This is a genomic window from Dyella sp., from assembly GCF_035685885.1.
Classification (GTDB): Bacteria; Pseudomonadota; Gammaproteobacteria; order Xanthomonadales; family Rhodanobacteraceae; genus Dyella.
The window spans coordinates 1-48,777 of record NZ_DASRZX010000001.1 but is presented as its reverse complement, the minus strand read 5'-3'; the positions used below and the strand labels follow the sequence as shown (position 1 = coordinate 48,777).

Below are 48,777 nucleotides of genomic sequence, written 5' to 3'. Positions count from 1 at the left end.
TCGACAAGCCGATCCCCGGCATCGCCAACCTGGTGGAGGATGCCAAGGGCCGCATCCACGGCGGCATCCTCGCCTATGACGCCATGCTGGTGCTGCGCGAGGACAAGGACAACGCACAAGCGAAAGCCATTCTCGCCGCGCACGACAAGGACATGGGTTACGCGCTGCTGCTCAAGCGCTTCATGGATGACCCGCGCCGCGCCACGCCGGCCGACATCCAGAAGGCGGCGGACAGCACCATCCCGAACGTGCCGGTGCTGTTCTGGTCGTTCCGCATCATGGTGGCGTGCGGCTTCTATTTCATCGCACTGTTCGCAGTGATGTTCTGGCAAGCCAGCAAGCGCCAGCTCGACAAGCGCCGCTGGCTGCTAACGCTCGCGCTGTGGAGCTTGCCGTTGCCGTGGCTTGCCGCGGAGCTGGGCTGGATCGTCGCCGAGTATGGACGCCAGCCGTGGGCGATCGAGGGCATGCTGCCGACCGCACTGGGCGTTTCCAGCGTCACGTCGGGGCAGGTGTGGACGTCGCTGGGCGGCTTCGTGCTGTTCTACAGCGTGCTGGCGATCATCGACGCGGTGCTGATGGTGAAGTACGCGAAGAAGGGTCCCGATGGACTGGGATTGTGGCCACCGTCCGAGCCCGAGCCACCCGTGACCACCGTTGCCGCCCGCGTCGGCGCCTGAGGAGCACGCCATGTTCGACTATGAATCCTTGCGGCTGATCTGGTGGGCCCTGCTGGGCATCCTCTTCATCGGCTTCGCCATCATGGATGGTTTCGACTTTGGCATCGCGGCGCTGCTGCGCGTGCTGGGACGTACCGATGACGAGCGGCTGGTGTTGCTGGAGACCATCGAACCTACCTGGGAAGGCAACCAGGTGTGGTTCGTGCTCGCCGGCGGTGCGACCTTCGCAGCATGGCCGCAGCTTTACGCCGTGTCGTTCTCGGGCATGTACCTCGCCATCTTCCTGGTGCTGGTCGCGCTGATCTTGCGGCCGGTGGGCTTCAACTTCCGTGGAAAGGTCCACGATCCACGCTGGCGCGCGCTGTGGGATGGCGTATTGATCGCATCGGGCGTGGTGGTGATGCTGATATCGGGCGTGGCCTTCGGCAACCTGTTCCTCGGCGTACCGTTTCAGTTCGATAACGACCTGCGCATGAGCTGGCACGGCAGCTTCTTCGAGCTGTTGCACCCGTTTGCGCTGGTGGCCGGACTGGTTTCGCTGTCGATGCTGCTGGCCCACGGCGCCTGCTGGGCGGCTTACAAGGCCGATCACGTGGTCGCCGATCGCGCAGTACGTATCGCCCGCTGGGCCACCCTCGCCTATGTGCTGTTCTACATCCTGGCCGGCATCTGGCTCGCCTATGGCGTGCCCGGCTTCGCCATCGCCGGACCGGTGGTCACCGACGGCGTATCCAATCCGCTGTACAAGCAGGTCGCGGTCGGCAGCAGCTGGTTTGCCAGCTACATGCAGCATCCCTGGTTCTGGCTGGCACCGGTGCTCGGTGTCGTCGGCGCCATCGGCGTGCAACTGAGCGTGGCCAGGAAGAACCTTGCATGCTTCATCTGGAGCAGCCTGATGGTGACGGGCACCATCCTGTCCGCGGGCTTTGCGCTGTTTCCGTTCCTGCTGCCTTCGCGGCTGGATCCGCGCTCGAGCCTGACGGTCTGGGATGCCTCGTCCAGCAAGGGCACGCTGGGACTGATGCTGGCCATGGCGGTGATCTTCATGCCGATCATCATCATCTACACCAGCTGGGTGTACCGCGTGGTGCGCGGTCGCGTCACGCTGGAACACGTGCGCCAGTCCGGCCACGGTTACTGAGAGGGGAGCGACGTCATGTGGTATTTCGCCTGGATCCTCGGCCTCGGCCTTGCCTGCGCGTTCGGCATCCTCAACGCGATGTGGTACGAGGTGCACGCCACCGATGAAGCGCATGCGCGCGAGGAGCCGCGCCCTCCGGTGGGTCGCTGACGCCCTGGTTGGCACCGCAAACATCGGCCACCGGCGCGGCAGCGTGCCGGTGGCCCTGCTTTTTCTTTTTCCCCGTCGCATCGCCACGCAGGATTGACGCGGTTGCAGCACGCCACGCCGCGCAGCGCCGTGCGTAGCAGCGAGCATCGTCTGCCCATCCTGCGCCGCAGCGCAGCACCAGACCCGACGTCAATCGAAACAAAAACTATCGATTGAACATGCTGGGTTCGCTCGATTCACGCGGTATCGGTCACGCACACTCGCCCGCACTGAAGATCACGGCGACCGACGGACCACCCCATGCGCAGCAAGCTTTTCGTCCCCGGGTCCCGTCCGGAATTGTATCGAACGCTCGGCCTACAACGACCTGCTCGCCGCACAGGCACCCGATGGCGAAGACTGGTGCTACTACGTTTTTCCCAACGGCAAGCGCGTGCATACCACTTACTGGCGCTGCTGCAAGTCCAGCGGCGCGATGGCGCTGGAGGAACTGCCAGCCATCGCGTATGCGCAGCGGGGCGACACGCTCAGCGTGAACCTGTATGGCGCAGGCGAAACGCGCTTCCGGACGCAAGGCCGCGATGTCGTGCTGAAGCAGCAAACGCGCTATCCGTTCGATGGCGCGATCACTCTGCAGGTAAGCACGGACGATGTCGTCCGCTTCACGCTGAGGCTGCGCATTCCATCCTGGGCGACGGATGCCCGCCTGCACATCAACGGGGAACCCACTGATCTGCCGCTTAGCGCTGGCGACTACGCAACCATCGAGCGCGAATGGCACGACGGCGACATGGTGTCGCTGCAACTGCCGATGTGCCCCGCCTTGCATCGCGCCATCAACCGCAACGTGCAGGAATCGAAAGCACCCGACGGCAGCGACGTCAGGCAGGAAGTGCTGCATTTCGAATACATCGCCGTTACCTGCGGCCCGCTGGTCTACGCCACCGGCCTCATCGACGGTTTCAAGCTCGAGGAATCCCTGCGCCTGCCCGAAGGCGAGCCGGATGCATGGCTGAGCTTCCATCCCCGTGCCGCCGATGCCATGCCCAGGGTGCGACTTGCATTGGGTTATCGACCACCGCTGGAATTTGCGCCGTATTTTTGCGCCGGCGGACGCACGGACGGTACGTGGCGACTCACCTGGCTGCCTTTGGCGCCGGCGCTCGCCTGAAGCACAACGAATTGTGCAGCGAGAAACTAGCTTCGCCAGCTTCTTCTTTCACACCCCCTGTTGCAGAGTGAATCTCCGCATCGGGCATCTGGAATCGAGTGAACACGCAGCACATGGAAACCTTTTCGCCTGAGTCGAATGCCATACCCCGCGAAGAAGCCGGCCCCCTCGCCGGTATCCGCGTGCTGGACCTGAGCGCCTACATCGCCGGTCCTTACGGGTGCACGCTGTTGGCTGACCAGGGCGCCGATGTCATCAAGATCGAGCCGCCCGGCGGCGACAACCTGCGCCAGTACCCTTCCACGCTGGCCAGCGAGAGCCGCGCGTTTCTCGGCGTCAACCGCAGCAAGCGCGGCATCGTGCTCGACCTCAAGCGTGCCGAAGATCACGCCGCACTGCTCAAGCTGGTGCGCGACGCCGACGTGCTCGTGCACAACTTCCGTCCCGGCGTCGCCGAGCGCCTGGGCATCGACCACGATCGCCTCAACCTCATCAATCCGCGGCTGATCTACTGCGTCGTCACCGGCTATGGCGAGAACGGCCCGATGAAGGACAAGGCCGGCTACGACCAGGTGCTGCAGACCATGACCGGCATGTGCGCGCTGCAGGGCAAGCGCGGCGGTCCGCCGGAAGTGATCTACGGCTCGGTGGTGGACTACTACGCCGCCGCCCTGCTCGCCGCCGGCGTGGCCTCCGCGCTGTTCGAACGCGAACGCAGCGGGTTGGGCCAGTTCGTGGGCGTGTCGTTGCTGCGCAGCGCACTCACCATGCAGTCGGCACGGATGATATGGGCCGAAGGCGAATCGCTCGACATCGGTCGCGACATGCGCTCGGGTGGCGTCACCGGCATCCATCCCACGCGCGAGGGCTACATCTACATTTCGGCGAACACGCCGCATTTCTGGCGAGCGCTGTGCGAGAAGACCGGACTGCAACGACTGCGCGATGACGCGCGCTACGACACCGTGCGCAAGCGCGCGGAACATTACGCGGAGATCGTGCCGCAGCTGCACGAGGCACTTGCCGTGCGCACCGCGCTGGAGTGGGAGGCCCTGTTCGGCGATGACGTGCCCAGCGCTGCTGCCCGCCGCATCGAGGACATGTTCGAGCATCCGCAGGTGCTGGCCGAGGGCATGATCGACACGTTCACGCATCCTGCCGTGGGCCGCTATCGCGGCGTCGCGCATCCGGTGAAATTCGGCCGCACGCCGGGGCCCAATGCCTTCGCGGCGCCGGCGCTCAACCAGGATGGTGCCGAGATCCTCACCGCCATCGGCGCCTTCGTGCCGCGGGGCGAGGACTGATCCGCCCCCTGCCGGGCCGCGTCGCTATCAGCGCGCGGCCAGCAGTGCTTCGATGTCGTTGGCATCCTTGGGCACACCCGAGGTCAGCACGTCGTTGCCGTCACGCGTGACCGCCACGTCGTCCTCGATGCGGATGCCGATGCCACGCCAGCGTTCGGCCACGCTGAGGTCGCCGGGCGGCACGTAGATGCCCGGCTCCACCGTTACCACCATGCCCGGTTCGAGCATGCGCGGCTCGCCGTCCACGCGATAGTCGCCCACGTCGTGCACGTCCAGGCCCAGCCAGTGGCCGGTCTTGACGGGGAAGAAGCGCTTGTAGCTGCCTTCGGCAATCGCGTCGTCGGCGTTGCCCTGGATCAGGCCGAGCGCGCACAGCCCTTCGGCGATCACCCGCACGGCCGCCTCGTGCGCGGCGCTGAATGCGCGCCCGGGCATCACCTCGTCGATGGCTGCCAACTGGGCGGCGAGCACCACCTCGTACAACGCGCGCTGCTCGCGGCTGTAGCGCCCACCGACGGGGAAGGTGCGCGTGATGTCGGACGCATAGCAGTCCATCTCAGCGCCTGCATCGACCAGCAGCAGGTCGCCGTCGCGCAGCAAGGCACGGTTGGCGGTGTAGTGCATGACGCAGGAGTTGTGGCCGCCCGCCACGATCGGCGGGAAGGCAGGCACCGCGCCACGGCTGCGCATCACGCGCAGGATCTCCGCTTCCACTTCGTACTCGTGGCGCCCTGCCACTGCCGCGTGCATGGCGGCCAGATGTGCTTCGGCCGCGATCGACGCGGAGGTCTTCATCAGCTTCAGCTCGCCGCGCGACTTGTACAGGCGCAGGTCGTGCAGCAGATGCCCCAATGCCACGAATTCCTTCGGCACCACGCCGCCACCGCGCAGCTGGCGCAGGCGGCGCATCCAGCCGAGCAGGCGCGCATCGAACTCGGGCTCGCTGCCGAAATGACAGTAGACGCGAGCGCGACCCTCCATCATGCCGGGCAGGATGTCGTCGATGTCGTCGATCGGGAACGCGTCGTCCATGCCGTGTTCGCTCACCGCGCGATCCGTGCCGATGGTCTCGCCGTGCCAGCGCTCGTGTTCCTCATCGCGCTCACGGCAGAACAGCACGGTTTCGCCGTGCTTGCGGCCCGGCAGCAGGGCCAGCACTGCCTCGGGCTCGGGAAGGCCTGAGAGGTAGTGCAGGTCCGAATCCTGCCGGTACGGCCAGTTGGCGTCGGCATTGCGTACGCGCTCGGGTGCGGCGGCGATGAGCAGCACGGCATCGTCGCCCGCCATGCGCATCAGCTGGCGGCGACGGCGCGCGTATTCCTCGGGCGAAATGCTCAATGCAGGGTGTCGTTCTGGGCGGCCGGGCGCTTGGCGCATTCGGCGAACAGCAACATGGCCCCCATGCGCACGAACTCATGCAGTTCGATCAACGCATCCTCGTCCTCGCCCTCGTCGCCAAAGTCGAACGCCGACGCGGCGATCGTGCCGAGGTCACGCAGGATCTCCTGCGCCTCATCGGACAACTTGCGATGCGTCTCCGCGCCTGCCAGCCCAAAGCCGCCCAGGAAGCCTCGGCACCAGTCGCCCAGCGCTTCGGCACGTTCGGGCAGTGGACGATCATCGGCGGGCAGCAAGGGTTCAAAGCCCAGCTCGGGATCGGCCAGCTCGGCCTCGCTCTGCGTCACCAGTCGCTCCAGCAAGGCCTGGTCGCGTCCGGTGGGCTTTACTTCGTTGTCCAGGTGCAGCACTTCGACCAGCGACTGCTTGCCCACGCGACCGCCACCGGCCAGGAAACCGCAAAGCGAACCATGCAGTTCGCTGGCCGGGATGGCCAGTTTCAGATGAACGACGGTGTCGTCCAGTTCGTCGTAGCCGATGATCTCTTCGGCGGCCATGGCGGTACTCCATTCAGGGCGAACGCCCAGTTTAATGCAGCGCCTTCCGGAACGTGCCGGAGCCTGCTGTTTTGCTCGGACCTCCTGCTATAGTCCCGGGCCATGAGCGCGCCCGAACCCGTCAAGCCAGACCCCGTCAAGCTGGAGCTTGCAGCCCTCGGCGAGCAGGTCGATCGCCTGCTGGACACCGTGCGCCGCCTCTCCGAGGAAAACCGCAGCCTGCGCCATAGCCAGGAACAACTGGCCGGTGAACGCGCTGGCCTGATGGCACGCAACGAACAGGCGCGCAGCCGCGTCGAAGCGATGATCCAGCGACTGAAGGCGCTTGAGACCAATGGCTGAAAGCAGCGTGAGCAACAACGCCAGCGAACCGGTTGCCCTGCGGCTGGTGGATCGCGAATTCCTCATCGCCTGCGCGCCCGAAGAGCGCGAAGGCCTGCTGGAGTCCGCCGCCTACCTCGATCGCAAGATGCGCGAATTACGTGCCAACGCCAAAGCGCCCGGCTTCGACAGGCTCGCCGTGCTGGCCGCCATCAGTGTCACGCATGAATTCCTTGCATTGCGCAAGCAGCACGGCGGTTCAGACAAGGGCGTGATCGACGAGCTGGCGAATTTGCGCCGCAAGCTTGAAGCCGCACTGGACGCCCAAGTAAAATAGTCACGGCGTTTTCTGCGGTGTGCGCCAGCACACTCTTACATTTGCCTTGTTCCTAAATACGGCCCCGGGTCGGCTTTTCATCGGTCGTTGTGCATGTCCGCCGCGTGCGGAAAGCCTTGAGACCATGTCGCCCTCCCACCTGATCCATCGTGGATCAAGGTCGTTTGGTGGGCAGCGGCATCGCGGTTAACGCCACCTCATTCCCAACCTGCCCGGCGCCTGGCGCGCCGGGCGGTTCAGGACCGCTCGCAGGACGTCCGCGGGCCCGCCTTGCAGGAGACGCGAACGTGGACGCCACCGCCCAGCGACGCGAACTACGCCGGCAACTGGCCGACCAGCGCCGCGCGCTGACGCCGCCACAGCGCATCGCCGCCGCACAAGGCCTGCGTCGCAGCCTGGAGCAGTTGCCCGAATACCTCACCGATGCCCGCGTGGCGGGTTATTGGGCCTGCGATGGCGAATTGCCGCTGAACCTGGTCATTCCGCCCCTGGCCACGCGCGGCCAGCAGTTCCTGCTGCCGGTGATCGGCCCGAACCATCGCCTGCGCTTCGCTCCGTGGCAATCCGGCGAGGACGTGCAGCCCAATCGCCACGGCATTCCTGAGCCGGTATCGCCCCAGGAACTTCTGGAACCCTTCCAGCTCGACCTCGTGCTGGTGCCGCTGCTGGCCTTCGATCGTCGTGGCTATCGGCTGGGCACGGGCGGCGGCTATTACGACCGCGCCTTCGCCTTCCTCAACGAGCAGGTCCGCCCCACCGAGCCTTTGCTGGTGGGCATCGCCTATGGCTTCCAGGAGTTGCCCCGGATCGACGAGCAGCCCTGGGACGTGCCGCTGGATTTCATCGCCACCGACCGCGAACTGATCGACTGCCACGCCGCTGGCGAGGATGGAGAAGCCCACGCATGACCAAGCGCCCCACCCAACACTGGCTGATGAAGTCCGAGCCCGATGCGTTTTCCATCGATGACCTAAAGCGCAAGGGCCAGGAAGCCTGGGACGGCGTGCGCAACTACCAGGCGCGCAACTTCATGCGCGACGGCATGCGCGTGGGCGACAAGGTGTTCTTCTACCACTCCAACTGCGACGAGCCCGGCATCGTCGGCGTGGCGGAAGTGGCCACTGACGCCTATCCCGATCCCTCCCAGTTCGATCCCAAGAGCAAATACTTCGACGCCTCGGCCTCGCGCGACAACCCGCGCTGGATGCTGGTCGAAGTGAAGTTCGTCAAGAAGCTCAAGCGCACCATCACACTCAAGGAACTGCAGGCGGACCCGGCGCTGGTCGAGATGCCACTGGTGCGCAAGGGCAACCGCCTGTCGGTGATGCCGGTGGACGCCGCCGATTGGCGCCACGTCCTGGCGATGGAATAACGCTTTCCCCTTACCGGAATTTACCCATGAGCAGCGCCAACGAAAAACGCCAAGCCGGCGAAGCCGCCATCCGCTATGTCGAGGACGGCGCCATCGTCGGCGTCGGCACCGGTTCCACGGTTGCCTTCTTCATCGATGCGCTGGCGGATCTCAAAGATCGCATCCAGGGCGCGGTGTCGAGTTCGGAGCAGTCCACCGCACACTTGAAGCGCCTGGGCATTCCCGTGCTCGACCTCAATGCCACCGGCAGGCTCACGCTTTACGTGGATGGCGCCGATGAATGCGATCCGCACAAGCGCCTGATCAAGGGCGGCGGTGCGGCACTCACGCGCGAGAAGATCATCGCCGAGGCCAGCGACCAGTTCGTTTGCATCATCGATTCGGGCAAGCTGGTGAACCTGCTCGGCAAGTTCCCGTTGCCCATCGAAGTGATCCCGATGGCGCGCAGCCTGGTCGGTCGCGAGATCGTCAAGCGCGGCGGCAACCCGGTGTGGCGCGATGGCGTGGTCACCGACAACGGTAACTGGGTGATCGACGTGCACGGATGGCAGATCGCCGACCCGGTGGCGCTCGAAAGCGACCTCAACCAGATCCCGGGCATCGTGACGGTGGGCCTGTTTGCACGCCGGCCCGCGAACGTGGTGCTGGTGGGCGACAAGGTGCTGTAAGCGCGCGCCATCGCCATCGACGAAACGCCTCCCCTGCGGAGGCGTTTTTTTGGGCTCTCAATCGACCGGCATGGCAATGCCGCAGTCGATCGACTCGTAGCAGACGCCCACGGCGATGCACGGCGGGTTCGGCGATGCGAGGTTTGCAGTTCGCCCGACCTTGGTCCGTGAACCAGGATCGGTAGACGCCCCGGCCTGCGATGCCCCCTGTCGCCCTGCAGCAAAAATGCCCGCAAGCGGTTTGGAATCAATGCGTTGGGCTTGACGCAGAAAGCATTTGGATCGAGGCAAATTTTTCTTTAGAGTCAGTCGAAACAGTCGCCCGCCACGGCGGCTTCCGGCCGCTTGATGTGTTGGGCAGATGCTCGGGATCGCCGTTGCTCCCGATGGCCTGCGCTGATGCCTCATCGCGGCAACCATCGTTGGAGGAGCGTTCTGCATGGTGTCACGTCGGCAATTCCTGCAAGGCCTCGGCGCCGCCGCCGTACTCGGCCCTTCCCTGCCCTCGCTGGCCGGCACGCTGGACGAAGGCGCCAAGGCAGCTTCGGAAGCGGCGGCATCGGCCACGACAGGTGTGTCGCAGTACGTCGATGTATTCGTCGGCAGCAGCGGCCACGGCCATACCTTTCCCGGCGCCACGCTGCCTTACGGCATGGTGCAGCTGAGCCCGGATACCAACGACGCCGACTGGGATGCCTGCTCGGGCTACCACCAGGGCGATGGCTCGATCATGGGCTTCTCGCACACGCATCTGAGCGGCACCGGCGCCAGCGACATGCTCGATGTGCTGGTGATGCCGGCGCAGGGACCGGTGTTGCTGCAACCGGGCGAGCGCGGGCTGCCCAATGCCAACTACCGTTCGCGCTTCGACGCAGCCGTGTCGGCGCAACAGATTCCTCCAGGCGTCGAGGGCAAGCCTGGCCACGGTTATCGCTCGCGCTATGAACGCGCTTCGGAACAGGCGCGCCCCGGTTATTACCGCGTGCGCCTCACCGATCACGACATCCTCGCCGAACTGACCGCGACCATGCGCGCCGGCCTGCACCGCTACAGCTTCCACGGCAAGGGCGACGGGCACCTGCTGGTCGATCTCGCGCACGGTTACCACGACTATGTCGACAAGCCCGCAGTGGTGAGCGATGCACAACTGCGGCTGATCGGCAACGACACGCTGGTCGGCGGCCGGCGCGTGCACCAATGGGCGAAGGGCCGCTATCTCTACTTCGCCATGAAGGTGTCGCGCCCGTTCTCGCACGCCACGCTGTACGCCGAAGACATTGCATTGCCCGAGGGAACGCACGAAGCAAAAGGCGCGCACCTGAAGGCGGCGCTGCGCATCGCCGATGTCTCGAAGCAACCGGTGCTGGTGAAGGTTGGCATCTCGGCGGTCGACATCGACGGCGCCTTGCGCAATCTCGACGCGGAAATCCCCGGCTGGGATTTCGAAGGCGTGCAGCAGGCCGCCGCGCAGGCATGGGAGCACGAGCTTTCGCGCATCCAGGTGCAGAGCACGTCGGCCGCCACGCTGCGCACGTTCTACAGCGCGCTTTACCACACCATGCTGGCGCCGACGCTATTCAGCGATTCGGACGGCCGTTATCGCGGCATGGACCTGGCCGTGCACCAGTTGCCCGCGGGCAAGCACAACTACAGCACGTATTCGCTTTGGGACACCTACCGCGCATTGCATCCGCTGCTCACGCTGTTCCAGCCCGAGCGCGTGCCTGACTTCGTCAACGGACTGGTGCGCATGGCGGCCGAAAGCCCCGACGGTCCGCCGGTATGGCCACTGCAGGGCCGCGAAACGGGCTGCATGATTGGCTACCACTCTGCCGTCGTGATCGCCGAAGCGCATGCCAAGGGTTTCCAGGGCGTCGACTATGCACGCGCGTGGCCGCTGTTCCGCAAGCGCGCGATGGACGACGACTATCGCGGCCTGCCCTATTACCGCAAGCTCGGCTACATCCCCAGCGACAAGGTCGGCGAAGCGGTCAGCAAGACGCTCGAATACGCCTATGACGATTGGGCCGTGGCGCACATGGCCGAGGCAGCCGGCGCGCATGCGGATGCCGAAGCGTTGCGCGAACGTTCGCGCAATTACCGCCATGTATACGACGCGCAGGTGGGCTTCATGCGCCCGCGCGGCGAAGGCGGGCAATGGCTTGAGCCATTCGATCCGCAGGGCATGGGTCATTCCGCGCGCTGGCGGGACTTCACCGAATCCAACGCCTGGCAGGCCACCTTCCTCAACCAGCACGACCTGTACGCGTACATGGAACTGCTTGGCGGCGAGCAGGCGTTCGAACGCAAGCTCGATGCATTGTTCACCACCAAGGCGATCATTCCCGTCGATGCACCACCGGACATTGCCGGTTTGATGGGCCAGTACGCGCACGGCAACGAGCCCAGCCATCACGTGGCCTATCTGTATGCGTACACCGGCACGCACCACAAGACGCAGGCACGCGTGCGCGCATTGCTGGAAACCATGTATCTCCCCGAGCCCGATGGCCTTGCCGGCAACGAGGATTGCGGGCAGATGAGCGCGTGGTACGTGCTTGGCGCCCTCGGGTTGTACGCCGTCGATCCGGTAAGCGCGCACTACGTGTTCGGCTCACCCTTGCTCGATCGCGCCGAAGTCACCCTGGCCGAAGGACGCAAGCTCACCATGCAGGCCATCGACAACGGACCGGGCCGTCCCTATGTGCAGTCGGTCACGTGGAACGGCAAACCGTGGACGCGCAGCTGGATCGAGCATGCCGAACTCGCCAAGGGCGGCACGCTGGTGTTCCACATGTCCGCGACGCCCAACTTGGCTTTCGGCCGGGAACTGGCGGACCGTCCACCGTCCTTCGGCAAGTCGGCGGCGACGTCCTTGCGGAACAGCTGAGTCACTTCGGTGCATGGGTTGCCGCGCACGCTGATTTAGCGAGCGCGGCAACCCGCAGCGGCGCCAGCCAGCTGTCTCAGCCTGCCACGCGTGGCCAACGCCACGCATACGCCGCGATCAACAGCGACAGTACTGCCTCGATGACGCCGAGGAACATGTAGAAATGCCAGGCACCCGGCATCGATATCAGGATGATGACGGTGTAGGCCACGCCGAGCACGATGTTTGCCCATCGACACGCCGCCGGAGACAAGGCCAGCGAGAGAAACACCATGACACTCGGCGCGGCCATGAGCATCGCCGTACCCAGGAGCACACCTTGGGTGACGTCACCCAAGGGCCCCATCTGCCCCTGCAACATGCCTTGCAGGTTGCCAGGTTGATAGAGGCCGAAGTAATCGCCGTAGATGTAGCAAAACATCAGGCTTGCCCACAGCGCGGAGAGCTTGAAGCGCACCGGGATCCTGATGTCTTCGAGCAACGATGCCATGGGAAGTCCTTGGAATCAGGGAGCCGAAGGAAAGCCGCTGCGTCGCGCAAAAGGACGCGAGGTACCAAAGAGCAGCAACCACAGACACGTGCCTATCTCACCGATCGCCGCGGGCAAGGTGATATAGCTGGAAATGGGCATGTCCGCATAATGCGGGGTCAGCACACTGCAGAACACGTCGACGACATAGCCCACGCAACCCAGCATGAGAAAGATGCCGAGCAACTTCGGCAAGAAGCCCGACTGGAAGACCAGGTAGCCCAGGGGAAACAGCCACAGACCCCAGAACAGGCTGGTGAGCAGCAGTCCGTTGCGATAAGTCTCGAGCAGCGATCGCGCCTGCAGCGCAAGCTGTGCATCGTGGATATCCGGACCGGCATGCTCCAGCAGCGAAAGCACGCCGAGCCGATGAGTAAGTGCCACCAGTGCCATCGGCACAGCCACGACCACGAAGGCCACCATGACGGCAGCCATGGACTGATCCACCGACCGCAGCAGCCGGAAAAGCACGAGGGCGAGCAGCAGGTACGCCACCTGTTCGACCAGGAACGCCGCGACGCCATAGCGGAACAGCACGTCTGACACCGCGATACGATCCAGCGTCGCCAGCGGATCGTTGTGCACGCTCAACTGCGAAGGCACGTAGCCGAGACTGAAAAGCCCGGTGACCACCACGATCAGATAGAGAATTCCCGCCAACCTGCCAAGCCTGGTATCCGGAATCATCGGATGCATCCTTGTGGCCAGAGTGTCGAGGAGACGCGACCTGTCCATCGCGCGCGCCGTCGCCTTGCTGCCTACGACGGTAAGGCGGAGCGCTTGAGCGCGGCGTGTGCCATTAGGCATGGCACTAACACAATGGGGTGGCGACGCGGTATCAACATGGCATCGTGGCGTACATACGCGGGCGATTGCGTGGGTGAAGTGATGAGTTAGTGACGGCAAATCGTCGAACGGGCTCTGGCTACTGTTTCGCAGTCCGAAATAAAAGGCCAGCGATGAAGGCTGCCCTTTCGTAAGAACTACTCGTCATAACGGGGACCAGGATTGTTCGCCCCATCCATGATGGCTCACCCCTCCGGGCTGCGCGCTACGGGACCAGCGCTGCGCGCTGTTCTGTTGTTCCAAGCAAATTTGCCGAATGCGGAAGCAAGGATGCCGGAGCGGACATCGGCGAAGTCGATCGTCCGAAGAGCGAGGCACGTGACGTGCGGCGAGACGTATTTCGTCTAGCGTTCCAAGACCCAAACAAAAGGCCCGCCGTGAGGCGGGCCTTTTGTTTTTTGGCTGGGAGACTAGGATTCGAACCTAGATAAACGGAGTCAGAGTCCGTTGTCCTACCGTTAGACGATCTCCCAAAACCCTGCGGAGCGGTGCGCTCTGACTTGATGCACCGAACCGTCGAAGCAACTCTCCGAGGAGAATTAGCGCTTCGAGAACTGGGTAGCGCGGCGGGCCTTGTGCAGACCGACCTTCTTGCGCTCGACCTCGCGGGCGTCACGGGTCACGAAGCCAGCCTTGCGCAGCTGGGACTTCAGGCTTTCGTCGTATTCGATCAGGGCGCGAGCGATGCCGAGGCGGATCGCACCGGCCTGGCCGGTGATGCCGCCGCCAGCAACGGTCACGTTGACGTCAAACTTGTCCGTCGCTTCGATCAGCTCGAGCGGCTGACGCACGATCATGCGCGAGGTTTCACGACCGAAAAACTGGTCGAGAGTCTTGCCGTTGACCGTAATCGCGCCGTTGCCCTTGCGCAGGAACACACGAGCTGCGGAGGTCTTGCGGCGGCCGGTGCCGTAGTTCTGCTGGATAGCCATGATGGTTCCTTAGATTTCCAGCGCCTGCGGCTGCTGTGCGGTATGCGGGTGCTCGGCACCGCCGTACACCTTGAGCTTGCGGTACATCGCGCGGCCGAGCGGGTTCTTCGGCAGCATGCCCTTGACGGCGATCTCGATGACGCGCTCCGGATGGGTGGCCAGCAGATCCTTCAGACTCGTGGTCTTCAGGTTGCCGACGTAGCCGGTGAAGCGGTGGTACATCTTGTCGTCCAGCTTGGCACCGGTGACGGCCACCTTTTCGGCGTTGACCACAACGATGTAATCGCCGGTGTCGACGTGCGGGGTGAATTCCGGCTTGTGCTTGCCACGCAGGCGGTGGGCGATCTCGGTCGAAAGGCGACCGAGCGTCTTGTCCGTGGCGTCAATCACGAACCAATCGCGCTTGACGCTTTCCGGCTTGGCGCTGAACGTTTTCATTTCAGAATACCTGGTCTGCCGCCACATGGGCGGTACACGTAATCGGTGGAACAAAGGCGCGAGATGATAACGGAGTTTTCATCAATCGCGCAAGCCCACCGACCGGTGGGATGCGAGCTGGCAATGATAGCATGACCCGCATGGCGCTTGAAAAGCCCCCCAATACCCGAGAACAGAAGATCGGCGCCCTGGCCGACCAGTGCGTGCAGTGCGGCCTGTGCCTGCCCACCTGTCCCACCTACGGCCTGGATGGCAGCGAAGCGGAGTCTCCGCGTGGGCGCATTGCGATCGCGGCGGCCCTGGCCCGGGGCGACGCGGAGCCCACGGAGGCCTTGCGGCTCCACCTCGATCACTGCCTGGGCTGTCTCAATTGCGAGCGGGTCTGCCCGGCGAACGTGAAATACGGCGAATTGCTGGTGGAAACCCGAGCCTTGATCGGCCCCATCAAGCACCGTCCGCGCGGCCTGCTGACCTTGCTGAAGCAGCCCACCTTGCTGCGGCTGGCGGCCCGCCTGGGTGGTTCGGCGGGCATGGCTCGCTGGAGGCAGCGTCTTGCGGCCCGCTTGCCGGCCGATTCGCCCTGGCGCGCCGCATTGCAGACGCTGCCTGATGCAGCCGCAGCCGTGCGACCGACGCCTGCGCAAGAAACGCCCTCGCCCGACGCTGTCACGGTCGCGCTGTTTCCCGGCTGCGTGGCCAGCATCGAGGATGCGGATGCCGAGGAGGCCGCGATGACGCTGATGCGCGCGGCGGGTTATCGGGTCGTCCGGCTACCGGCCTTCTGTTGTGGCGCGATCGATCTGCACGGTGGCGAAATGGACGCGGCCGAGGCTTTGGCCGAACGCGCGAAAGAGACCTGGAAAGCCTCCCGCGCTACGCATCTGGTGACCGTCACGCCGGGTTGCCTGGGCACGTTGCGTCGCGCGCTTCCGAATGTGGCTGTGGACGATGCCGCAAGCCTCGTCGCCTCGCGCATCGGGCAGCTGCGTTTTCGTCCACTCGCCCGGCGCGTGGCACTGCACCTCCCCTGCACACAGGTCAATGTCGCCCGCAACGAAGGTGCGCTGCAAACGTTGCTGCGCGCGATTCCCGAGCTCGACCTGCAAGTGGTGCCGCGGGCACCGTACTGCTGCGGTGCGGCCGGCACGCACATGCTGGAATTTCCCGAACGCGCGGCGCGCCTGCGAGAAACCACGCTTGCGCAGATCGCCACCGTAGCGCCGCAGCAGCTGTTGTCGTCCAATATCGGTTGTCGCCTGCACCTGGCTGCGGGCATGGACGCCGAGGGCCGGCACTGGCCACACATGCATCCGCTGAGCCTGCTGGCCCGGCAATTGGAGATTTCGCCATGAACGCACGCACGCTCTCCCCGCTCGACCGCCTGCTGGCCGGCATCGAGCGCGCACTGGAAACCGTCGCAGGCGCGCCGGAAGCGGCACGCCCATCACCCGCCGAGGCCTTCGACGAAGCCGACATGGACGATGCGGAACGTCGCCACGCGGCAGGCCTCATGCGCATCAATCACACCGGTGAGGTGTGCGCGCAGGCGCTGTACGACGGGCAGGCCGCGCTGGCACGCAATGAGGAAAACCGCGCCCACCTGCAGCATGCCGCCGCCGAGGAAACCGACCACCTGGCTTGGTGCAGCGAGCGCCTGAAGGAACTGGACAGCCGCCCCAGCCTGCTGAATCCGCTGTGGTACGCCGGCAGCTACGCGATCGGAGCGCTTGCGGCGCTGGCGGGCGATCCGGTGAGCCTGGGTTTCGTGGTGGAGACCGAACGCCAGGTGGAAGCACACCTGGAAGAACACCTCGACAGGCTGCCTCCGCAGGACGAGCGTTCGCGTGCGGTGCTGGAGCAGATGCAGGCCGATGAGATTCGCCACGCGCACGACGCCAAGATGCGCGGCGGCGTGGATCTGCCGTTTCCCATTCCCGGGTTGATGCATGTGTCTTCGATGGTGATGAAGACGGTGGCGTACCGGATTTAGCAGGGGCATCTCGTCTGCGGGAGCGCACCCGGTGCGCGACTGATACCTCTCCCGCTTCACGGCCTTGTTCGCTTTCGCGCACAGGGCGCGCTCCCACAGACAAGCGGCGCGCAAGAAAAAACCCGCCTTTCGGCGGGCTTTTCGTGGATCACATCAGGTTGCGGCCGTGGAACAGTTCCTCGATCTCGCGGCGCAGCAGCGACTCGATGCGCTGGCGCTCCTTGAACGAGAGATCGTCGGCATGTGCCTCGAACAGATACGTATCAAGGTCGAAGTCCTTGATGTGCATCTTCGTGTGGAACATGTTCTCCTGATAGACGTTCACGTCGAACATCTCGTACTTCTGGCGGATGTGCTTGGCCAGGTAGTCCTGCACGGAGTTGATCTTGTGGTCGATGAAGTGCTTCTTGCCCCTCACGTCGCGAGTGAAGCCGCGCACGCGGTAGTCGGCGATGACGATGTCCGACTCGAAGCTGTCGATCAGGTAGTTCAGGGCCTTCAGCGGCGAGATCACGCCACAGGTGGCCACGTCGATGTCCGCGCGGAAGGTCGCGATGCCGTTGTGCGGATGCGTTTCCGGATAGGTGTGGACGGTGATGTGGCTCTTGTCCAGGTGCGCGACCACGGCATCGGAAATCGTGTCGCGGCCAAGCTTCTCCACCACGGGCTCCTCGGAGATGAGGATCGTGACGGAGGCGCCTTGCGGATCGTAGTCCTGGCGTGCAATGTTCAGGATGTTAGCGCCGATGATCTCGGCCACATCCGTCAGGATCTGCGTCAGGCGATCGGCGTCGTACTGCTCATCGATGTACTCGATGTAGCGCTGGCGCTGTTCTTCGGACACTGCATAGCAGATGTCGTAGATGTTGAAGCTCAGGGCCTTGGTCAGATTGTTGAAGCCCTGCAGACGCAGGCGCGGAAGCGGTTTTACCACAGCGACTCTCCATGGCCGGTATGCGTGGCCAGCAGTAGAGGCGGGTTAGCTACAAGGGTCCCCGCTGGATAATTCGACGTGAAAGCAGGAAGCTTCCACGACCCTTGTGACCGGAGCGCGACAGCATCGCGTCGGAAAGACCGTGAAGTATGCGGCAAAAAAAGGGAAAACTGAACCTTCGGCAGGTCAAATTAGTTTGCCATAATGCCCTGAGGGGAAGGATTTTGACTGCCGGGGGGCGCTTGCGGACCCCGGATTGAATCGACGGGACTCAACGTGGCGCAACTCAAATATCAGCTACAGCAAGCTTTTGAACGCTCCCAGGCGCCTGCCAACTTTGCCCCGGACCCCGCGTCCATGGAGCGCTTCCTGGCGCTTTGCCATCGACGCCGCTACCCGGGCAAGACCGCCATTATCCGGCCAGGGGACCCGGCTAACACACTGTATTACATCGTGGATGGCTCCCTGGCCGTGTGCACGGAGGACGAGCAGGGCCGCGAGCTGATCCTCGCCTATCTGAGCCGAGGCCAGTTCATCGGGGAGATGGGCCTGTTCGTGGAGCAGGCACAGCGCGAGTCACTGGTGCGCACCCGCACCGCCTGCGAGATGGCCGAGATCAGCTACGAGCGCCTGTTCCAGCTGATGGAAGGCCCGCTGCGCGAGGAATGCCCGAAGATCCTCTTCGCCATCGGCTCGCAGCTCACGCACCGCCTGCTGCGCACGTCGCGCCAGGTGAGCCGCATGGCGTTCATGGACGTGACCAACCGCATCTCCAAGACGCTGCTGGACCTGTGCCAGGAGCCGGACGCTATGTCCCATCCGGAAGGCACCCAGATCCGCATCTCCCGCCAGGAAGTGAGCCGCATCGTGGGCTGCTCGCGCGAAATGGTGGGCCGCGTGCTCAAGCAGTTGGAAGAGCAGCGCATGATCGACGTGGCTGGCAAGACCATCGTCGTGCGCGGGACGCGCTGAGCGCGATCCCGTACTGAACGTGGTCCCGGCGAAGGCCGGGATCACGGCATCGCGTGCTACGCCTCGGCGGCGCCTGACTTGGTTCCGCTGCGCTTGCCGGGCTGGTAGATCATGTACACGTCCGCCCGCTCGTAGTGCGATCCGGCGCGTACCGCCGGCTGCAGCACGAACCCCGCCTGCTCGTACATGCGCAGCGCCGTCTTCAGGCGACTGTTGGATTCCAGGAACAGCTCCTCGCCCTCGCGTCGGTGGAATTCCCCGATGGCGGCAGCCAGCAGGCTTCGCCCTGCGCCCATGCCGCGGAAGGTTTCGTCCACGCCCATCTTCGAAAGCTCGTAGACCCCGGGCGATTCCTGCAGCAGCGCACAGGTGCCGATGACCTCGCCGGCCAGGCGGGCGAAGAAGATCGCGCCACCGGGCGCCAGCACGTGACGCTCCGGATCACCGAGCAGCTCCCTGTCGATGTCCTCGATGCGAAAATGGCGCTCCAGCCATTGCGCGTTGAGGCGGTAAAAGTGCTCCTTCAACGCGGGATCGTACGGCACGACCTCCAGCTTCGCGCTCACCAGCGCGGCGTGCTCGGCCAGCATCGCATCCACCACCGGACGCTCCTCCAGAGCCTGTTCCGTGGCAGCCAGGGCGCCGAGCAGGCCCCTGAGGCCATCCTCACCCAACGAGCGCAGGATGCCCCGCCTCACCGCCACCCAGATCGGACCGAGCGCCGACACCGCCTCGCGTCCCTTGGCCGTCAGGGCGAGCAGGCTGCGCCGGCCATCCTGGGCGTCCTTGCGGCGCTCGACCAGCCCCGCATCGACCAGCTTGTCGGCGAGCTGGCTCACCGCCGAATGGGTTTGCCCGATCGCAGTGGCCACCTCGCTGACCGTGGTCTCGCCGTGCTCCCACAGGAAGCGCAGCACCGGAAACCAGCGCGACTCCACGCCCGCGCCACAGCCGCGATAGACCTCGTCTACCGCCGCGTAGAAGTGGTCGCTGAGCGATTTGAGCCGGCTGCCGAGCGCCAATTGGGCGAGCGACGGGAGGTACATGCGAGGTCCCCTGAAACACTTGTGTAAGTTCTGACGTATAGGCCGCTGCGGGAGCGAAGGCAAGTTCGCCCGCTTCTCCCGGAAGCGCGCCCAGTACGCGTCCGCGAGACGGACCCGGGCGCCATCTCGCAGTTTTTGCGCCATGGCGTGCGCGCCTGATGAGCGCGGATACCGCCCTGGATCAGAACCAGTCCACGCGCGTGATGGTGCGGCCCAACGCCTTCTCCAGCTTCTTGCACAGCTGAGGCGTGCCGTTGACCAGCACCACTTCCGCGGCAGGCTTGAGCATGGGGATGTCGACCAGCGAATCGCTATAGGCCACATGCCACTCGCGCACGCCGAACGCGGCCAGTTGCGCCGGCTTGCGGCGTCCGATGTTGTGCAGCTTCACGCGCATGCCCAGCAGGCCGGGACGCAGTTGCGAAGCCAGCACCTCGATGTCGCGCAGGCCGAGTTGTTCGAGGATATGGCTGACCAGCACATGCTCGCAGCCGGTGACCACGATCACGCGATCGCCCGCCGCCTGGTGACGGCGCAGCGCATGGAGCCCATCGCGCGAAAACTGTTTCGGACGGCGCACCAGGTTGCCGGCGAAGGCGTGCGCCACGGCCTGGTAGCGCTGCTCGCCCAGGCCCAGCAGCCCCACATGGACGAGGGTGCGCATCGCATGGCGACGCGAAAACGGCACGACCAGCAGCAACCACGGCAATGCCAGGAGTACGCAGATCTTGCGCAGCACCGAGCGCTGGTACAGATCGCGCATGAACAGGTAGAAGGCGTCGCCGTGGATCAGCACGCCGTCGAAATCGAACAGCACGGTGCGTGGCGCAGACGCAACGACGTCCGCCGCTTCCGGCATGGAACTGGTTTCCCCTGAGGACATTGGAGCCTATTCGGTAGCGAACAATCGCTTGAGTTCGGCGCCCGGATCGTTGGCGCGCATGAACGCCTCGCCGACCAGGAACGCGTTGATGCCGGCGTCACGCAACAGGGCGACATCGTCCGGCGTGTGGATGCCCGATTCGCTGACCAGGATGCGGTCGTATTCCATCAGCTGCTGCAGTTCGACGGAGGTTTCCAGCGAGGTGTGGAACGTGCGCAGGTTGCGGTTGTTGACGCCAATCAGCGGCACCGGCAACGCAAGCGCACGCTCAAGCTCTTCGGCGTCATGCACTTCGCACAGCACGTCGAGGTCGAGTTCCGCCGCCAGCAGCGACAGCTCCAGCAACGCCGCGTCGCTCAGCGCGGCCACGATCAGCAGGATGCAGTCGGCGCCGATCACGCGCGCCTCGTATACCTGGTAGGGATCGATCACGAAATCCTTGCGCAGCACCGGCAGCGAACACGCATCGCGTGCCTGCTGCAGGAAATCCTCGCTACCCTGGAAGAAATCGCGATCGGTGAGCACGGACAGGCATGCTGCCCCGCCCCGCTCGTAGCTGCGCGCGATCGCCGCCGGGTCGAAGTCGTTGCGGATCACGCCTTTGCTGGGGCTGGCGCGCTTCACCTCGGCAATCACGGCCGGCAAGCCGGCGTCGATCTTCGCCTCGATGGCGGAAGCAAAGCCGCGCGTATCGGGCAAGCCGCCCACGCGCGCGGAGAGTTCCACCAGCGGCAGCCTGGCGCTGCGCTCGGCGACCTCTTCGGTCTTGCGGGTGAGAATGCGCTGGAGAATGTCGGTCATGGCAAAAGCTTGGGGGGAATGGGGATGAAAGTGGCGTGAGCGTCAGGGCGTTTCCGCCAGGCGCCGCGTCGCAGCCACGAAAGCGTCCATTTTTGCACGAGCCGCGCCGCTGGCGATGGTGGCACGCGCGAGATCGATGCCGGCCCCGATGGAATCGGCCACGTTGGCCGCGTACAGCGCCGCGCCCGCGTTGAGGCAGACGATGTCGTGCGGCACGCCACGATGACCTTCCAGCGCCTCCAGCAGCATCGCGCGCGATTCCTCGGCGTTTTCCACGCGCAGATTACGGCTGGACGCCATGGCAAGGCCAAAGTCCTCCGGCTCCACTTCGTATTCGCGCACTTCGCCGTCGCGCAGCTCGCCCACCAGCGTCGCCGCGCCCAGCGAGATTTCATCCATGCCGTCGCGACCCCACACCACCAGCGCGTGTTTCGCGCCCAGCTGCTGCAGCACGCGCACCTGGATGCCGACGAGGTCGGGATGGAACACGCCCATCAGAATGTTCGGCGCGCCGGCCGGGTTGGTCAGCGGGCCGAGAATGTTGAACAGCGTGCGCACGCCCATTTCCTTGCGCACCGGCGCCACCACCTTCATCGCGGGATGATGGTTGGGCGCGAACATGAAACCGATGCCGGTGTCGGCCATGCACTGCGCCACCTTCGCCGGCGACAGGTCGATCACCGCGCCCAGCGCTTCCAGCACATCCGCGCTGCCCGACTTGGACGACACGCTGCGCCCGCCATGCTTGGCGATGCGCGCGCCCGCCGCTGCCGCGACGAACATCGAGGCGGTGGAGATATTGAAGCTCGATGCACCATCGCCGCCGGTGCCGACGATGTCGACGAAATGCTCGTGCGCAGGCATCTCCACCTTGGCCGACAGCTCACGCATCACGCGCGCGGCGCCAGTGATCTCGCCCACGGTTTCCTTCTTCACGCGCAGGCCGGTGATGATCGCGGCCGTCATCAGCGGGCTCACTTCGCCACGCATGATCTGGCCCATCAGCTCGATCATCTCGTCGTGGAAGATTTCGCGATGCTCGATCGTGCGCTGCAACGCTTCCTGCGGCGTGATGGTGACGCGGCGTCCCACGGGTTTGGGTGTGGCGGGCGTCATGCGGCGAGCTTCAGCGGCAGGCCGAGGAAATTGCGCAGCAGGTCGTGGCCGTATTGCGTGAGGATCGATTCGGGATGGAACTGCACGCCCTCGACGTTCAACGTCTTGTGGCGCAGGCCCATGATCTCATCGATCGAGCCATCGGCGTTTTCCGTCCACGCGGTGACTTCGAGGCAATCGGGCAGCGAGCCCTGCTCGACCACCAGCGAGTGGTAACGCGTGGCCTCGAACGGATCGGGCAAGCCGGCAAACACGCCCTGGCCGCGGTGGCGCACCGGCGAGGTCTTGCCGTGCATGATCTGCTTGGCACGGATCACCTTGCCGCCGAACACCTGGCCGATCGCCTGGTGGCCCAGGCACACGCCGAACACAGGTATCTCGCCGGCGAGTTCGCTCAGCACGTCCAGCGACACACCGGCATCGTCCGGCGTGCCCGGGCCCGGCGAAATCATGATGTGCGAAGGCTTCAGCGCCCGGATGCCGGCCACGTCCAGCGCGTCGTTGCGCACCACCTTCACCGACTGCCCCAGCTCGCCCAGGTACTGCACGAGGTTGAAGGTGAAGCTGTCGTAGTTGTCGATCATCAGGAGCATGGGGATGCCAAGGTGTTGATTTAGCCGCAAGAAAGGCGGCCGCGCGGGTGGTCCCTGGGGACGCTGGCGCACGGGCCGGGAAGAGCATTGTGCTCAAACCGGCGCCGCACTGCAGCAACCTCCTGCTTCCGGCCTGCCGTGCTATACCGGCGATGCGTTCCCATTCCCTGGTCAAGACGGGGCGGACGATGAAGGTCGCCATCGGGTTGAAGGCGCATTCGGGCTGGGCCGTCGCCGTGGCGGTGGGCCTTCCCGACGGGCAGGTGCAGCTGGTGGACCGCTGTCGCCTTTCGCTGGTGGATAGCCGCAGCGGTGCCTGGGCGCGCCAGCCCTACCACGCCGCCGAAGGCATGCCGCCGGTGCGCGCAGAAGCCATCGTGCGGGAGGGCATTGAGGGTGCACGACAAGCGTCGGCCCAAGGGGTTTCCGCGCTGATCGGGCAATTGCACGACGCGGGCCACGAGATCGCTGGCGGCGCGGTGCTCACCGGCTCGCCGATGCCCGCCTGGACCACCGAACAGATCCTCGCCGTGCATATCCGCATGCACCAGGCGGAAGGCCAGTTGTTTCCCGATGCGCTGGCGGCAGCCGTCTGTGCCTGCGGGCTGCCGCTGGGCCTGCTGCGGGAAAAGGAACTGGACGAACTGGCGCCGTCGGCCTGCCCATGGACGGATGCCGTGGCCGCGCTGGGGAAGTGGGCCGGCCCACCCTGGGGCGCCGACCAGAAGCATGCCGCCCTGGCCGCGCTGGTGATCTTCGGCTCGCGGCTGCAGTAGCCGCGACGCTTCAGCGAGGCAGCCGGCGCGGGTCCAGCATGGCGGCGGTAATGCCTGCGTCCTGCAGGTGCGAGGGCAGCGTCCTTCCCAGGAGGAGGCTCGCGCAGGTTTCGCCCATCGCCGCGGAGGTCTGGATGCCGTAACCGCCCTGCGCCGCTACCCAGAAGAACCCTTCCGCATCCGGCGCGAAGCCGCCCACCAGGTCGCCGTCGGCCACGAACGAACGCAGGCCAGCCCAGGTGCGCGTGGGCCGACGGATCATCATTGTGGTGGCTTCCTCAATGCGGTGGATGCCCATCGCGATGTCGAGTTCCTCGGGCTGCACATCGTGCGGTGGCACCGGGTCGGCGTTGGCGGGGCAGCCCATCAGCAGGCCGGCGTCGGGCTTGAAGTAGAAGCTTTCCTCGACATCCATCACGAAGGGCCAGTGCGTGATGTCCGTTAGCGGCGGCGGTTCGAACAGGAAGGCCGAACGGCGCCTGGGCTGGATGCCGATGGGCGCCACGCCGGCCAGTGCCGCCACCTCGTCCACCCACGCACCGGCAGCATTCACCAGCAGCGGCGCGCGGAACGATTCGCCGCCCGCGTCGACGAACCAATGGCCGGGGCCGCGCTCGATCGAGCGGATGCCCACGTTCATGCGTACCGTGCCGCCTTGCGCACGCAGCGCCCGCAGAAAACCCTGGTGCAGTTCGTTGACGTCGATGTCCGACGAGCCCGGCTCGAACAGTCCGATCTCCGCCGCTTCAGGGCGCAGCACAGGCACCCTGCCTTGCAGCCACGCGCCATCGACCATGCGCAGGTCGTCGGCAAGCGGAGCCATTTCCTCGTACATCGATTGCACCGCATCCACCTGGTCGGCGTTGCCGATGATCACCGTGCCGCGCGGCGAAAGGATCGGGTGCTGGGCAAAACCTTCCGGCGGACGCTGCAGGAACGGACGCGAGGCACGACTGAGCGCGCGCACCTGCGCCGAACCGTAGGTTTCGGAAAACAGCGCGGCCGAACGTCCGGTCGCATGCACGCCCGCGTGTTGCTCGCGCTCAAGCACGACCACGCGTGCATGCGGCGCCATGAAATACGCGGCCGAGGCGCCGGCCATGCCTGCGCCGATGACGATGACATCCGCTTCCGTGATCGTACTCATGGGGTTTCCGCAGATTGACGCGCCACCACGCTGGTGGCAGTGAGATCGGCCGTGACATTGCCCAGCGTGGCCAGCGCATCGGGCAAGGCGTCGACCGCGAGCATCAGGCCGAGCGGCCCGACCGGTACGCCCATCGCCTGCGCCACCGGCAGATTCGTGGCCATGAAACTCACGGCACCGGGAAGGCCCACCGAGCCCAGGCTGATCACCACGGCAAGCAGCGCCGCGGCGGCAAGTTGTGCCGCGCCCACGTCTATGCCGTACGCCCATGCGATGAAACAGGCCGACGTCACGTACTGCACGGGACTGGTCAGGCGAAACAGGCTCACCGCCATGGGCAGCACCAGGGCGTTGACCTGCGGCGGATAACCAAGCCGCTGCTCGGCGCTCTCCAGCATGGCCGGCAGCGATGCCAGCGACGATTGCGTGCTGGCCGCCACGATCTGCGCCGGCACCAGTGCGGGCACGAAGCGGCTCAGCCTTTCGCGGCCCCAAAACATGGCCACCGGCAGCATCAGCAGCGTCACCGCGAGATACAGCAGGCATTCCACCAGCACATAGATGCCCAGCGCGCCGAGCATCTGCAGGCCGGCGCGCGCGCAAACGGCGAGGATCAAAGCAAACACGCCCAGCGGCGCCACCCACAGCACCCAGCGCACGATCACGATCATGGTGTCGGCGATGGCCTGGAAGAAACCGATCACCAGCTCGCGCCGCGCCGCCTCGATGCGCGTCAGGGCGAAGCCGAAGAACAGGGCGAATACCACCAGCGGCAGCATCGCGCTCTGCGCAGCCGCCATGATGGCGTTGGCAGGCACGATGCCGTTGAACCACTCCGCCCAGCCAACGCCTTGTGTGACGGGCGCCGCGTGCGTGGCGACGGCGCTCTCCAGCGCGTGCGTGAGCTCGGGATTGCGGGTGAACAGCGCGAACAGGTGCGGCGCGGCGGCCGCTGCGAACAACGCCCCGCCGACCAGGATCAGGATGAAGGCGACGATGGCTCGTCGTGCAATGCGCCCCGAAGCCGCCGCGTCCGTGGCCGTGTTCACGCCCACCACCACCAGCGCGAACACCAGCGGCACCACCGTCATCTGCAACGCGTTGAGCCACAGACGTCCAAACGGCTGAACCGCGTCGGCCACCTGTGCGGCGACCGGTGCATTCCATGCCGCCAGCGCCAGGCCGCCCATGGCGCCCAGGGCCAGGCCGATGAGTACCCTCGTGGTGGCGCTCAAGGCTGCTTGCCCGGTGCAGGCAGGTGCCACGGCGACTGCAGTCGCACGTATTCATCCTGCGGCAGCAGCACGAATACCGGCTGGTCTTCCGGCTTCAGCCAGGCCAGCAGATGGCGCATCGCAGACTCCGGCATCGCCGTGCAACCTGCCGTGGCATCGGTCGGCGATTTCCACAGGTGCGCAAAGATGCAACTGCCGCCGCCCGACGTTGCCTCGGGGTTCTGCTCGATCACGAAGCCGAGCTTGTAGCGCTGGTCGCCATTCACATGAAGGTCGCGGCGCATCGGCTCGCTGGAACCTTCGACCGCCTTCGCGCCCACCTTGTTCGCATCGACGATCTGGTTGTAGTACGGCGAGCCATCCACGTCCACGCACCACTCGCTCACCTGCAAGGCGTCGTATGGCATGCGCGTGTCTGCGTGCCCGGCATAGCCGAAGACCTCACCGATGCGGAACACGCCTGCCGTGGCGCGGCCATCGCCCTCGTGCTTCTGCGGACCCTTCGGCTGCGGGTCATGCAGACCCAGCCCCCAGGCCGCGCCGGAACGACCAACGGTGACGTCCTGCGCCTCGCCTACGGCCTTCCACGCTTCGCCCTGGCGTTCGTAGGTGCGCAGCACGCCGTGGTCGGCATTCCAGTCCGGTGTCACCACCAGCACCATCTGGCTCGACTGTCGCCAGCGTGCGTCGGCCTGGGCCGCCGTCGCCTGGCCTGCGACGCACGCGGAAAGCGCTATCACCACGGCCATCACGCCGTGGACCAGGGAATGACGTTGCGCAGGTTTCATGGGGCTCCGTTTCAACATGGCGTTAGAGCTCAAGCGTCTGCTGGACGCGTTCGAGATTGGCCAGCAGCTGCACGTGGCGTTGTTCGTCGCCTTCGCACAGCTGCACATAGACACGATCAAGCAGGTGTTGCAGCGCGGACTGGTACAGCACCGGCTGGATGTACGGGCGATCGTCATGCGCGGAAACGAGCAGCGCCAGATCCGCCAGCGCGCGCAGCGGATTGGAGGTGTGCCGTGTCACCGTGATCAGCCGACCGCGGCGTTCGCGGAAGAAACGCCCGATCTTGCACAGCGCGGGGTGGCTGCCCTGCTCGGAGAACACCAGCAACACGTCGCCCGCACCGGCGGCCGATACGCTGGCCGCCATGCGCGGCGCGTCGAAGTTGTGCACGCTGGGAATACCCAGCAGCGACAACCGCAGCGCGAAGCTGCGCGCATAGATATCGTCGTCGCCCAGACCGATCATGAACACCTTGCCGCTGCAGCCGGCCGCCGCAATGGCATCCGCCACGGCCTGCAAGGTTTCGGGCGGGTTGATCAGCCGCGTTTCCTCTTCCGCCTCGGATTTGCTGCGCCACAGGTTGGCCGCCCTCGCCTCGTTCTCGCCACCGTGCACCTCGGTCGCGACTTCGTCGGCATCACCGTTGTCGGCGCGGGCGATCGCTTCGCCCACCGAATATTTGAGGTCGGGATAGCCCTTGAAACCCAGCTTCTGGGTGAACTTCACCACGCTCGACTGGCTGATGCCCAGCGCGTTGGCCAGTTGCTGCGAGGAGTAGTCGCGCAGCAGCTGGGCGTTCTCCAGGATGAAATCGGCAATGCGCCGCTCCACGGCCGACATCTGGTCGCGTTCGGAGCGGATCTTGAGCAGGGGGGACACGTCCGCGCGCCTTACAGGATGCGGTCATCCCAGCGAAAGCTGGGAGCCAGGGCCTTCAGCGCCCGGAACAGCAACGGCGCTGGACCCCTGCTTTCGCAGGAGTGACGGATGATGGGACGTGTCACGGTGAACATCAGTCAGCCAGCCTCTCAAGCCCCCGGATCTCCCGGATTCCCAACCCGGGCGCGTCGGTGACCGAGATCTCCGACTCATTGAAGATCACGCCCCCGTCGACGGGGTTGTACTGGCATAGCGAGGGGCCGTCCAGATCCACCTTGGTGATCACGGCCGACTTGGCCACCGCCACGTGCACCGCCGCTGCCACGCTGATGCTGGTTTCCAGCATGCAACCGATCATGCATTCCACGCCGTACATGCCGGCAATGTCTGCAATGCGAATGGCGTTGGAGATGCCACCGGTCTTCATCAGCTTGATGTTGATGATGTCGGCGGCGCGCATGCGGATCAGGTCGATCACTTCCATCGGGCCGAACACGCTTTCGTCGGCCATGATGGGCGTGTGCACGCGCTCGGTGACGTAACGCATGCCTTCCAGGTCGCGCGCCTTCACCGGCTGCTCTACCAGCTCAAGGCGCACGCCGGCGTCTTCCAGCGTCTGCAGCGCATAGACGGCCTGTTTGGCCGTCCATCCCTGGTTGGCATCCAGGCGCAGCAGCGCGCGGTTTTCCACGGCCGCATAGATGGCCTTGACGCGCTCGATGTCGACGCCAATGTCCTTGCCAACCTTGATCTTCAGCGACTCGAAGCCACGCTCCACCGCGCTGACGGAATCGGCCACCATCTTGTCGATGTAGTCGACGCTGATGGTGATGTCGGTGGTGATCACCGGGTCGCCGCCGCCCAGCAGCTTGTACAGCGGCGCGTTGTAGAGCTGGCCCCACAGGTCATAGATGGCGATTTCCACCGCGGCCTTGGCGCTGGTGTTCTTCTCCATCGAGCCCTGGATGAGCTGCGTAAGACGATTGAGGTCGGCGATGTCCTGGCCCATCAGGCGCGGCGCGATGTAGTGGCGGATCGCGTCGACCATCGAACCATGCGTGTCGCCGGTGATGACAGCCGTGGCCGGCGCCTCGCCATGGCCGACATGGCCGGTATCGGTGTGCACCATCACCACGATGTCTTCGACCTGGTTGACCGTGCGCAACGCCGTCTTGAATGGCGTCTTCAACGGCACCCGCAGCATGCCGAATGTGATATCGGTGATCTTCATGGGGAGCGGAGGCTTCCTGTCTTCAATAGGGAAAAGGGCGGCATCAGGCCGGTTACGGGCGAATGCGCACAATGCTGGTCATGCGGTCGACATAGGTGCGCTTGCTGTCCCACAGCAATGGCATCAGCGGCGTCACCGACACTTCGTTGAGCTTGACGCGATGCGTTGTACCGCTGCCGTCGAGGTAGCTGATGCCGCCGGTGTCATGGATGACATAAGGCTGGCCGTTGAGCTTGCCGATCATCATCATCACGTGCCCGGGGATATAAACCAAGTCGCCCACGTTGAGCGCCAGCGCGGCCTTGATGCGCGCCTCATGGCTGTCCTTGTCGGTGAATGCCTGGTGCGTGAGCGCGGGGCTGATCGCCTGCTTGCTGGTGTTGCGCGGCATCTGCACGCCCATGCTGCGATAGACGTCCGACACGAAGCCACTGCAATCGCGTCCGTCGTACGCATGTCCCCAGCCATAGCGCTCGCCGAGGAACTTGAAACCCTGGCGGATGATGTTGGCTTCGGTCAGCGGCAGGTAGCTGTCGCTGGTGTCGGCCACGCGCTGCACCAGCGCCGGCGAGAAGGCGAGCTTGCCCTGCGCGGTCTGTATCGGCAGCTCGACCACATGCGACGCATAGGGCGACTGCCCGTTCACCGGCTGGTCGGGCGCCTGGTCCGAAAGCACCGGCAAGGCGACGCCCATATCCAGCTGCAGCTGGGACACGGCGGGCTGCTCGGGCGTGAATACCGTCGCCACGTTGTCGCCGGTGACGATGCGCTGTGGCTGCTTGCCGGCGTAACCGAAGACCTCGGCTGATGAACCTTCCGCAACATTCTCGCGGCGCGTCCACGCGGCATAGCGCGGACTCACCACGAACAGCCACTGCCCGTCGCGGCTTTCGTGCGCGATGACCACCGGCGTGCCGGGAAACTCGGCGGTTTCCTGGAAGCGATCGATGTCGTGGTCATCCGACGAAGTGAACACGCGCTGGTCGGTGGGAAAGCTGCGCAGCGCCGCGCGCTGCACCACCAGGCCATAGCGCGTGGCCTGCTGCGCGGGCACGCGATCCAGCGCGAGCTGGTCGGTCACGTCCTGCTTGAGCGAGGCAGCCACCGGCTTGCCATCCACGTCGAACAGCGGCTTGGAGGGATATTGCGAGATGTCCTTGATCCACGCGGTGACCTGGTCGCCGGCAAGCGATGCCGGAAGCGCCTTCAGGTCGTGCATGGACGGATCGGTATGCAGCAGGCGCGTGTTCTGCGCGGCGATGTCGGCAGGCTCCAGCAGCACCTTGTCCGGCTGGGCCAGCTGCTTGACCCAGAAATCGGGCGTGAGCATGGCGTTGTTGCTGATGCCGATCACGCCCGACGGCGGCACCGGGACGGCGTCGGGTCCCTTGTCCGCAAGCACGGGTGCGGCGGCGAGAGCGGTGGCGATACAGAACGCGAGGCGAGATATCAGTTTCATCGTCATTCCTACGCAATGGCCAGCGACGACATCACCGACGCCACCAGCAGACCGAACGCGGTACCGAGGATATAGCCCAGCAGGGCCAGCAGGATGCCAACAGGCACCAGCGAGCGTGAATAACTCGCGGCAAGTATCGGCGTGGCGGCCACGCCGCCGATACAGGCCAGCGAGGAGATGCCGCAAAGATAGAGATCGAAATGGAACACGCGCGCCGCCAGCGCGAGCAGCACGGCGTGGATGGCGATGACGCTCACGCCGCACATGAGGTAGAGCGGCGCCGAGGCGATGCCTTCGAAATTGCTTTGCGAGGCCAGCACCGCGACCACGCTGATCAGCATGGCGCTGGAAATGGTGTTGGCTCCGGCAAAACGCGACAGCGGCGTCTGCGCCGCGACCAGGCCGAAGCCGGTGGCCAGCATGATGGTCCAGGTGGTGGACGTCAGCATGTCCGAGGTGGGCAGGCGCTCGCCAAGCCACGCGGAGACGGCACCTACCAGCAGCGCCAAACCCAGCCACAGCAGCACGTTCTCCGGCGTGGTGGGACCGTGGCTGCGGGCTTCTTCCACCACCATGTCCGCGCTGGACTTGGCGCGCGTCCAGCGGTTGAAGTTCGTCGCCAGCCGGCCCAGGCCGAACAGCACCACCACCCACATGGAATAGCACAGCGCGTCGGTGAGCAACGACATGGCCAGCAGCCGGTCCGGCATGCCGATGGCCTGCTTCACCGCCACCATGTTGGCCGTGCCGCCGACCCAGCTACCGGAAAGCGCCGCCAGCGGTTGCCAGGCATTGCCTGACAGCCAATGCCGGAACATAAGGAACGTCGCGATAAAGGCGACGAACAGGCAAACCATCGTCACGAAGAACACCGCGAGCACGCGCGGGCCCAGGCGCAGGATCGCAAGCAAGTCGCAATTGATCATCAGCAGGAACAGCAGCGCCGGAATCATGTGCCCGATCAGCAAGGTCTGGGTGGCGCGGATTTCCTCGTTGACCTGCCACAGACCGGTCACCGCCAGAGCGGTCACCAGCAGATAGGTCAGCACGATCGGCGGCAGCACTTCAAAGAAGCGCCACCGGAAGCGTCGTTCCAGCGCGGGAAACAGGCCCGCTGCCAACAACATGACAGCGAGATAAGGCCAGGCCGTGTGGATCATGCGTCCTCTCTGGTTTCCCCGGGTTGGCTCGATTAGGAATATCTGATTCGAGCCAAGTTCGATCGAAGCATAAATTATTGACCACTGATTGCAAGCATGCTACACAGCCCATGTCGTCATTTCTTGCGAGGGGAGTTGCAGTGATGTTGGCCAGAGTCCCCAAGTCCTTGCGACCACGTAAGGCTGCACCTATTGCGCTTGCCCTCGCCTGCCTGCTCGCCGTCAGTCATCCGGCGCACGCCGCGCCCGATACGACTGCCTCCGTCTCGCCCGCGCAGCATGCCATTGCGCTGGTCGACGCAGGCCAATTCAAGTCGGCCGAGGCTGACATCACGACAGCGCTGGCCCAGCCCGGGCTGCCCCAGGACACACGCGACGCGCTGTTGTTCCAGCGCGAGCGCATGCGACGCATCCTGATCGACTTCACGCTTGATGCCGATGCCGCCAAGGCGCGCATCCGCAAGCAGATTCCCGACCTGACCGACGCCGAGTTCGCCCGCTGGGACCAGCAGGGCCTGATCGAGCACATGGTGATCGACGGCCGCACGCTCTATTTCAAGCGAGCCCCGGGCAACCTGTTCCTGCTCAGCAAGGAAGCCGCCGCGCGCCGCACGACCCCCGCGACTTCCGGCGACGATCCGATGGAGACGCTCAACGAGCACCATCGCGCCGCGCGCGCCGAAGCCCTGGCCACGCATCGCACGAGCGTCACGCCCAACCATGTGCGCGTCACCGAAACGGTGACGGTCGATGCCGATGCCGTGCCAGCGGGCGAAACCATCCGCGCGTGGCTGCCGTTCGCGCGTGAACTGCCCGGCCAGCAGGAACAGGTGAAGCTGGTCGACAGCCAGCCCGCCGGCGCGAAGGTGGCGCCCGCGTCCACGCTGCAACGCACCGCGTACATGGAAAAGAAGGCCGAAGCCGGCAAGCCGACGACGTTCGGCGTCACCTACGAACTCACTATCTACGCGCAATACCACGACATCGACGCGAACAAGGTCGTGGCGACCAGGCTGACGCCCGACCTGAAGCCTTACGTCGAGGAACGCGCGCCACACATCGTGTTCACCGACGACCTGCGCGCGTTCTCGCGCAAGGTGGTGGGCGACGAAAAGAATCCCTATCGCATCGCGCAGAAACTGTTCGCCGCGGTGGACCAGATTCCGTGGGCGGGTGCGCGCGAATATTCCACCATCAGCAACCTCAGCGATTACACGCTGCATGCGGGCCACGGCGATTGCGGCCAGCAGACCATGCTGCTGATCACGCTGCTGCGCCTCAACGGCATTCCCGCACGCTGGCAGTCGGGCTGGATCTTCTCGGACGGCACGTACGACAACATCCACGACTGGGGCCAGCTGTACCTCGCGCCTTATGGCTGGGTGCCGATGGATGTGACCTTCGGCCAGTTGCAACCAGGCAAGGGCGACGATCCGGCGCTGCAGTGGTTCTACCTCGGCGGCCTCGATGCGTATCGCATCGCTTTCAACAGCGACTTCAGCCAGCCGTTCGTACCGGCCAAACAGCACTTCCGTTCCGAGACAGTGGATTCGCAGCGCGGTGAGCTCGAATGGCGCGGCGGCAATTTGTACTTCAATCAGTGGGACTACAACTTCAAATGGCAGCTACTGCCCGTCACCAACGGAAGGTAAGCCGCTCACTTCAGCGACGATAGAACCGGGGGAGACGGGGAAATGGTCAGTCGTAATTTTCGCAGGACCGTATTGTGCATGGCGCTTGGCCTGGGCATCGCTTCGATGGCCATGCCAAGCGCACACGCAGGCAACAACGACGGCACGGTGGTGGGTCACACCGAAGCCGGCGCCATCGTCACGATCAGCAATGCGCAGACGGGCTTTACGCGCAATGTCACGGCCGATGCCAAGGGCAATTACCGCATTCCGTTCCTCGCCGTGGGCGACTACACGCTTAGCGTTGCGAAGGATGGCAAGGAGCTCACCGCGCCAACCACGGTCACCGTGACGCTGGGCAATGCCACCACGGTGAACCTGGGCGGCAACGCGCAGAACCTGTCCGCGGTGAATGTCACCGGCACCGCCATCATCACGGCCGTGGACGTGACCTCCACCGAATCGTCCACCAACATTTCGCGCGAAGAGCTGCGCCGCCTGCCGGTGGACCAGAACATCGCGTCCGTGGCGCAACTCGCGCCGGGCGTGGTGAAGGGTGCCTCTTCGTTCGGCGGCTTGTCGTTCGGCGGCTCGTCCGTGGCGGAAAACGCCATCTATGTGAACGGCCTCAACGTCACCGACTTCTACAACCGCAATGGCTATTCCGAAGCACCCTTCAACTTCTACCAGGAATTCCAGGTGAAGACGGGCGGCTACTCGGTGGAGTTCGGCCGCACCACCGGCGGCGTGATCAACGCCGTGGCCCGTTCGGGTACGAATGAATTCCACAGCGGCGTGGAAATGACCATGGAACCGGGCTCCTGGCACGCGCAGGCCAAGGACCGCTACGACAGCGACGGCACGCGCTACCTCACCGCCAGTGAGGACCGCGACTCGCTGATGAAGACCAACGTGTGGGCATCCGGCCCGATCGTGAAGGACAAGCTGTTCTTCTTCGCGATGTACGAGGCGCGTGGCGAGTCGCCGCGCAACACCAACGACGAAGGCACCACACTCACCAGCAACAGTGCTGCGCCTGGTTTCTGGGGCACCACGATCGACTGGCACATCAACGACAGCAACCTGCTCTCGCTGATGGCGTTCTCGGACAAGGACAGCAACACCGGCACGGTCTACAACTACGACTACGACTCGGGCGCGATCGGCGCCAAGACCAACACCATCTACACCGATACCGGTGGCAAGAACTGGTCGCTGACCTACACCAACTACCTCACCGACAACCTGTCGATGAAGCTGCTCTACGGTGAAAACAGCCGCGAGTCGTTCACCCGCTCGCTGGCGGACATCGAGTGTAATCACGTCGCCGCCGAAAACGCGGTGGCCAAGCCGGGCGTTCCGCTGGGCTGCACGACCAGCACCGCGGTGGAAAAGCTCAACGACAAGCGCAAGGAAGGCCGCGCCGACTTCGAGTGGAAGCTGGGCGATCACCTGTTGCGCTTCGGCTACGACCACGAGGACGACGACTCAGAATATGCCCGTCGTTATCCGGGTCCTGGCGCGATCTACTACAACGTCTACGCGGCCACGCCGGGATCGTCGATTCCCAATCCCGCCGGCGGCGGTGTGATTCCGGCCGGCTACAACGGCTATGTGCGCGCCCGTCGTTACGAGATCGCCGGCAACTTCGACACCACCAACAACGCCCTCTATCTTGAGGACAACTGGCAGGTGACACCCAACCTGCTGTTGAGCGCGGGCATCCGCCGCGACGGGTTCGACAACATGGACGCCTCGGGCCGCAGCTACATCAAGATGGACAACATGTGGGCGCCGCGCTTCGGGTTCTCCTGGGACATGAAGGGCGACGGCACCACCAAGCTCTACGGCAACCTGGGTCGCTACTACCTGCCCGTTGCCAACGTGATCAACATCAAGCAGGCCGGCGGCCTGTTGGATGAGCGCACCTACTACGCCTTTGGCGGCTGGAACACGCTGACCGACGCCAACGGCAACAAGTACGCCGTGCCCATTCTCGGCCCGCAACTGGGTGGCGTGGACACTTCGCAGGGCGACGGCACGGTGGGCGACCTGCGCTCCGAAGTCGACCACGACATGGACCAGGTCTATCAGGACGAGTTGATCCTCGGCTTCCAGCAGATGATCAACGACAAGTGGTCGTGGGGCGTCAACGGCACCTACCGCAAGCTGCACAACGCCATCGACGACATGGAAATCAGCGCGACGGGCAAGTGCGGTCCGGACGGCTATATCGGTTGGGTGATGGGCAATCCCGGCAAGAAGACCACCGTGTGGGGCGACACCAACTGCGACGGCACCGCCGACGGTTGGGTGACGGTGGACACGTCGAAAGAAGGCTGGGCCATGTACGACGCCGACGGCAATTACCTCGGCCAGCGCGGCTGGGTGAAGCCCAAGCGCACCTACACGGCATTGGAATTCCAGCTCGACCGTGCATGGGACAACAAGTGGTCGTTCAACGCCTCGTACGTGCTGTCGTGGAACCGTGGCAACGCTGAAGGTCCGGTCAATTCCGACACCGACTTCGACGATACGGGCCGCACCGAGAACTTCGACAACCCGTGGGTGAACTTCGGCGGCGACGGCTATCTGCCCAACGACCGACGTCACCAGATCAAGCTGCGCGGCACCTATGCCATCACCCCAAACTGGCAGGTTGCCGGTGACGCCAACATCGCGTCGGGCGGCCCGATCACCGGCTTCGGCGTCGGCAATCCCTACGACGATACGAATTACCACAGCTATTACATCTGCGTGGCCAATTGCGATGCGGAGCGCTCGGAGGATCGCGTCTACCAGTCCTCCCCGCGCGGCAAGTATGGCCGCATGCCCTGGACCTACAACCTCGGTGCCAGCATCACGTACTTGCGTCCGCTGGGCGACAAGGGCGAGCTGCGCGTGAAGTTCGCCGTCTACAACCTGTTCAACGAACAGCAGACCATCGCCGTGGACCAGGACCTGCAGACGACCATTTCCGACAGCACCAGCACCACCTTCAGGCAGCCGCTTCGCTTCCAGCAGCCGCGCTTTGCGCAACTGACGGTCTCCGTGGATTTCTGACCGTCCCTCCCTACGGCAGCCAGCGCTATGCTGGCTGCCGTCTTTTTTCGAACACGACAGGTGCGATGGTGTCCGCCATGATCGATGCTTCCCACGCCACGCCACACGATTCCCGCGCCGCACCCCGTATCGACGGCGTCGACCTGCAGGCACTGGCCGAACGCATTCCCACCCCTTTCTACGCCTACTCCGCCAGCGCCATCCGCGATCGCATCGCGTCGCTGCAACGGGCGCTGCAGGGCGTGGACGCGCTGATCTGCTATGCGGTCAAGGCCAATTCCAGCCTCGCCGTGCTCAACCTGATGCACGAGCACGGCGTGGGCGCCGACATCGTTTCCGCGGGCGAGCTGTGGCGGGCGCTACGCGCGGGCATACCGCCCGAACGCATCGTGTTCTCCGGTGTGGGCAAGAGCGAGGAAGAGATTGCCGAGGCGCTGTCCGCCAAGATCCTGCGCTTCAACGTGGAATCCCACGAAGAGTTGCTGACCTTGCAACAGGTGGCCGCTTCGTTGGGCATCACGGCGCGTGCTGCCGTGCGCATCAACCCGGACGTGGATGCACTTACCCACGCCAAGATTTCCACCGGCAAGGCCGAGAACAAGTTCGGCGTCAGCATCGAGGAGGCCCGGCGCTGGTTTGCGGAGAAGGAAGCGCTGAGCCATGTGCAGCTGGATGGGCTGCACGTGCATATCGGCTCGCAGATCCTCAGCCTCGATCCGTTCCGCGAGGCGTTCAAGCGCGTGGCGCAGTTCTGGCGCGAACTGGAAGCGGTCGGGCACGCCATCGCCAGCATCGACGCGGGCGGCGGCCTGGGCGTGCGCTATCGCGAAGGACATGATCACCCGGTGGACGCCGCAGCCTATGTGGCCGTGGTTCGCGACGCGCTTGCCGGCTTCACGGGGCGCCTGTTGTTCGAGCCCGGCCGCTACCTGGTGGCCGAGGCCGGCGTGTTGCTCACCCGCGTCATCCGCATCAAGCACGGCGAGCAACGCAAGTTCCTCGTGCTCGATTCGGCCATGAACGACTTGCAGCGGCCGAGCCTGTACGATGCCTGGCATGACATCGTGCCCGTGCATGGGGAGACACGAGCGATGACCGAGTACGACATCGTAGGCCCCGTCTGCGAAACCGGCGACACCTTCGCCCGCGCTCGCGCCATGCCCGAATGCGCGGCCGGCGACCTGCTGATGATCCGCACCACCGGCGCCTATGGCGCCTCGATGGCCTCCACTTACAACTCGCGTCCGCTCGTGGCGGAAGTGCTGCTGGATCGCGGCCGCTATGCCGTGGTGCGCCAGCGCCAGAGTTTCGAAGACATGATCGCCGGCGAGCAGCCGGCCCGACACTGGGAGACGGCATGAAGAGCATGAAGGGCATGAACATCCTCGGCAGCGCGATCGTCCTGGCACTGGCGTTTGGCGGAACGGCGGCAGCCGCGCAGCAGGACCCGCCGATCACGGTCGATACCCACGTGGACATCCCGTTCGCCTACATGCACGAGGCGCGCTTCGACGTCGGCAAGCAAACGCCTTTGCAGGTGGACCTGGACAAGATGAAGCGCGGAGGGCTCGACTCCGCGTTCTTCATCGTCTACGTCGAACAGGGACCGCTGACGCCGGAAGGCTATGCGAAGGCCATGCAGGAGGCCAAGCAGAAGTACGACGCCATCGACCTGATGGTGCACACCTACCCCGATCGCATCCGTCTGGCCACGTCGCCGGCACAGGTGCGCGCCAACAAGGCAGCAGGCCGGCTTTCGGCGATGATCGGCGTGGAAAACGGCTATTCGCTGGGGCACGACATCAAGAATCTCGATGAGGCGTACAAGCGCGGCGCCCGCTACGTAGGCCTCGCGCACATGGGCAACAACGACCTGTGCACCAGCTCCACGCCCGAAGCAAGCCTGGGCGACGCGCCGTTGCCCGAGTACGGCCTCACCGATTTCGGGCGCAGCGTGGTCAAGCGTGACAACGAGCTGGGCATCATGGTCGATGTCTCGCATTCGTCCGATCAGTGCGTACGCGATGTGCTGGCCTTGTCTACCGCGCCCGTCATCGCCTCGCACTCGTCGGCGCGTGCGCTCGATATCCATCCGCGCAATCTCTCCGATGAACTGTTGCGCGCCATCGCCGCCAAGGGTGGCGTGATCCAGGTGGTCGCGGTGCAGGATTTCATCCGGCTCGATCCGGCCCGACAGCTTGCGCAGAAGGCGCTGCAGGCCCAGGTGGCCAAGCAGGCCGGCGACAAGGAATTCGACAGCGAGAAACACGACTACCTGCCTGCGTATATCGAGGGCATGAAGCGCATCGACGCGGCGCTTCCGCCGCCGAACGTCGACGACTACGTCGCGCACATCAAGCACATCGTGGAAGTGGCCGGCATCGACCACGTAGGCATCGCCTCGGATTTCGATGGCGGCGGCGGCATCGCCGGCTGGAGCGACGCCACGCAGACGCGCAATGTCACGGCCGCCTTGCGGCGCGCCGGGTTCAGCAACCAGGACATCGCCAAGATCTGGGGCGGCAACCTGCTGCGTGTATGGGGCGAAGTGGAGCAGCACGCCACGGCGAACCATGCGAAGCACTGAGCGCACCGCTGCGCGACGGTCGCGCGCACGGCGCGTTGTTGTGGCGCTGTTGGGTGCGACGCTCGCCACCTCGGCGCTGGCCGCCCGGCCGGATCCCAAGCTCGATGCCATCGTCGACACGGTGGCATCGCGTTACCACCTGGCTGGCGTAGCGGTGGGCGTGATCGATCACGGCGAGATCGTCTACACGCACACCAAGGGCGAACGCGCGGCCGGTTCCGGCCAGGCCATCGACGCGGACACGCTGTTCAAGATCGCGTCCAACAGCAAGGCCATGACCAGCACCCTGCTCGCCCGTCTCGTGCAGGAAGGCAAGCTGCGCTGGGACGATCCGGTACGCAAATACCTGCCCAGTTTCCGCATGAACGACCCCTGGGTCACTGAACACATGCAGGTGGGCGACCTGCTCACGCATCGCAGCGGCCTGCGCGAAGGCGCGGGCGACCTGATGCTGTGGCCGGAGCCCAACGCATTCACGCGGCAAGACATCCTCAACGGGCTCGCCTATCTCAAGCCGGCCTACAGCTTCCGCGCGGGCTATGCGTACGACAACCTGCTCTATGTGATCGCGGGGGAAGTGGCCGCGGCGGCGGGGCATGACAGTTACGACAAGCTGCTGCGCCGCGAAGTGTTCGATCCACTCGGGCTTTCACGCTGCCAGATCGGCCGCTGGAACCGCGATGCCGTGGGCAACGTCGCGCAGCCGCACGCTTATGAAAACGGGCGCAATGTCGTCGCCAACGCCGACGACGCCATCGTGCCCGACATCACCTCTGCCGCCGCGGGCGGCGTGCGTTGCAGCCTCGACGACATGCTGACGTGGGCTCGCAACTGGCTGGCGCCCACGCCCGCGCAACTCGCCTGGCTGACGCCGGCGCAACGGCAGATCCTGTGGACGCCCTACACGCCCATGCCGATCTCCAAGCACCGCCGCGAATGGGATGGCACGCGTTTCTACGCCTATGGCTATGGCTGGCGCCTCGCCGATGTCGATGGTCAGTTCACCGTGTCGCACACCGGCACGCTTTCGGGCATGTATTCGGCGATGGTCCTGTTGCCGAACCGGCAGTCCGGCTTCGTGGTGTTGATCAACAGCGAAGCCGAGGATGCACGCACCGTGCTCATCGAGACACTGACCAAGCATTTCACTGCGCCTGCCGATAAGCACGACGCGAACTGGTACGCCGACCAGCTCGATGCCGACGCGTCGGCGCCGGAGCACAAGACGCCCGAGCCCGTCTCGCGGCCGGCAACGGTGAAGGAACTCTCCTCGCAGCTGGGCCAGTGGCGCGATCCGTGGTTCGGCACGATCAGGCTGTGCCCGCGCGAAGGCGCCGTGCGCTTTGCCGCCACCAAATCACCTCGCCTGGTGGGCACGGTGATGCGTGCAGGCCAGCGATACCTGGTTCACTGGGACAAGGGCGAGGTCGATGCCTGGATGGATTTCCCCGCGCATCCGGGTGAGACCATGCACCTGAGCAAGGTCGATCCGTCCGCCGATTTCAGCAACGACTTCGAGGATCTCGCCTTCCATCGGGAGCACGGCTGTGAATAACCTGCTTCGCTCCGCGATATTTCTTGCCGCCCTGCTGCCTGGCACGCAGGCCTTTGCCGATGGCACGCCGACGTTGTCACCTGCAAAAACCGCCGAACAGGCAGGACTGGTGGACATCCGCCAGCTGGCGCCCGGCATTGCCGAGGACATCAAGTACGCAGGCAGCGACAACTTCGTGGGCACGCCGGTGGACGGCTATCTCGCACCCAAGTGTTTCCTGCTCAAGCCCGCCGCCGAGGCGTTGGCGCGGGTGGAGCGTGACCTCGAGGCGCGGCATCGGAAACTGCAGGTGTTCGACTGCTATCGGCCAGCACGCGCCGTGGCGCATTTCGTGCGCTGGGCGGGCGACCTTTCCGACCAACGCACCAAGCCCGAGCACTATCCCACGCTGGACAAGGGTGCCCTGCTCGGCGACTACATCGCGCCCGTGTCGGGCCATAGCCGTGGCGCGACGACCGATCTCACGCTGATGCAATGCGATGCCAACGACGCGCATTGCAAGCCGATCGACATGGGCACCTCGTTCGATTATTTCGGCACGCTGGCCAATACCGAATCGCCACAGGCGACACCCGCGCAACATGCCAACCGCGAGCTGCTGCGCGCCGCGATGGAACGCGAGGGTTTTCGCAACTATGCGATGGAATGGTGGCATTACACCCTGACGCCCGAGCCCACGCCCGACACGATCTACGACGTGCCGGTGCAGTGACTGCCCAACTTCGATGACAAGGTTCGTACCGATGCGCACGTTCGCCTTGCTGCTCTCCCTCCTGCTGTGTGCGAGTGCCCACGCCGCCACGCCAGACACCGCCGACATCGACGCGATGATGAAGGCCTATCAGGGCGACGTGCCCGGCGCATCGTTGCTGGTCATCAAGGACGGCAAGGCCGTGCTGCGCAAGAGTTACGGCCTGGCGAACCTGGAGTCGCACGAGGCGACCACGCCCGCCACCAATTACCGGCTTGCTTCGGTGAGCAAGCAGTTCACCGCCGCGGGCATCCTGCTGCTATCCGAACGCGGCAAGCTGTCGCTCGACGACCGCGTGCGTCGCTGGCTGCCGGAACTCAATGCAGCCCATGACACCATCACCATCAGGCAACTGCTGGATCACGGCGGCGGCCTGATCGACTACGAAGACCTGATGCCGGCCGATGCCACCGACCAGATCAGCGATGCTGGCGTGCTCAAGCTGCTGGCCGCCGAGCCACGTAGCTATTTCCCGCCAGGCACGTCCTACCGTTACAGCAATGGCGGCTATGTGCTGCTGGGCCTGATCATCGAACGTGCCTCCGGACAGACACTGCCGGATTTCCTGCGCCAGAACATTTTCCAGCCGCTCGGCATGGCTCACACGCTGCTGTATGAGCGCGGCGGCCCTGATGTGCCGAACCGCGCGTACGGCTACAGCGAAGAAAACGGCCACTGGGTGCGCACCGACCAAAGCTCGACCAGCGCCACGCGCGGCGACGGCGGCATCTATTCCTCCATCGACGACATGGCGAAGTGGGACGCGGCACTGTACGACCACCGCCTGCTGTCCGATGCCTCGCGCAACGCCGCCTTCACTGTGCAGAACAAGGTGACGGGCGAAGAAGACGTCGACGGCTACGGATTCGGCTGGCGCATCCACGGCGATGTGCGCTGGCACTCGGGCGAAACCATGGGCTCCCGCAACGTCATCATCCGCTGGCCCAAGCAGCACCTCACCGTGGTGATGCTGACCAACCGCAACGATCCGGAGCCGTATCACACGGCGTTGGCGGTCGGGCAGAAATTTCTGGCCGCAAAGCCGTAGCCTCGACTTTTTTTGTGGGAGCGCACCCTGTGCGCGACAAGCCTACGGAGCCATGCACCCAGCGCTGCGGTCGCGCACAGGGTGTACTCCCACAACGGGTGCTTTGCGCGACGCGGGCTACCTCATCGACCGCCGATCGCCGGCGGTGGAAACGCCAGCACGTCCGCGGTATAGCTCTCCACGACCAGGCTGAAAGGCCGGTTGCCCTGATCGAACAGCACGGCGCGGTGCTGCAACACGTGATGCGGAATGTCCAGGCGGCCCCCCTTCGCTGCAGGCACTGGCGCACCCGTTTCCCAGCCCTGCGGCAGCGGTGACCACAACAGCTCGGCCGACAATGTCTGACGGTGGAAATGCAGCGGCTGCACTACCTTGCCGAATGGCGTGTCGGTGGTGTCCAGTTCCTGGTTCATGGCGTCGGTGAGGCGCGAGGGCACGTACCAGTTGTCCGCCTCGGACAGTACGTGCTCGCCGCAGGCAAGTTGCACGCGGCGGTAGCGCACCGTTTCATCCGAACCGATGGCGAGCTGCTTGCGGGCCTCTTCGGGCAGCGGTTTGTCCTCGCCGCGCACGCGCTCGGCGATCACCTTCGCTTCCGGGGCGAGGTGATGCGCACCGCACCAGCGCTCCAGTGTCAGCGTCGCGCTGGGATGGCTCAGCAGGTCGGCGTTGAGCGTCTGCAGCAGCGCCAGCACCTCGACTCGCGAGGTGGCGTCATCGTTCCACGGTGTTGCAGGCTCGCGTGCCGCGGCGGGCGACGCCAGCAGGCTGCCGCCTAGCCCGATCACACAGGCTGCGGTTGCGCCTCGACGGATGGCACGCATGCTCACAGGCCCTTGGCCGCCTGCGCCACCGCGCGGAACAGCGCGCGGCCCTTGCTCATCGTCTCTTCCCACTCGGACGAAGGATCGGAGTCATACACGATGCCCGCGCCTGCCTGGACGTGTAGACGTCCATCCTGGATCACCGCCGTGCGGATGGCGATGGCAGTATCGGCATCGCCCCACCAGCCGATCCAGCCAATCGCGCCGGCGTAGATGTTGCGCTTGTAGGGTTCCAGTTCCTGGATGATTTCCAGCGCGCGGATCTTCGGCGCACCACTGAGCGTGCCCGCCGGGAACGTCGCCTTGAGCACGTCCATGTAGCCCACGTCCGGGCGCACATCGCCCTGCACCTGCGAGACGATGTGCATCACGTGCGAGTAGCGTTCCACCACGAAGGATTCGCTCACCTCGACGCTGCCGGTCTCGCTGATGCGGCCGATATCGTTGCGACCGAGATCGATCAGCATCACGTGCTCGGCGCGCTCCTTCGGATCGGCCAGTAGTTCTTCCTCAAGCGCCCGGTCTTCTTCTTCGGTGGCGCCGCGCTTGCGCGTGCCGGCGAGCGGGCGCACCACTACCTTGCCGTCCTTCAGGCGCGCGAGGATTTCCGGCGAGGAGCCGACGATCTGCGTCTGTCCCAGGTCGACGAAGTACATGTACGGCGACGGGTTCAAGGCGCGCAGCGCGCGATACACGTCCACCGGCCGCGCGTTGAAGCCCACGCTCAGTCGCTGCGAAGGCACCACCTGGAAGATGTCGCCGGCGCGGATGTATTCCTTCGCGCGCTCCACCATCGCCTCGAACTCCTCCTTGGTGAAGGAGGACTTGAAGTCGCTTTCGTCCAGCGCCGTGCTCTGGTTGAGCTGCGGATATGACACACCGCTCTGGCGCAGGCGATAGACCAGCGCATCGAGCCGGCGCTGCGCTTCGGCGTAAGCGTGCGGCTGCGAGGGATCGGCATGCACGATCAGGTACAGACGACCCTTGAGGTTGTCGAACACCGCCACTTCTTCGGCCAACATCAGCAGCACGTCGGGCGTGCCGAGCTCGTCCGCGCGATCCCACTGCGCCAGACGCGGCTCGATGTAGCCGATCGTCTCGAAACCGAAGTAACCCACCAGGCCGCCGCTGAACGCCGGCAGCTGCGGCAGGCGCGGCACGTCGTACTGCTTGCGCAGCACTTCGATCTCGGCGAGCGGGTCTTCGACGTGCCGGCGCTCGGTCACTTCGCCGGCATCCTCCACTTCCAGCTCATGTCCGCGCAGGCGGTACACGCGCTTCGCGGGCAGGCCAATGATCGAATAGCGTCCCCAGGTGGCGCCGCCCTCGACCGACTCGAACAGGAAGGTATACGGGCCGTCGGCCAGCTTCAGGTATACCGACAGCGGCGTGTCGAGGTCGGAAAACACCTCGCGCACCAGGGGAATGCGGGTGTGGCCCTGTGCTGCCAGTGCGTCGAATGCGTCGCGGGAAATCACGTGGAGAGGTCCGGTCGGGGCAAGCGTGAACGGGCATTGTAGGGGCAGCGGCGCAATGAGCCGAAATCCGTATGACTTGTCCCCCCGCCCATGCACGCCTAACCTTGCCCCATCGGCACGTCACGCGGCATCCGCAGGGGAAAACCAATGGGTATGGACCAACGCTGCCTGGTACTTTCAGGCCGCCTGCTTGACGGGCAGGACGCGGCCAGCGTCCAAACGCGCCTGGCGTCCGCCTTCGGCATGGAAATGACGGGCTTTCGCGAGCGGGTTTTCGAGCGGGCGCCATTGATCATCCGACGCGGCCTGGACGAAGCCACCGCCGAGGCACAGGCGGCCCAGTTGCGCGGCATGGGCGTGGAAGCCGATGTGCTGCCGGACAGCGATCGCCTTGCGTGGCTGCGCCGCGGCGGCCAGATCCGCGGCCCGCTACCCGAAGACGCCCTCGGCCGCTACGCCGAACCGGGCGACCAGTGGTGCCATGACGGCGGCCAGACCTGGTTCGACTGGTCGCCCACCGTCGCCCACGAGGTACCGCCGCTTCCCGAAGGCGATCCCGACCTGGCTGCGTCGATGGACGTGGAGCCGCCGCCGCTGCCCGCAGTCCCCACGCTGCCCTTGCCGCCGCCGGCACCCGCCGTCAAGTCGCCAATGTCGACGGCGGCCATCGTGGCGCTGCTGTTTGGCCTGCTTGCGTTGTTCTACCGCCCGCTGTCGCCGGTGGCGATCCTGCTGGCCATCACCACACTGGTTTATCTGTATCGCCGACCGTTGCTGCGCGGGCGCGCGTTCGCCGTCGCTGCGCTGGTGCTCGGCGGCGTAGCGTTCGCGATGTGGATGCAGCGGCCTGCCATGCCCGTGGCGCAGCCGTACGTGCCGCGCCCGCTGAAGCCGCTCACGGCCGGTACCGAAGAGGCCAGGGAAGCGCCGACCCAATGCGCGGCGAAAGCGGCGGCACCGAAGAACGACGAAGACCGCTTCCTGCTGACCGGCCAACGCCTGCTTACCGGTCGGGCGCAGCGCAAGGGCGACACCTACGTCGCCGAAGCGGCCGTCTCGGTCAACGCCGAATGCCAGCCCAACGCGCTGCAGCTGTATGTGTTCCGCCATGGCGTGTTCATTGGCCCCGCGCTGTCCACCGCGGCCAGCCTCGCCACCACCAGGCTGTCGGACTTCGACCTGACCGATGACCAGCACCTGCGTGTCACCCTGGCCCAGTGCAGCGACAAACCCGACGACTGCGCCGCCACCTCGGTGAAGCAGATCGCCGTGATGCCCGGCGGCGGTGGCTGGACGCTGGGGGAGATCAAGTAAACACGCATCCTCGCTGATCTGCAGGAGCTCACCCTGTGAGCGACCGCAGACTGGCGGGCGACCTCAGTCACTGGTTTTGGCGATACGCCAGCCCTGGCATCACCGCTCTGCTGGCTGTCGCGCGCAGGGTGCGCTCCCACAAAATCACGGAGGCCGCTACAACCTCTGCCGCGGCATCCCGTGCAACACCAGCGTGAACGCCACACCGCTGCCATCATCGAGATTGCGCGCCACGGCCATGCCGCCATGGCGCTCCGCAACCAGGCGCACCACGTACAGGCCCAACCCCAGGTGCGGTGCATCGCCCGGCGTGGCTTTGTCACGCAGGCTCACCAGTGAATCGAACAGGCGTCCCTGCATTGCCGCAGGCAACGGCTGTCCCTGATTCGCCAGCTCGATCTCCGCGCCATCGGTCGTCGCGCGCAAGGTGAGGCGCAACCAGCCACCCTCGGGCGTGAACGACAGCGCGTTGTCGAACAGCTTGTCCAGCGCCTGCGCGATCAATTCCGGAGCGCAGTGCATGATCATCGGTTCGTGCGGCAGCACCGTCTCCATGCGGCGTGCGCCGACCAGCGGCCGATAGGCGTCGCTGCAGCCGCGCACCACCGCCACGAGATCCACGTCTTCCGGCTCTGCCGCCGCAATGGCGCGCTCCATGCGGCTGGCCTCGCTCATCGCACGCACGAGCTGTCCCAGGCGCGCGACGCCGTCGCGGGCGCGCAGCAGGTAGGGCTGGGCATCTGGCGGCATTGCATGCTCGGCCTGCAGCGCGTGTTCAAGGTTGTCCAGCGAGGACTTCACGATCGCCAGCGGCGTGTTGAGTTCATGCGACAGCTTGGACGCCAGGGTGCGCAGGTAATCGGTGTAACCACCGACCACCTCGAACAGGCGCTCGAAACTGCGCGCGAGATCGCCGATCTCGTCTTCGGCGCCCGTCATGGGGAAAGGGCCGTCCAGACGTCCATCATTCAACTGCGCACGTTCGGCGGCGTCGCGCAGGCGACCCAGCCGGATGCTCAACCGGGTAGCGAAAACCAGCAGGATTCCGCCAGCCACCAGCAGCACGCCGAAACTGGTAAGCAGCAGGCCCAGCAGCGCGCGATTGGCCAGCAGCGGCACGGCGCGGCTGGCCTGTTCAAGCAGCAGCACGCCGCGCACCTTCCCATCGCGTTCGATCGGCACGGCTGCCGCCAGCACCACGCTGCCGCGCCCCTCGCCCTGCCGCCACAGCGTGGCCGGCGCCCCGCGGCTCGCCTCGCGGACCTGGGGCACGTCCAGGCGCGGCACATCCTGTGTCCACGGCTCCGCGTCCTCCACCTGGTTGGCCAGCAGCGAGCGATATACCAGGGCCGCGAACCAGCCCGGCTGGTCGCTCGGCGCCGAGGCAGGCGTGGCAAGGTGGCCGGTCTGTGCCAGCAACCAGCCATCGGGAGCCAGCACGCGGGCCTGTACGCCATCCAGCGCAAGTTGCCCGAGTTCGGTGGAAAGCGACGGCGAATACGCCATCAGCGGGCGGCTCTCCACGGCCTGCGGATCGCCGCCGGCCATCGCGTCATAGATGGACAAGCCGAGCGCATCCACGCCAAGACTGCGCGGCACCCGCAACTCAACGCGGTAGCCGCTGCCATCCTCCTGCCATTGCGCGGTGAGCCGCACGGGCAATCCATCCACGGCATCATCCAGAGGACGCGCCGTCACCATGCCGGGCGCCGTGCTCGCCAGCAGGAAGCGGCGCGACTGCCCCGCTTTGCCGAGGCTCAATACCAGGTGGTCGGATCGCAACGCCGCGGGATCTTCCGCATCCGCACGCGTGCGTTGCGCGCTGCGCACCTCCGCATAGAGGTACAGCCAGTCTGCATCCTCGGCCAGCAGCAGCTTGCCTCGACGATCCAGCGCCTGGCTCCACGGCGTGAGCGGCGCCCAGTCATCGCCATAGCCATCGATGGTGATGGGATTGGCCGCCTGCTGCACGTACCACACGGGCGCGGCCGGAGGCAGCGGCGCATCGGTCACCACCAGGCTGCGAGCCATCGCGCGCGCCGAAGCAGTCAGCGCCTGCGCCTGGCCTTCGCGCAGCAGCGTTTCCATCTGCCGCACATACAGCCAACCGGCCGCCGGCAAGGCCAGCGTGCACAGGGCGACGAGCAGCAATTTGCGGCGGAGGGTCATGAAGCGACGATACCGAAAGGCGGCGCTATTTTCCTCGGGCCGGAGCGTTACCTGCCTTGTCGTCGTAGCGCAGATACTTCGAATTCACAGCCACTTGCATGAACTGGGAAAGCAGCTCCTGCCGTTTCGGATCATTGGCTGCCACGGTCATCGACCACGACAATCGAATGCCACTCGCTTTACCCGGATCACAGAACACAACCACGTCGTCGAAGTGATCACTGCCCTGATAGAGATATCCCTTGCAGGAAATACTGGCATTGTTGATGGCAAGCATTCCTACCTTCGCTGTGTGATCGCGCGTCAGATAGTCCTTGCGATCCGCCTCCAGATCGGCATCGAGTGTCGGCTTTTTGGCTGTCCAGACATTGAGCACCATCACGCGCTCGGGCTTGCCAGTCCATTCGCCTTGATAGAGCACCGCGTTTACACCGATGGCCCTGGCGTAGGTGCAGCAATCCTGGGTCCATCCGGCCGGCAGATCTGTCAGAACGGCCCAACCTGGCGTTCCATCATCCGCCTTGCCATAGATCATCACTCCCGGGTTCTTGTCCGCAGGGGCGCCATACGTGCCGAAGGACGCAAGCAGCAACAGGCATGAGCCGGATAAACGCTTCATCAAGGCTTCCACCGGTAGCCGACGCCATGCACGGTTTCGATCGCGTCGAACTC

46 protein-coding genes, 1 tRNA gene and 1 other RNA gene are annotated in these 48,777 nt (G+C 65.1%); 24 read left to right on the top strand and 24 right to left on the bottom strand.

What is annotated here, in order from left to right; genetic code table 11:
* The 5 genes from VFG49_RS00240 to VFG49_RS00220 all read left to right on the top strand — a co-directional run.
* A partial coding sequence (locus VFG49_RS00240; protein ID WP_324857191.1) for a cytochrome ubiquinol oxidase subunit I occupies positions 1-680 on the top strand: 680 nt, incomplete at its 5' end.
* Between the two features lie 10 nt (positions 681-690).
* Positions 691-1,821 (top strand): cytochrome d ubiquinol oxidase subunit II, encoded by a 1,131-nt coding sequence (cydB, locus tag VFG49_RS00235; RefSeq protein WP_324857189.1) that lies wholly within the window; start codon positions 691-693, stop codon positions 1,819-1,821.
* 15 nt (positions 1,822-1,836) lie between these two features.
* Positions 1,837-1,971, top strand: a complete 135-nt coding sequence (cydX, locus tag VFG49_RS00230; protein WP_324857187.1) for a cytochrome bd-I oxidase subunit CydX — start codon at positions 1,837-1,839, stop codon at positions 1,969-1,971.
* Positions 1,972-2,404: 433 nt separating this feature from the next.
* Entirely contained in the window at positions 2,405-3,142 is a 738-nt protein-coding gene (locus VFG49_RS00225) for a hypothetical protein (protein WP_324857185.1), read from the top strand.
* A gap of 98 nt (positions 3,143-3,240) precedes the next feature.
* Positions 3,241-4,446, top strand: a complete 1,206-nt coding sequence (locus VFG49_RS00220; RefSeq protein WP_324857183.1) for a CoA transferase — start codon at positions 3,241-3,243, stop codon at positions 4,444-4,446.
* Positions 4,447-4,473: 27 nt separating this feature from the next.
* Here VFG49_RS00220 and VFG49_RS00215 read toward each other — a convergent pair whose 3' ends face one another.
* Complete coding sequence (locus VFG49_RS00215) at positions 4,474-5,823, bottom strand: aminopeptidase P N-terminal domain-containing protein (protein ID WP_324857181.1); 1,350 nt, start codon at positions 5,821-5,823, stop codon at positions 4,474-4,476.
* Positions 5,781-6,341: a UPF0149 family protein gene (locus tag VFG49_RS00210; protein WP_324857178.1), complete on the bottom strand. Its 561-nt coding sequence runs from the start codon at positions 6,339-6,341 to the stop codon at positions 5,781-5,783. Before VFG49_RS00210 ends, VFG49_RS00215 begins: the two co-directional genes overlap by 43 nt.
* Positions 6,342-6,443: 102 nt before the next feature.
* Between VFG49_RS00210 and VFG49_RS00205 the strand changes: the two genes are divergently transcribed.
* The 7 genes from VFG49_RS00205 (at position 6,444) to VFG49_RS00175 (ending at position 11,929) form a co-directional block, all read left to right on the top strand.
* The gene (locus VFG49_RS00205) at positions 6,444-6,683 is read left to right on the top strand and encodes a TIGR02449 family protein (protein ID WP_324857176.1); all 240 of its coding nucleotides are present in this window, start codon (positions 6,444-6,446) and stop codon (positions 6,681-6,683) included.
* A 7-nt stretch (positions 6,684-6,690) separates the two neighbouring features.
* Positions 6,691-6,999, top strand: a complete 309-nt coding sequence (locus VFG49_RS00200) for a cell division protein ZapA (RefSeq protein WP_414649008.1) — start codon at positions 6,691-6,693, stop codon at positions 6,997-6,999.
* 6 nt (positions 7,000-7,005) lie between these two features.
* Positions 7,006-7,192: non-coding RNA, 6S RNA (gene ssrS / locus VFG49_RS00195), on the top strand.
* 94 nt (positions 7,193-7,286) lie between these two features.
* Positions 7,287-7,907 carry a 5-formyltetrahydrofolate cyclo-ligase gene (locus VFG49_RS00190; protein WP_324857172.1) on the top strand — a complete coding sequence of 207 codons (621 nt, stop codon included), beginning with the start codon at positions 7,287-7,289 and terminating at the stop codon, positions 7,905-7,907.
* Positions 7,904-8,371 (top strand): EVE domain-containing protein, encoded by a 468-nt coding sequence (locus tag VFG49_RS00185; RefSeq protein ID WP_324857170.1) that lies wholly within the window; start codon positions 7,904-7,906, stop codon positions 8,369-8,371. The genes VFG49_RS00190 and VFG49_RS00185 overlap by 4 nt, the downstream gene beginning before the upstream one ends.
* Before the next feature lie 26 nt (positions 8,372-8,397).
* A complete protein-coding gene (gene rpiA / locus VFG49_RS00180) occupies positions 8,398-9,039 on the top strand; it encodes a ribose-5-phosphate isomerase RpiA (RefSeq protein WP_324857168.1) in 642 nt (213 codons plus the stop codon).
* 439 nt (positions 9,040-9,478) lie between these two features.
* The gene (locus tag VFG49_RS00175; protein ID WP_324857166.1) at positions 9,479-11,929 is read left to right on the top strand and encodes a GH92 family glycosyl hydrolase; all 2,451 of its coding nucleotides are present in this window, start codon (positions 9,479-9,481) and stop codon (positions 11,927-11,929) included.
* Between the two features lie 76 nt (positions 11,930-12,005).
* Here VFG49_RS00175 and VFG49_RS00170 read toward each other — a convergent pair whose 3' ends face one another.
* The 5 genes from VFG49_RS00170 to rplM all read right to left on the bottom strand — a co-directional run bounded on the left by VFG49_RS00170 (position 12,006) and on the right by rplM (position 14,674).
* Complete coding sequence (locus VFG49_RS00170; RefSeq protein WP_324857165.1) at positions 12,006-12,419, bottom strand: DUF6326 family protein; 414 nt, start codon at positions 12,417-12,419, stop codon at positions 12,006-12,008.
* A gap of 15 nt (positions 12,420-12,434) precedes the next feature.
* Positions 12,435-13,145, bottom strand: coding sequence for a DUF4386 domain-containing protein (locus tag VFG49_RS00165; RefSeq protein ID WP_324857164.1), 711 nt, complete (start codon positions 13,143-13,145; stop codon positions 12,435-12,437).
* A gap of 558 nt (positions 13,146-13,703) precedes the next feature.
* Positions 13,704-13,777 (bottom strand) — tRNA-Gln (locus tag VFG49_RS00160).
* Between the two features lie 66 nt (positions 13,778-13,843).
* Positions 13,844-14,236, bottom strand: a complete 393-nt coding sequence (rpsI, locus tag VFG49_RS00155; protein WP_324857163.1) for a 30S ribosomal protein S9 — start codon at positions 14,234-14,236, stop codon at positions 13,844-13,846.
* 9 nt (positions 14,237-14,245) lie between these two features.
* Complete coding sequence (gene rplM / locus VFG49_RS00150; protein WP_324857162.1) at positions 14,246-14,674, bottom strand: 50S ribosomal protein L13; 429 nt, start codon at positions 14,672-14,674, stop codon at positions 14,246-14,248.
* Between the two features lie 131 nt (positions 14,675-14,805).
* On the opposite strand from rplM, the gene VFG49_RS00145 reads away from it, so the two are divergent.
* Both VFG49_RS00145 and coq7 read left to right on the top strand, forming a co-directional pair.
* Positions 14,806-16,026: a (Fe-S)-binding protein gene (locus VFG49_RS00145; protein ID WP_324857161.1), complete on the top strand. Its 1,221-nt coding sequence runs from the start codon at positions 14,806-14,808 to the stop codon at positions 16,024-16,026.
* Complete coding sequence (gene coq7, locus VFG49_RS00140; protein ID WP_324857159.1) at positions 16,023-16,664, top strand: 2-polyprenyl-3-methyl-6-methoxy-1,4-benzoquinone monooxygenase; 642 nt, start codon at positions 16,023-16,025, stop codon at positions 16,662-16,664. The genes VFG49_RS00145 and coq7 overlap by 4 nt, the downstream gene beginning before the upstream one ends.
* A 148-nt stretch (positions 16,665-16,812) precedes the next feature.
* Here the strand turns inward: coq7 and speD are convergent, their stop codons facing one another.
* Positions 16,813-17,598 carry an adenosylmethionine decarboxylase gene (gene speD, locus VFG49_RS00135; RefSeq protein WP_324857157.1) on the bottom strand — a complete coding sequence of 262 codons (786 nt, stop codon included), beginning with the start codon at positions 17,596-17,598 and terminating at the stop codon, positions 16,813-16,815.
* A gap of 357 nt (positions 17,599-17,955) precedes the next feature.
* On the opposite strand from speD, the gene crp reads away from it, so the two are divergent.
* On the top strand, positions 17,956-18,570 hold the full coding sequence (gene crp, locus VFG49_RS00130; RefSeq protein WP_324857156.1) for a cAMP-activated global transcriptional regulator CRP: 615 nt from the start codon (positions 17,956-17,958) through the stop codon (positions 18,568-18,570).
* A gap of 56 nt (positions 18,571-18,626) precedes the next feature.
* Here the strand turns inward: crp and VFG49_RS00125 are convergent, their stop codons facing one another.
* The 5 genes from VFG49_RS00125 to VFG49_RS00105 form a co-directional block, all read right to left on the bottom strand.
* Complete coding sequence (locus tag VFG49_RS00125) at positions 18,627-19,616, bottom strand: helix-turn-helix domain-containing GNAT family N-acetyltransferase (protein WP_324857154.1); 990 nt, start codon at positions 19,614-19,616, stop codon at positions 18,627-18,629.
* 181 nt (positions 19,617-19,797) lie between these two features.
* Complete coding sequence (locus VFG49_RS00120; protein WP_324857152.1) at positions 19,798-20,475, bottom strand: HAD family hydrolase; 678 nt, start codon at positions 20,473-20,475, stop codon at positions 19,798-19,800.
* Between the two features lie 30 nt (positions 20,476-20,505).
* Positions 20,506-21,300 (bottom strand): indole-3-glycerol phosphate synthase TrpC, encoded by a 795-nt coding sequence (trpC, locus tag VFG49_RS00115; protein WP_324857150.1) that lies wholly within the window; start codon positions 21,298-21,300, stop codon positions 20,506-20,508.
* Positions 21,301-21,342: 42 nt separating this feature from the next.
* Positions 21,343-22,416, bottom strand: a complete 1,074-nt coding sequence (gene trpD, locus VFG49_RS00110) for an anthranilate phosphoribosyltransferase (RefSeq protein ID WP_324857148.1) — start codon at positions 22,414-22,416, stop codon at positions 21,343-21,345.
* Positions 22,413-23,009, bottom strand: a complete 597-nt coding sequence (locus VFG49_RS00105) for an aminodeoxychorismate/anthranilate synthase component II (protein WP_324857146.1) — start codon at positions 23,007-23,009, stop codon at positions 22,413-22,415. The genes trpD and VFG49_RS00105 overlap by 4 nt, the downstream gene beginning before the upstream one ends.
* A gap of 188 nt (positions 23,010-23,197) precedes the next feature.
* On the opposite strand from VFG49_RS00105, the gene VFG49_RS00100 reads away from it, so the two are divergent.
* The gene (locus VFG49_RS00100) at positions 23,198-23,785 is read left to right on the top strand and encodes a hypothetical protein (protein WP_324857145.1); all 588 of its coding nucleotides are present in this window, start codon (positions 23,198-23,200) and stop codon (positions 23,783-23,785) included.
* A 10-nt stretch (positions 23,786-23,795) separates the two neighbouring features.
* On the opposite strand, the gene VFG49_RS00095 is transcribed toward VFG49_RS00100, so the two are convergent.
* From VFG49_RS00095 to VFG49_RS00065, 7 genes are all read right to left on the bottom strand, one after another.
* A complete protein-coding gene (locus VFG49_RS00095) occupies positions 23,796-24,932 on the bottom strand; it encodes an FAD-dependent oxidoreductase (RefSeq protein ID WP_324857144.1) in 1,137 nt (378 codons plus the stop codon).
* Positions 24,929-26,167, bottom strand: coding sequence for a dicarboxylate/amino acid:cation symporter (locus tag VFG49_RS00090; RefSeq protein ID WP_324857142.1), 1,239 nt, complete (start codon positions 26,165-26,167; stop codon positions 24,929-24,931). The genes VFG49_RS00095 and VFG49_RS00090 overlap by 4 nt, the downstream gene beginning before the upstream one ends.
* Positions 26,164-26,955 carry a L,D-transpeptidase family protein gene (locus tag VFG49_RS00085; protein WP_324857140.1) on the bottom strand — a complete coding sequence of 264 codons (792 nt, stop codon included), beginning with the start codon at positions 26,953-26,955 and terminating at the stop codon, positions 26,164-26,166. The genes VFG49_RS00090 and VFG49_RS00085 overlap by 4 nt, the downstream gene beginning before the upstream one ends.
* A gap of 22 nt (positions 26,956-26,977) precedes the next feature.
* Entirely contained in the window at positions 26,978-27,835 is an 858-nt protein-coding gene (locus VFG49_RS00080) for a MurR/RpiR family transcriptional regulator (RefSeq protein WP_324857137.1), read from the bottom strand.
* Positions 27,836-27,968: 133 nt separating this feature from the next.
* Positions 27,969-29,066 carry a dipeptide epimerase gene (locus VFG49_RS00075; RefSeq protein ID WP_324857135.1) on the bottom strand — a complete coding sequence of 366 codons (1,098 nt, stop codon included), beginning with the start codon at positions 29,064-29,066 and terminating at the stop codon, positions 27,969-27,971.
* Between the two features lie 52 nt (positions 29,067-29,118).
* Complete coding sequence (locus VFG49_RS00070; RefSeq protein ID WP_324857132.1) at positions 29,119-30,525, bottom strand: SH3 domain-containing protein; 1,407 nt, start codon at positions 30,523-30,525, stop codon at positions 29,119-29,121.
* 8 nt (positions 30,526-30,533) lie between these two features.
* Positions 30,534-31,685, bottom strand: a complete 1,152-nt coding sequence (locus VFG49_RS00065; protein WP_324857131.1) for a DUF819 domain-containing protein — start codon at positions 31,683-31,685, stop codon at positions 30,534-30,536.
* Positions 31,686-31,828: 143 nt separating this feature from the next.
* Here VFG49_RS00065 and VFG49_RS00060 point away from each other — a divergent pair, with 143 nt between their 5' ends.
* The 7 genes from VFG49_RS00060 to VFG49_RS00030 all read left to right on the top strand — a co-directional run bounded on the left by VFG49_RS00060 (position 31,829) and on the right by VFG49_RS00030 (position 42,320).
* Positions 31,829-33,337 carry a transglutaminase-like domain-containing protein gene (locus VFG49_RS00060; protein WP_324857129.1) on the top strand — a complete coding sequence of 503 codons (1,509 nt, stop codon included), beginning with the start codon at positions 31,829-31,831 and terminating at the stop codon, positions 33,335-33,337.
* Positions 33,338-33,379: 42 nt separating this feature from the next.
* Positions 33,380-36,379, top strand: a complete 3,000-nt coding sequence (locus VFG49_RS00055) for a TonB-dependent receptor (RefSeq protein ID WP_324857127.1) — start codon at positions 33,380-33,382, stop codon at positions 36,377-36,379.
* Positions 36,380-36,456: 77 nt separating this feature from the next.
* A complete protein-coding gene (lysA, locus tag VFG49_RS00050; protein ID WP_324857125.1) occupies positions 36,457-37,740 on the top strand; it encodes a diaminopimelate decarboxylase in 1,284 nt (427 codons plus the stop codon).
* A 5-nt stretch (positions 37,741-37,745) separates the two neighbouring features.
* On the top strand, positions 37,746-38,966 hold the full coding sequence (locus tag VFG49_RS00045) for a dipeptidase (protein ID WP_324857195.1): 1,221 nt from the start codon (positions 37,746-37,748) through the stop codon (positions 38,964-38,966).
* Positions 38,953-40,521, top strand: a complete 1,569-nt coding sequence (locus VFG49_RS00040) for a serine hydrolase (protein ID WP_414649006.1) — start codon at positions 38,953-38,955, stop codon at positions 40,519-40,521. The genes VFG49_RS00045 and VFG49_RS00040 overlap by 14 nt, the downstream gene beginning before the upstream one ends.
* Before the next feature lies 1 nt (position 40,522).
* A complete protein-coding gene (locus VFG49_RS00035; RefSeq protein ID WP_324857193.1) occupies positions 40,523-41,233 on the top strand; it encodes a M15 family metallopeptidase in 711 nt (236 codons plus the stop codon).
* 31 nt (positions 41,234-41,264) lie between these two features.
* On the top strand, positions 41,265-42,320 hold the full coding sequence (locus VFG49_RS00030; protein ID WP_324857121.1) for a serine hydrolase domain-containing protein: 1,056 nt from the start codon (positions 41,265-41,267) through the stop codon (positions 42,318-42,320).
* A 122-nt stretch (positions 42,321-42,442) separates the two neighbouring features.
* Here VFG49_RS00030 and VFG49_RS00025 read toward each other — a convergent pair whose 3' ends face one another.
* Both VFG49_RS00025 and trpE read right to left on the bottom strand, forming a co-directional pair.
* Complete coding sequence (locus VFG49_RS00025) at positions 42,443-43,144, bottom strand: hypothetical protein (protein ID WP_324857119.1); 702 nt, start codon at positions 43,142-43,144, stop codon at positions 42,443-42,445.
* A gap of 2 nt (positions 43,145-43,146) precedes the next feature.
* Positions 43,147-44,622, bottom strand: coding sequence for an anthranilate synthase component I (gene trpE, locus VFG49_RS00020; protein WP_324857117.1), 1,476 nt, complete (start codon positions 44,620-44,622; stop codon positions 43,147-43,149).
* A gap of 153 nt (positions 44,623-44,775) precedes the next feature.
* Here trpE and VFG49_RS00015 point away from each other — a divergent pair, with 153 nt between their 5' ends.
* A complete protein-coding gene (locus VFG49_RS00015; protein ID WP_324857115.1) occupies positions 44,776-45,936 on the top strand; it encodes a DUF4190 domain-containing protein in 1,161 nt (386 codons plus the stop codon).
* A gap of 156 nt (positions 45,937-46,092) precedes the next feature.
* On the opposite strand, the gene VFG49_RS00010 is transcribed toward VFG49_RS00015, so the two are convergent.
* Together VFG49_RS00010 and VFG49_RS00005 are read right to left on the bottom strand one after the other, a co-directional pair.
* Positions 46,093-48,105 (bottom strand): ATP-binding protein, encoded by a 2,013-nt coding sequence (locus tag VFG49_RS00010; protein WP_324857113.1) that lies wholly within the window; start codon positions 48,103-48,105, stop codon positions 46,093-46,095.
* A 25-nt stretch (positions 48,106-48,130) separates the two neighbouring features.
* Positions 48,131-48,777, bottom strand: a 647-nt coding sequence (locus VFG49_RS00005; protein WP_324857111.1) for a hypothetical protein, incomplete at its 5' end; no start/stop codon positions are given.

Bases quoted from the DNA above. Each gene is read 5' to 3' on its own strand.
- VFG49_RS00165 (WP_324857164.1), bottom strand. From the start codon at position 13,145: ATGATTCCGGATACCAGGCTTGGCAGGTTGGCGGGAATTCTCTATCTG.
- cydX (WP_324857187.1), top strand. From the start codon at position 1,837: ATGTGGTATTTCGCCTGGATCCTCGGCCTCGGCCTTGCCTGCGCGTTC.
- VFG49_RS00175 (WP_324857166.1), top strand. From the start codon at position 9,479: ATGGTGTCACGTCGGCAATTCCTGCAAGGCCTCGGCGCCGCCGCCGTA.
- VFG49_RS00065 (WP_324857131.1), bottom strand. From the start codon at position 31,685: ATGATCCACACGGCCTGGCCTTATCTCGCTGTCATGTTGTTGGCAGCG.
- coq7 (WP_324857159.1), top strand. From the start codon at position 16,023: ATGAACGCACGCACGCTCTCCCCGCTCGACCGCCTGCTGGCCGGCATC.
- VFG49_RS00120 (WP_324857152.1), bottom strand. From the start codon at position 20,475: ATGCCGGAAGCGGCGGACGTCGTTGCGTCTGCGCCACGCACCGTGCTG.
- VFG49_RS00055 (WP_324857127.1), top strand. From the start codon at position 33,380: ATGGTCAGTCGTAATTTTCGCAGGACCGTATTGTGCATGGCGCTTGGC.
- trpD (WP_324857148.1), bottom strand. From the start codon at position 22,416: ATGACGCCCGCCACACCCAAACCCGTGGGACGCCGCGTCACCATCACG.
- VFG49_RS00145 (WP_324857161.1), top strand. From the start codon at position 14,806: ATGACCCGCATGGCGCTTGAAAAGCCCCCCAATACCCGAGAACAGAAG.
- VFG49_RS00040 (WP_414649006.1), top strand. From the start codon at position 38,953: ATGCGAAGCACTGAGCGCACCGCTGCGCGACGGTCGCGCGCACGGCGC.
- cydB (WP_324857189.1), top strand. From the start codon at position 691: ATGTTCGACTATGAATCCTTGCGGCTGATCTGGTGGGCCCTGCTGGGC.
- trpC (WP_324857150.1), bottom strand. From the start codon at position 21,300: ATGACCGACATTCTCCAGCGCATTCTCACCCGCAAGACCGAAGAGGTC.
- VFG49_RS00075 (WP_324857135.1), bottom strand. From the start codon at position 29,066: ATGAAGATCACCGATATCACATTCGGCATGCTGCGGGTGCCGTTGAAG.
- VFG49_RS00070 (WP_324857132.1), bottom strand. From the start codon at position 30,525: ATGAAACTGATATCTCGCCTCGCGTTCTGTATCGCCACCGCTCTCGCC.
- VFG49_RS00215 (WP_324857181.1), bottom strand. From the start codon at position 5,823: ATGCGCCAAGCGCCCGGCCGCCCAGAACGACACCCTGCATTGAGCATT.
- VFG49_RS00015 (WP_324857115.1), top strand. From the start codon at position 44,776: ATGGACCAACGCTGCCTGGTACTTTCAGGCCGCCTGCTTGACGGGCAG.
- lysA (WP_324857125.1), top strand. From the start codon at position 36,457: ATGATCGATGCTTCCCACGCCACGCCACACGATTCCCGCGCCGCACCC.
- rpiA (WP_324857168.1), top strand. From the start codon at position 8,398: ATGAGCAGCGCCAACGAAAAACGCCAAGCCGGCGAAGCCGCCATCCGC.
- VFG49_RS00125 (WP_324857154.1), bottom strand. From the start codon at position 19,616: ATGTACCTCCCGTCGCTCGCCCAATTGGCGCTCGGCAGCCGGCTCAAA.
- VFG49_RS00060 (WP_324857129.1), top strand. From the start codon at position 31,829: ATGTTGGCCAGAGTCCCCAAGTCCTTGCGACCACGTAAGGCTGCACCT.
- rpsI (WP_324857163.1), bottom strand. From the start codon at position 14,236: ATGGCTATCCAGCAGAACTACGGCACCGGCCGCCGCAAGACCTCCGCA.
- VFG49_RS00030 (WP_324857121.1), top strand. From the start codon at position 41,265: ATGCGCACGTTCGCCTTGCTGCTCTCCCTCCTGCTGTGTGCGAGTGCC.
- VFG49_RS00085 (WP_324857140.1), bottom strand. From the start codon at position 26,955: ATGAAACCTGCGCAACGTCATTCCCTGGTCCACGGCGTGATGGCCGTG.
- VFG49_RS00025 (WP_324857119.1), bottom strand. From the start codon at position 43,144: ATGCGTGCCATCCGTCGAGGCGCAACCGCAGCCTGTGTGATCGGGCTA.
- VFG49_RS00100 (WP_324857145.1), top strand. From the start codon at position 23,198: ATGAAGGTCGCCATCGGGTTGAAGGCGCATTCGGGCTGGGCCGTCGCC.
- VFG49_RS00210 (WP_324857178.1), bottom strand. From the start codon at position 6,341: ATGGCCGCCGAAGAGATCATCGGCTACGACGAACTGGACGACACCGTC.
- rplM (WP_324857162.1), bottom strand. From the start codon at position 14,674: ATGAAAACGTTCAGCGCCAAGCCGGAAAGCGTCAAGCGCGATTGGTTC.
- VFG49_RS00105 (WP_324857146.1), bottom strand. From the start codon at position 23,009: ATGCTCCTGATGATCGACAACTACGACAGCTTCACCTTCAACCTCGTG.
- VFG49_RS00185 (WP_324857170.1), top strand. From the start codon at position 7,904: ATGACCAAGCGCCCCACCCAACACTGGCTGATGAAGTCCGAGCCCGAT.
- VFG49_RS00095 (WP_324857144.1), bottom strand. From the start codon at position 24,932: ATGAGTACGATCACGGAAGCGGATGTCATCGTCATCGGCGCAGGCATG.
- VFG49_RS00045 (WP_324857195.1), top strand. From the start codon at position 37,746: ATGAAGGGCATGAACATCCTCGGCAGCGCGATCGTCCTGGCACTGGCG.
- VFG49_RS00170 (WP_324857165.1), bottom strand. From the start codon at position 12,419: ATGGCATCGTTGCTCGAAGACATCAGGATCCCGGTGCGCTTCAAGCTC.
- crp (WP_324857156.1), top strand. From the start codon at position 17,956: ATGGAGCGCTTCCTGGCGCTTTGCCATCGACGCCGCTACCCGGGCAAG.
- VFG49_RS00205 (WP_324857176.1), top strand. From the start codon at position 6,444: ATGAGCGCGCCCGAACCCGTCAAGCCAGACCCCGTCAAGCTGGAGCTT.
- VFG49_RS00010 (WP_324857113.1), bottom strand. From the start codon at position 48,105: ATGACCCTCCGCCGCAAATTGCTGCTCGTCGCCCTGTGCACGCTGGCC.